This is a genomic window from Paraburkholderia tropica (assembly GCF_900109265.1).
Lineage (GTDB): Bacteria > Pseudomonadota > Gammaproteobacteria > Burkholderiales > Burkholderiaceae > Paraburkholderia > Paraburkholderia tropica.
On the sequence record NZ_FNZM01000013.1, the window covers coordinates 224,363 to 280,567 of the forward strand.

Here is a 56,205-nt window from a genome sequence, read left to right on the forward strand (position 1 = left end):
CGAACGCTCGTAGCATCTCGCCGACCTTTTCTGGATCCGTGATCGAAGCAAAATGAGTTGTTTTCGCGGGCGGAATAGCGCCTTGCAGATCTCGCGCTGGGTCATGTTTGCAGAAGCCTTCCTTGATCCCATATCGGAATACACGGCTGATTTCGCTGCGGATACGGTGCGAGGTATAGCGCGCGCCGCGGCTATCGATGCGCTTCAGCACGTCGAGTATTTCGGGCGCTTCGAGTTCTGAGATCGGCCGCCGGCCGATCCAAGGGAAGATATCGTTTACGAAGCGAGACAAGGTCTTCTCGTGCTGCGCAGCCTCAACATATGACTGACGCTCCTTCATCCACGCTCGCGCGACGGCCTCGAAAGAGTTGCCGGCGGCGAGCTTTGCTGCCCTCTTCTCAGCCTTCTTCGTCTCACCCGGATCGGTCCCGTCAGCCAGCTTTTGACGCGCGGTCTCACGGCGCTTTCGCGCCTCGGAAAGCGACACCTCGGGGTAGGTGCCGAGGGCAAGGCTTTTCTCTTTTCCGTTGAAGCGATATTTGAGAACCCAGCGGCGGCCGCCAGCAGGTGTAATCAGCAGAAACAGGCCACCGCCATCGAACAATTTCTGCTGCTTATCCGTCGGCTTCGTATTGCGAACTGCGAGTTCCGTGAGAGCCACGCGCGCTCCTGTCTTTGTCGACAGGGCGGGGGTTGTTTTCAGGAGAGACCAAGCACAAGGGTGGTAAGCCCCCGAATAAACCCCCGCCCGGGGGTTGTTTGTGCTGGTAAGTGCTGGGAATATTTTGCAACAAAAAACCCCGCGGAGCCAAGCCCGGCGGGGTTTTATGGCAACACCTGGGAAGTGTTGGGAAAGTCTCTGGTGCTCAGGGCGGGACTCGAACCCGCATGCCTCGCGGCGCTACCCCCTCAAGATAGTGCGTCTACCAATTTCGCCACCTGAGCAAGAGGGTCGCCATTGTATCGACAAACTTTCGATTTGCGAAGTCTTTTTTCATCAATTTTTCACGACCCGATTGAGGACTTCGCAAACGCTCTGTTTCAGGCGCGTACAACGAGCTCGATCATTCCGGCCAGGACTTGAACGGCACGACCTGATAACGCGGACCGTCGTCCGCCGTCCCGCACAGATGGCCTCTAAAACGCGCCGTCAATGCGCCTTGCCCCACACGCAGCCGCACATAAGCGGGATCGATACACTGGGTGTTGTCGAACACTTCGCCGGACACCCAGCGCAAACTCCTTCTCACCTCGCCCTTCGCCGCCACCGTGACGGGGCGCACCACGGGCCCGGGATGCATGCCGGGCATCGGTTGCACCGATGCGCGCAGCACGCGCCTGTGTGCATCGAGAAACGAAACCGGAACGCGTCCGGGCAACACGCACGCTACGTTGCCGCGATTGCGCAGCACGATATACGTGCCGCTGTGCGACATGCCATTGAAATCACCGCCACCGTCGTCCAGACGCAAGGCGAGCTGATCTGCCCGGCAAAGCACAGCGGCTCGATTGCCGGTTGACTGCGTTGTCTGAACGGTTTGCGCTGCATCGGCTGCATCGGCAACGCCGCTCGCGAGCAGCAATGCGAAGCCGCATGCCGTGGCCGCGCGTAATTGAATGCGGATTGTCATCGTTTTACTGTGCGCCTCTGTGGAATTGACCCCAGTAAATAAGGGGGCCAACCGCCCGAAAAGTTCCAACGTGGTTCCAGCTTCCTGAGTGCGCGAAAGCCGGCAAACCGCCGACGTCGGCCATGATCCCCACCAACCCGGTAAAATCCCGCCTTTTCCTTTCCACCCGCCTTCACCGCCTCGCCGATGCAACCCGCTTCCCCCGCCCCACGCGCCACCCAGAGCAGCGACGACACCGACCCGACGCACGACCTCGTCTACGGCCCCGACGACCGCCCCGCCCCGACCATTGCTTTCATCGCCGCGCTACAACATCTGCTGGCCATTCTCGTGCCGATCGTCACGCCCGGTCTGCTGATCTGCCAGGCGCTCAACGTTTCGAGCCGAGACACCACGCTGATCGTTTCGATGTCGCTCGTAATCTCGGGCATCGCCACCTTCCTGCAGTGCAAGCGTTTCGGCCCGCTGGGCGCGGGCCTGCTCATCGTTCAGGGAACCAGCTTCAATTTCGTCGGTCCGCTGATCGCGGGCGGCAGTCTGATGGTCAAGCAAGGCACGCCGGTCGAAACGGTGATGTCGGCTATTTTCGGCGTCGTCATTGCAGGCTCGTTCGTGGAAATGGGCGTCTCGCGCATCCTGCCCTTCGTCAAGCGCCTGATCACGCCGCTCGTTACGGGCATCGTGGTGCTGCTCATCGGTCTCACGCTGATCAAGGTCGGTCTCATCAGCATGGGCGGCGGCTACAGCGCCATTGCGAAGGGCAATTTCGCAAGCCCGCAGAATCTCGCGCTTTCATGCACCGTGCTGGGCACGATCATTCTGCTCAATCGCGTGCCCGTGGTGTGGGTTCGCAGCACGGCGCTTGTGATCGCACTCGCCATTGGCTATCTCGTGGCAGGCGCGCTCGGTCGCCTCGACTTTACCGGCGCGCGGGAAGCCGCCGTGTTTCAGATTCCGACCCCGCTGCATTTCGGCATCGGTTTCTCGTGGTCGCTATTTGTGCCGATGCTGATCATTTACCTCGTTACTTCGCTCGAAGCGATCGGCGACGTCACGGCGACCAGCAAGATTTCGAAGCAGCCTGTCGAAGGTCCGCTGTGGATGCAGCGCATTAAAGGCGGCGTGCTTGTCAATGGTTTCAATTCGCTGCTGGCCGGCGTGTTCAATACGTTCCCGAGTTCGGTGTTCGCGCAGAACAACGGCGTGATTCAACTCACGGGCATTGCGAGCCGCCACGTCGGCCTCTGGATCGCAGGCATGCTCGTGCTGCTCGGTTTGTTCCCGCCGGTCGCGGGCGTGCTGCAAGCCGTGCCGGAGCCGGTGCTTGGCGGCGCGGCGATGGTGATGTTCGGCGCGGTGGCCGCGTCCGGTATCAACATTCTCTCGGGCATTACGCTCGATCGCCGCGCGCTGCTGATCATCGCCGTTTCGCTGGCGCTGGGCCTTGGCGTTTCGCAGGTGCCGGAGATTCTCACTAGCCTGCCGCATGCGCTCAAGAACGTGCTGGAATCGGGCGTCGCGACGGGTGGTATTTGCGCGCTCGTGATGAACTGGTTCCTGCCTGAACGAAAATAAACGTTGCGAATGGCGGCGCATCCGCTTGCGTCGCCATCCTGCGCATCGTTACAAATGCACGGGAATAGCGTGCGTCCCATGACGGTATAACCGGTGCAGTCTCTTTCGCACCGGCCGGACATTCTCTTCCCGCCGAATTCTTCCCCGTCCTGAGGAGTTCGAAATGAAATTCCCCCGCACACTCGTCCTTTCGCTGTCCGTATGTGCCTCAATGGGCGCATCGATCGCCGCCTCAGCCCAAGGTCTCACGCGCGAACAGGTTCGCGAACAACTGATTGAAGCGCAGGCCAACGGCTCACGCTTCGTCACCGATGCATCGTATCCCGACGTCAGCCCCGTCTTCGCTCAACAGGTCGAGCACAGCCAGCCCGCGCACGCCAGCGGCATGGGCGCGCCGATGCAAGGCACGAGCGAAACCGGCTCGCCGCAGACCGTCTGCGTCGGGCCGGTGAGTTTCTGCAATCTCTATACGGGCGGTTAGTCCACGGTCAGGGCGGCGCGCGCTTGGGCTTTTACTGCGACTGCGCGATCGGCACGGTCACGTCGCTGCCGAACCAGTGCATCGAGATTTTCTTGAGCGTGCCGTCCTGCTTCAATTGCGTCAGCGCGTCATTGATCGCCTTCTCGAACTTGGGATTGTTCTTGCGGAACGGAATGCCCATTTCCTGGTTTGCGCCCTGGAGGACCGCACCGGGGCGCAGCGGCAAATGCGAAGTCTTGATCATGTAGGGCAGCATAAGCCGGTCGTCGATGGTGGCATCGATTCGTTTAGCCGCAAGATCGCGCAATTTCTCCGGCGCGCCCGGATAAGTCTGCACGTTGATACCGGGCACCGCACGCGCCATCTGATCGTAATTCGTGCCGAGCGTCACGCCGAGTTTCTTGTCGCCCTTGAATTCGTCGAGCGCTTTGAATTCGCGTTTATCGTCGGCGCGCTGAATCAATTGCGCCGCCGAATACGTATAAGGCTGACTAAAATCCACGGCCTGCTGACGTTGCGGCGTGATGGTCACCTGATTGACGATCACGTCGAATTTACCTGCCTGCAGCGCGGCGATAATGCCGCTCCATTCCGTGGGAACGAACTCGGGTTTGACGCCGAGCTTCGCCGCCACGGCTTTCGCCACGTCAACGTCGAAACCCTCGAGCTGTCCCGCGCTGTTGCGCGAATCGAACGGGGGATATGTGCCCTCCAGACCGACCTTGAGCGCGCCAGACTGCTTCACGCTGTCGAGCAGATCTTCCGCATGCGCGGCAAACGGAATTGCACCCCATGCCGCGGCGGCAAGCACCCCAGTGAACAGCAGCTTCGCAAGATTCATTCGACGTCTCCTCCTGAGCGGATGATTCGCTAATTGAAAAACGCACGGCGCAATGATTCACAACGGCCACGCGATTACGTCGACGCACGCAGGGGCGATGCGGCACCGTTTCGCGCAAGCATACTATGAACAAGAATGCACGCTGGCGATATCAGGCGAAGCGCTAATCGTCAGGTAAGCGCGTGTTAAATCACGCGTCCTTCGCCGTCATTCGCCGTATGCGGCCATCACGATCCACATGGCGCGGTCGTCATTACAGACTTCGGCGGCCAACGCATAGGCGTCTTCTGGGCGGCACGCGCGCTGGAGCGCCTTGCGGGCTTTTTCCGTGTCGTCGTAGCACTGGCCGGACAAGGGACGAACCTCGCTGCGCCCTTCGAACATTTTCTGATTCAGGCGATAAACAAGCGGTTCGCTTTTCCAGGTGGCAAAGCATTCGCAGACGTGACGAAAATCGCCGCGGCAAATGTTCACCTGGTAATGCGGGCGTGCGGATTGGGCGTTCATGATTCACTTCCTCCTTGCATCGGCTGCGCCTGCATGCCGGTCGCTTCGACGCCTCCATGCGCAGCTGATGTTTGAAAGCGTGCATACACCATGCCCGCCCGCGCACCAGCCGAACCACCATCAACTGCACGTCGCCCGGGAGCCCATCAACTGCATGAATTACATCTGAAAGAAAAAAGCGCCAGAAATCGAGCCGTTATCTTTCAAAACATCCAACTCAAATATTACAAATTAAATTCGTTTGCTGACGTTTTTATTTCCGTAGAATATTCTGGAATTTCTTGAATGTTACGTTATATCATTCCACACAATTTTCTTGATGTCCGACGCGAGTTCCATGTCGTCGCACAACGCTGCCAGCCAAAAATAACCTACGCCCAACGGCACCATGAACCACCACCGCACACTCCTTGCTCGCGCGGCACTCGTCGCGTTCGCCATCGTCGCGGCCAATCCGGCCCGTAGCGCAGAGACCGACACCGCGACCGACGGCACAACGAACAACGCCGCCACAGCCAGCCCGGCGAACTCAAACACGCTCGACGTGGAAGTCAATGCAAAACGCCTCGACGAAGCGCGCAACGGTCTGCTTCCGGAAACGGGCAGCAGCATTTATCGCATTACCCAAAGCGATATTCAGTCGATGCCGCAAGGTGCTAATACACCGCTGAATCAGGTGCTTTTGCAAGCGCCCGGCGTCGCGAACGACTCCTATGGGCAATTGCACGTGCGCGGCGATCACGCCGATCTGCAATACCGTATCAACGGCATCATGATTCCCGAGCCCATTAGCGGTTTTGGCCAGTCGCTCGATACGCGCATCATCGATCAGGTCAATCTGCTCACGGGCGCGCTGCCCGCCGAATACGGCTATCGCACCGCTGGCATTGTCGATATCCGCACGAAGTCGGGCGATTTCGGCAATGGCGGGTCGGTCAACGTCTACGGCGGCAGTCACCAGACCTTGCAGACGAGCGCCGACGTATACGGCAGCAAGGGCGATTTCAGTTATTTCTTTAGCGGTTCGCTGGGAGAAAACAATCTGGGCATCGAAGCGCCCACTGCGTCGCCGAATCCGATTCACGACCATACGCGCCAAGGTAACGCGTTCGGCTATATGTCGTACATCATCAATCCGCTCACGCGCGTGAGTGTGATGTTCGGCACCGCGGCCAATCAGTTTGAAATTCCGAATACGCCGGGTCTCACGCCGAATTTCATGCTGGCCGGTACGCCGACATTCAATTCCGCGAATCTGAATGAAACGCAGTCGGAATTGAATAACTTTGCGGTGGTGGCGCTGCAAGGCACCAATGGCGGCGCGCTCGACTATCAGGTCGCGCTGTTCACGCGCTACACGCGCACGCAATTCAACCCGGATCCGGTTGGCGATCTGATCTTCAACGGCGTAGCCTCACAGGACTTTCACAGCGACACCGCCAACGGTCTGCAAGCGGATACCACCTACCGGATCAACGAACATCACACGTTGCGCGCGGGCGTGTTGTTCCAGCAGGAGCATGCGAACTTCTGGGACAACGTCTCGGTGTTTCCGGCCGACGCCGACGGCAATCAAACTTCGGACGTGCCCTACACGCTCTCCGACTCCAGCAGCAAGACTGGCTATCTATATAGCGCCTATGTGCAGGACGAATGGAAGATCACCGATCGCCTGACGCTCAACTATGGATTGCGTTACGACGGCATGGACGAATACGTGCAGGCAAGCCAGTTGAGTCCGCGTATCGGCGCGATTTTCAAGCTCACGCCCACGACTTCGTTTCACGCCGGTTACGCGCGCTATTTCACGCCACCGTCATTCGAACTGGTGTCGAATTCAACCATCAGCCGCTATAGCGGCACGACAAATCAGAGCGAGGTCATGCAAAACGACCCCGTGCAGCCCGAGCGCGACGATTATTTCGATCTTGGCGTCACGCAACAACTGGGCTCGGATCTTACGCTCGGGCTCGATGCTTACTACAAGAAAGCGCACAACCTGCTCGATCTCGGCCAGTTCGGCACCGCGCTCATTTATACGCCGTTCAATTACCAATACGGGCGCGTATATGGCGTGGAATTCACGGCCAATTACAAGCACGACAACGTTTCTGCCTATCTGAATCTGGCGTTCAGCCGTGCGCAAGGCAAAAACGTGGATTCCGCGCAATTCAATTTCGGCGCGGATGAACTCGCGTTCATCAGTAATCACTGGGTCTTTCTCGATCACGACCAGCGCATAACCGCCTCGTTCGGCGGTGCATACAACTGGCACCGCACTACGTTCACGATGGATGGCACCGTGGGCAGCGGCCTGCGCAACGGCTTCGCCAATACCGGCAAGCTGCCGCTCTATGCACAGTTCAATCTGGCCGTGATTCAGCACTTCAATTTGCCGATGATCGGCAAGGTGGATGGACGCTTCGTGGTGGAAAACGCATTCGGTCGAACCTATGAATTGCGCGACGGTTCCGGCATCGGCGTATTCGCGCCGCAATACGGCCCGTATCGCGCGTTCTACGCCGGTCTCACGAAATACTTCTGACGCATATCTTCGCGTACACACTCATGCAAAACTGGCAAGGCATCATGGAAGCGGCGCGTGTGGGCGGCTGGGTGGTTTATCCGCTCACGCTGCTAGCCGCGATCGCGCTCGTCATTATTCTCGATCGCGCCTGGGTATTCTGGCGCTTCGCGTCCATGCCCGGACGCGCCGTCATGCAAGACGAGACCTCCCCCACCGCGTTGCGCGACGAGACGTTGCGTCATCTGCCCGCGCGTCACGCGCTGCGCAGACTGCTCGAACCGTTACTGCGTAACGCCACGAAACCCGCTTGGTGGATCGAAGCTCGCGCCGAAGGCCTCGCACTCGAAGTCCAGCGCGACATGTCACGCGGACTCTGGATGCTCGAAACGATCGTTACGGCCGCGCCGCTGCTAGGCCTGCTCGGCACGCTCGTCGGCATGATGCAGGCGTTCAGACTGATCGGGCATACGGGTCTCGTCAACCCGGGCGGCGTGACCGGCGACGTTGCGCAGGCGCTGGTGGCCACCGCCATCGGCATCGTCATCGCGCTCGTCTCGCTGTTCGCGTTCAACTATTTTTCGCGGCGCATCGACCGGCTCGTGGATGAGCTCGAAATGCAGGCGAATGCATGGCTCAGCGACATGCGTCTTGCCAACGAGGTCGCCAATAAAGTCGCGAATGAAAGCGAGGCGAATACGCTATGAAATTGCGCCGCTCCCGCGCATCGAAACGCGGCCGCATCGAAATCATCCCCATGATCGATGTGATGTTTTTTCTGCTTGCCACCTTCATGCTGGCGTCGCTGACGATGCAACGGCTCGATGCGGTGAAACTCGAATTGCCTCAGGGTAATGCACAGCCACTTGCCTCGCAGCAACCGCTCACGCTGAGTATCGACCGTAACGGACTGATCGCGCTGAATCGCCGAACCGTGCAGTTGCAGAACATTTCTGCGTCAGTCAAACGTCTGCTCGGCGCCGATGGCAACGTGGTAATCGCTGCGGATGCCGGCGCGCCGAATGGACTCGTGGTGCAGGCCATGTTGCGGGCACGCGAAGGCGGCGCCGCTCACTTTCTCATTGCGGTTCGACGTGAGCACGAATAACTCTGTGCGCCTCGTCACGCTGCTCGATGCACAAGGCCCGCGAACGCTGGTGTGCTGCGTGCTCGCCGCCGTGTTGTGTGCGCTGTCGCTCGATTGCCTGATGGACAATTTCAAACCAGGCGCACAAGGCGCTGCGCCGCCGCCAACGCTCGATGCGCGCCTCGTGGAAATCGCGCCACCGCCGCCTGCGCCCTCACCTTCCACGCCCGTGACGCACGCGACACGCCCTGTCGCGCCGAACCCTCCCGCGCACGTAGCGAGGCACCCCGTTACGCCGCGTACGCCGCCCGCACGCGGGGAGCCTGTTGCGCCGCGGGTCGCCGCTGCGCCAACCCAGCCAGACGGTGCAACTACGCCGTCGGCCTCTCCCGCAACGGACGAAACGACACCATCAACTCATGCCACATCCGCCATCGCCTCCAGCCCTTCTGGCGATGTCGCCGCGCATCCGCTCGTGCAACCGCTGCCCGAGATTCCCGACGATCTGCGCGCCTACGCCTATCGCGCTATCGCGCTGGCACGCTTCACGATTCACGTCGATGGCTCGGTCGACGTCGCGCTGATTAAGCCAACGGCTCATCCGCGATTGAATCAATTGCTAATGGAAACCTTGAAAAGCTGGCGATTCTCGCCCGCATTGAAAGACGGCCGCGCGATCGAATCCGAGCAGGACATACGCGTGCATTTCAATATCGGCTAACGTTTGCGCAATGGGCGAAACGTCAGTCGATCTCAATACCATGCAGAATCAAAAGGCCACCTCGCGCGCGCCGCGCGGCCAACCCGCAATCGATAGCTATGCCGTGGCAGCGCCTCGAAGAATCGCCAGGTTCAGTGCACGAAGCAAGCGCTAAATTGCACGCACTCAAGCGGCCGCATAAAGCGCTGTGAACTGCGAATCGCTCAATGCCCGCGCATTGCCGGTTTCGTCCGTGAGAATCCAGTCGCCGGGTTCGACTGGCCACCAGCCATCGGGCGTAGCGATCGCCCAGCCATCCTCACGTGCCTCGACGCGCGTATGCCCGCCTGGACCGAACCAGCGCTCGGCATCGACTGCCAAGCCTTTCCTCAAAAAACGCATCAAAGCTTTCCTAAGTTTTTTTACTTCGATATCGCGAGATCGTATGTATCTGACTTCCACACCGTATCGAGACCGTATGCAGAGCGCAGGAAGCGGCTTGAACGGTTCCAGTGAATATGTGGCGATCTCCGGGATGCAACTCGCTTTCCGGAAGACACACATCCATGCCGCAAGATGTGCAATGCCTCCGCACGCGTAAACGTTTCCATCCCATCGGTTCGCTCACGCCGCACGGCGACGCGAAAGTCGATACGGAAACGCATGGTGAGCAAGCGCAGCAATCTCGTCAAGCGAATCGTGTTATCGACCGGCCGTATATCGGTTATTACGACGCCGATCGTCTTTGTCGGTTTCGATTTGCCGAGGCGGATTTACGCCTGCGTTTAAGATCGCGATGCCGACGGGTGTCGGTCATTTCCCCGGTTTTTGCGCGAGGTGATTAAGGAATCGCTCGTTGCATGACGATTAGTTCGCCGGTGAATTTCGCATTGCTCGCGCGCCGAATCTCAGCGAAACCTGACGTCCGCGCAGCCGATCATGTTTCGCCCGGCGTAGAAACCGAATACCGCTTTATCGGCGAATTCTTTGCTCACTGGCTTGCCGAAGATCGCGGTTGCTAGCCGATTCGTTGCTGAGAGGCAGTGCGGTGAGCATCGAGTGTTCGCGACAAGTTAGCCCCTTATTCCAAGCGCGTTGACGAGACCGCATTGCTGCGCGCGCAAACGTTTCCCAGCCGCTTCACGCTGAGATCAAACGCGTCACACCGCGTGCGAAGCATGCCGGATCACCGGAGAAACCGTTCGCGGCGTTTCGAGCAGTTTGTTCAAACGCTGAATGGCGCCGCAATAGTCACGCGCCGTCACTGAAGCCAATTGTTGGTCGTACACCTTGAGCAAAGCCTCAATCGCAGCGACCTCGCAAGAACCGATCATCCACTCTCCGCTGAGCTGCGCACGCTCGACGGCGGCATTCAATGCATCTTCCGCGCCGGCATAAGTATCATCGTTTGCGTGTCCCAGGCCGGTCTGCCACAGAAAATACGAGAGATACGTGAGGCGCGTGAGTTCGTTGAGCATCGCTTGATTGCCGCGTTGCTTGTCACGTTGATTGTCGCGTCCCTCGCGGCACGCTTCCAGCGCGAGATGCGCATTCAACGACAGGCTGCGGACCGACTCGTGCGGCATCGGCAGCAGCCACTGCTTCGACCCGCGCGGCGGTACCCGGCGGCGATTCAAGGCGGTCATGACGACGCCTCGGCGGCCGTGCGAGTCTTTTCCATCGTCCACTTCGCCGTCGCCAACCCCTTCATTTTCCAGTTGCCCGATACCCGCTTGCGCTTCATGACATGCGCTCCTTATTCGATCCTTATTCGATTCCGATACGTTCGAGCGCCACAAACGCCAACATGACGACGCAACGAATTGAGTGCCAGATTTAGAGTAGAAACTCAGGCTGATTGCGGCTGTGCACAAAACCGTGTTTCGTGCTACCGTACAACCCGTTCGTTAATCAACACGCTAACGAACACGTTCTCGGGGCGGGGTGCAATTCCCCACCGGCGGTAATCGGCGTTAAACACGACGTAGCCCGCGAGCGCTCTGCGATTGCAGAGGTCAGCAGACCCGGTTGGATTCCGGGGCCGACGGTCATAGTCCGGATGAAAGAGAACAGAATGGCCTCCGTCTTTTCGCGTTTCGTGAAAGGCGCAGCCGTTCTACGCCCTGTTCACACAAAACAGGCTGAAGTCCATGAACACCACTAGCACCATCGAATCCCAGGCTGTCGCTGCATCCGCCGACCAACGTCCGCGTCTCGCTTTCATTCAGGCTTGCTGGCATCGCGACATCGTCGATCAGGCCAAGCATTCCTTTGTGCAATCGATCCAGAAGTACGGCTACAGCGCCGACGACGTCGATCTGTACGAAGTGCCGGGCGCCTTCGAAATTCCGCTGCACGCCAAACGCCTCGCGCAAACGGGCCGCTATGCCGGCATCGTGGCGGCGGGCCTCGTGGTCGATGGCGGCATCTATCGCCACGATTTCGTCGCGACGGCCGTCATCGACGGCCTGATGCAAGTCCAGTTGGAAACCGGCACGCCGGTGTTTTCGGTCGTGCTCACGCCGCATCATTTCCACGGCGAAGAACACGTGAAGTATTTCCGCGAGCATTTCGTCGTCAAGGGCGCGGAAGCCGCGCACGCTTGCGCCGATACGGTCAGCAAGCTCGCCGCCCTGCCGGTGCGCTAACACGCGCCGTGGCGACGCCCGTGCCTCGCACGGCGTCGCCTGTTCACGCCCGCGCTGTGCTTTACGACATGAACATGCCGCCGTCCACGTTGATCGTCTGGCCGGTGATATAGGACGCGTCGTCCGAAGCGAGAAACGCCACGAGACCGGCCACATCCTTGCCGCTGCCCGCGCGTTTCATCGGAATGTTGTCGACCCACTCCTTCATGAGCTCGCCCGGCTTGTAATCGCCGAGCAGTTTGCCCCACGCCTCGTCGTTGTACGCCCACATATCCGTGGTGATAATGCCCGGACAAAACGCGTTGACCGTGATGCCCGTGGGCGCGAGTTCTTTCGCGAGACTCTGCGTAATGCCGAGCACGCCGAATTTGCTCGCCGCGTAATGCGGCGTATAGACGAAACCCTGACGCGCCTGGCCCGATGCCGTATTGATCAGTCGGCCGCCCTTGCCCGCACGCAGCATGCGCGTGGCCGCTTCCTGGCAGCACAGAAACACGCCTTTGGTGTTCACGGCCATCACCTTGTCCCACTCGGCTTCGCTCAGATCGGGTAGCTTCGCGATCGTAATCACGCCCGCGTTCTGCACCGAAATATCGACTTCACCGAGTTTCGCGGCCACTTCGTCGTAGAGCGCCACGACTTGCGCCTTGCTCGTCACGTCGACCTCGACGGCTATCGCTTCGTAGCCGGCGTCGCGCAAACCGGCCGCTGCATCATGCACACTCTTCTCGTTCGCCGACACGCACACCTTCGCGCCTTCCTGCGCGAAGCGTTCCGCGATGCCCAATCCAATACCGCGGCTTCCGCCCGTCACGACCACCACCTTGCCTGCGAACCGCTTTGCTTCGTTACTCACGGTGTATTCTCCGGAAACCCTGCGTTTAAAGACGGCCGATCCACTTCAGCCATTGTTCGTGATTGCGCGCGGCGGCCTCCACGCCCGCGCCCGGTTCCACGCGGCGCGCGATCACGCGGTTCGCGCGATGCGCGTCGAGCGACGGAATCAGCCCTGTTTCAAGCAGCGCCAACGCGGCTGCGCCGGCCGCCGATATTTCGCTGAGCGCCAGCGTGCTGACCGGCCGGTTCAAGGTGTCGGCCAGGTATTGCAGCAGGAAGGGCCGCTGCACGAGGCCGCCATCGAGATGCAGTTCGCTCAGGCGCACGTTGGCCGACTGCTCCATCACCGTAATGACGTCCTTGATCTGATAGACAATCGATTCGTACGCCGCGCGCGCAACGTGCTGCCAGGCCGTTGAAAACTGCAACCCGACGATCTGCGCGCCGCCCGGGTATTTCCAGTGCGGGCAGCCAATGCCGGAAAACGCCGGAATCAGAAACACGCCGCCGTTGTCGTATTCCGTGAATGCGCGCTCGGCCTCGGCAAAATCGCCGAATAGATTGAGCTTCTCCTTGAGAAAAGCCGGCGTCGAACCCGCGCTGATGATGATGCCTTCCATCGCATAGTCCACGCGCGAACCCGTGGCGAAGCACAAGGTCGAGACGAGGCCGTGCGCGGGCGCTTGCGGTTCGCGCCCCACGTTCATCATGATCGACGAGCCCGTGCCCATCGTGGCCTTCGCGACGCCCGGCATCAAACAGCCCTCGCCCACGGCCGCCGCGTGCGAATCGCCGATCATCGACACGATCGGCACCGCGTGCGCCAGCAAGCCGTTGAAATCCGTTTCGCCAAAATGCGAGGCCGACGGTTTCAGTTCCGGCAAACGCAACCCGCGCAAGCCGAATTCCTCGACCAGTTCCCGATCCCATTCGAGCGACGCGAGATTGAACAGCATCGTGCGCGACGCATTCGTATAGTCGGCACAATACGCGGCGCCCTTCGTCAACCGATACAGCAGCCAGCTATCCACCGTGCCGAAATACGCGCTGCCGCGCTGAATATGTGCCCGCGCGTGCGCATCGTTTTCATTGAGCCAGATGAGTTTGGTGCCTGAAAAATACGGGTCGATCAGCAAACCGGTTTTCGCGGCGATGCGTGGCGCGAGGCCGTCGCGCTTGAGGCGCTCGCAGATTGGCAGCGAGCGCTGGCATTGCCACGACACGGCAGGCACGATCGGTCTGCCCTGCTCGTCCCACAACACCACTGTTTCGCGCTGATTCGAAATCCCCACGCCGACGATATCGAGCTGCTCGCCCTTGAATGCGGCGAGACACGACGCAACCGCCTGCAGGACGGAATCGTAAAGTGCGTCGGCGTCCTGCTCGACGAAACCCGCCTGCGGATGCATGCACGAAACCGCGACGAAGCCGCGCGCATGAACTTGCCCCTCGGCATCGAAAACGAGCGCCTTCGTGCCACTGGTGCCTTGATCGATGGCCAGTACGTATTGCATGTTTTTATCCCGGTATCGATCAGGCGGTCATCGCAACCATGCGCGACTGGAGACGCTGCTGCAACTGGTCCACCACGACGGCGAAGATAATCACGAGTCCCTTGATCACCATCTGCCAGAAGTCGCTGATGCCGCACATCACCATGCCGTCGCCGAGAATGCTGATCACGCACGCGCCCACCACCGAGCCGAACACCGTTCCGCGTCCGCCCATCAACGCCGTGCCGCCCAGCACCACGGCGGCGATCGCGTTCAGTTCGTAGGTTTCGCCCGTGAGCGGGTGCGCGGTCTGCAACTGCGCCGTAATCACCAGCCCCACGATTGCCCCGCAAAAACCGGAGAACGTGTAGACGAACAGCTTCACGCGATTGGTGCGAATGCCCGAGAAACGCGCCGCCTGTTCATTGCCGCCGATGGCATAAATGCGCCGACCCAGCGGGGTTTTACGCGCGATGAAGATGGTGACGGCCGCCAGCAACAGCATGATCCACACGGGCACGGAAAGACCCATGATCGTGCCATTACCGATGAATTCAAAGCCGGTATTACCGAGCGCCGGATTGCCTTCGAGGTCGGCATACGTGCTGCCGTTGTTCACCAGCAGCGCGGCGCCGCGCACCACATACAACATGCCCAGCGTCGCGATGAACGGCGCGACGTTGAGCGCGGTAATCAAATAACCATTCACGGCGCCAATCAACGCCCCGAGCACGCACGCGAGCAACGCCACGCCAAGCGGATTGAAAAACACCACGTAATGACCGATGTGTACGCCCTGAAGCAGCAGATAACCCGCCGCCATGCCGCTGATGCCGACAATCGAGCCGACCGAAAGATCGATACCGCCGGTCAGGATCACGAGCGTCATGCCGATCGACAGAATCGCCACGACGGTCACGTGCTTGGCCATGATCAGCATGTTGCTGGCCGAGAGGAAGTTATCCGCCGTGAGCGAGAAGACAATGAAAATCACGAACAGCGCGATGAAAATGCGCAGCTTCAGCAGATTGACCGTGAAGCGCGCCACCATATAGGCGCTCTGCCGGTTGTGCTTCGTATGCACCGGATGCAGCGAAGGATTGCTGCTATTGGGAGTATTCATGGTGTCTACCTCGGTTGCCTCAGACCACTGCCGTGGCCGGTGTCGATGCGCGCACGATGCGTTCGCTGTCAAACTGTGACCGCTCCATGATGGCCGTGAGCTTGCCGCTCGCCATCACGAAGACCCGATTGGAAACCGCTACGGCCTCGTCGAGTTCGGAGGTCGCGTAAATGACCGCGATGCCGGACTTCGCGAGCAGGCTAATCGTCTTGTAGACGTCTTCCTTGGCGCCCACGTCGATACCGCGCGTCGGTTCGTCCATCAGCAGCACTTTCGGCGACGTCAGCAGCGCCTTGCCGATCACCACTTTCTGCATGTTGCCGCCGGAGAGCGATGTGATCGGCGCGTCCACCGAGGCGGCCTTGATGGCGAGCCGCTTGACGATGTCCTTGGCCGCTTCAACCTGCTTCTCGCGCTTGAGCGCGCCGAATTTCAGCCGGTTGACGAACTTGCCGAGACTCGACAAGGTCATGTTCTCGAGAATCGACATCAGTTGAATCATGCCCTGCTTCTGGCGATCCTCGGGCACGAGTGCGATGCCCGCTTCGATACGCTTCGGAATCGGCAGATCTTCGATCGCCTTGCCCGCCAGTTCGATTTCGCCCAGCGCGTGTGGCTGCGCGCCCAGCAGCGTTTCGAGGAGTTCGGTGCGGCCCGCGCCCATCAGTCCGTAAATGCCGATAACCTCACCGGCACGCACCGAGAACGACACATGATCGACGGCGTAAATGCCATTCGAGCGCTTCAAAGCCAGATCGTTGACCTTCAGGATTTCTTCGCCGATCGCGTGCTGTTCGAACGCGAAGCGCTTCTTCGACGAACCGACCATCGCTTCGATGATCCACGGAATATCGATGTTCGCGATCTCGTCTTCGGCCACAAGCCGCCCATTGCGCAGCACCGTGATGCAGTCGCCGATCGCCATGATTTCTTCGAGGCGATGCGAGATATAGATGACCGTCACGCCCTCTTCCTTGAGCTGACCGATGATCTTGAAGAGAATCTCCACTTCGTGGCGCGAGAGCGCGGAAGTCGGCTCGTCCATGATCAGCACCTTGATGTGCTTGGAGAGCGCTTTGGCGATTTCCACGAGCTGCTGCTGACCGACGTAAAGATCGCCCAGACGCGTACGCGGATTAATCGGAATCTGCAAACGGTCCAGCAGAATCTTCGCCTGATGCACTTCGTCTTTCGAGCGGATCACGCCGCCGCTCGTCAACTCGTTGCCGGTAAATATATTCTCGGCAACGCTCAGGTCGGGAAAGAGATTCAGCTCCTGAAAGATAATGCCCACGCCGTGCGCTTCGGCGCTGCGCACATCGGTAATCGCAGCGACTTTTCCGTCGATGCGAATCTCGCCCGACGTGGCCGTTTCCGCGCCCGCGAGCAGTTTCATCAGCGTCGACTTGCCCGCGCCGTTCTCGCCGATCAACACGTTCACCTTGCCTCGGCGAACCTTGTAATCGACCTCTACGAGCGCAGCCGTGCCGGGATAGATTTTCGACAGGCCGCGCGTTTCGATGACATTCACGGCGTTTGCGAGCCGTGCCTCATTCGCTTCGATCGCTTCGCTCATTTCCATGCCACCGGTATCGCCCGAATTTCGCCTGCCGGTTCGCTCCAGCTGCTATAAACCGCGGCCACATCCACGGTCTGACCGATCTTGAGCTTGAGCGATTCCTGCGCATGCGCGACGACGAGCTTGTTGATTTCCTGGCCGAACACCGCGAACTTCGATTGATCGTCGAAGTCGCCATATTTCACGCCGGGAAAACCGTCGCGTACGCCGGTGCCGATCACAACGGGACCGGTTTCCAGCGCCACATGAACCGCTTCGCCACCGCCCGGCGGCGTCACGTCCACGTAAGCGCGGCCCACGCGCGAAGTCGTGTCGATACGCGTGACCTTGCCCGCCACGCGAATCCAGAAATTGCAGGGAAACGCCGAGCTTTGGCGGAACCCGTACTGCTTGCACGCATCGTCGAAATTCTGGCTGAGCGCGCCGATCACCTGCGCCGCGGGCTTAGCGTTCTTGTCGGCATACGGAATCATCTGGTCGTTGAACATCTTGACCGGATCGGGACCGTGATGCTGGCCTTGCGCGCGAATCGCCGCCAGCTCCTGATCGGTCACGACATGACAGCCGCCCACGGCGACAACGACGCCCACGCCCAGCACAACCCGCAAGCTTTTCGCAGCGCCGCCGAATGTGCGTCGAACCACTGCGCCAATCGAATCCACCATGACGACCTCACTTGAAGACTTCCACGGGCACGGCGCACGCCGTGCCCGTTTGACACCGGCAATCCGTTACTTGGTGTAGTAGAAATCGTTCACTTTCGAGGCGTTGTCCTTTGTGATCAGGATGCCGCGCGTGAGTTGACGTTCGGGTTCGCCCGTCGAGCCGGTGCGAATGTATTTGTCGAGCAGATCGACGCCGTGCTGCGCAATACCTTGCGCCTGTAGCATGACAGTGGCTTTCAGCTTGCCCGCGCGGATCGAATCGCGTTCGTCGTTGCTGCCGTCGATACCCATGACGATCACGTCCTTGCGGTTCGCCGAATCGAGCGAAGCAATTGCGCCGAGCGCCGCCGGACCGTTACCCGCAATCACGCCCTTGATGTTCTGATGTTCCTGAAGAATCGAGTCCATCGCCTGCTTGGCCGGCAGCAGCGCGCCCTTCACGTCCTGACGCGCGACCATCTTCAAATCCGGATACTGGTCGAGCACCTGATGAAACGCCTGCGAGCGCGTCACGCAGTTTTTATCCGCGAGATTGCAGGTCAGCTCCACATAGTCGCCCTTTTCGCCGATCGCTTCGACAAAGCGTTGCGCGACTTCCGAGCCGGCTTCCAGATTGTTATGGCTGAGCTGCGCGATGGCGATACCGTCTTTCGGAATCTCGCGATTGATCAGCACCACCGGCACATGTTTTTCTTTCGCCGTGCGCACCGTCGCCACGCTCGCATTCGAATCGGCATTATCGAGAATGATGCCCTTCACGCCCTTGCCGATGACGAGATTCACCAGTTCGTTTTGCTTGTTGACGTCCTCGCCATGCGAAAGCACGATCGTGTCGTAACCGAGTTTCTTCGCTTCCTTTTCCGCGCCTTTTGCTTCGGCCGCGTAATACGGATTGTCGAGCGCGTTCACGAGAATCGCGATCGTGCCTTTACTCGCCGCGAGCGCGTCGACCGGTTGCAGTGCCGCTACGCAAGTGGCAGCGACCGCGGCCGTGAGTGCAAGCTTCTTCCACATGTTTTGTCTCCGGATTGAACTTCTTTTTCTTCAAGAAGCGGCTCGCGTTGCGCGATGCCGCACCCGCACTGCCATGTCAGCAAATGGTGTAGCCGCCGTCGATCATGATGTCCGCGCCGGTGATCATGTCCGCGCCGTTTGAGAGCAGAAACAGAATGGCGGCGGCAATTTCGTCGGTATAGGCGAAACGGCCCACCGGAATCAGCTTCTTCATGTTCTCGCCTTTTTCACCGTCCCAGGCCGCCGCGCCCATCGGCGTCAGCACCACGGTCGGCGACACCGTATTCACGGTAATGCCGCGCGCGGCCCACTCCTTCGCGAGCACCTTGGTCATGCCGATCAAGCCCGCCTTCGCCGACGTATAGGCGCAGTGCTGGTCAATGGCGACGGTCGCCGCCTGCGAGGCGATGTTGACGATCTTGCCGCGATGCCCGCGCGCCAATACGTGACGCGCGAAGTGCTTTGAACAGAGGAAAGGACCGGTGAGATTCACGGCGATCTGCTTCTGCCATTCGTCGAAGCCGATATCTTCAGCGGGCGTGAGCGTGATGCAGCCCGCGGCGTTCACGAGCAGATGAATGTCGCCGAAATGCTGGACCGCGGCTTTCATGGCGCGCTCGACGTCGGCTTCGTTGGCGACGTCGCAGGCGAAAGCTTGCGCGTTGGCTGCGCCGAGTTCTTCGACGGCGGCCTGCACGCGCGGCTCCTCGAACGCCGGATAAAGGATCGCAACGCGCGCGCCTTTCGCGATCAGCGCCGCGTTGGTCGCCATGGCGATGCCGCCGAGGCCGCCGGTCACGACCGCGACTTTGCCGTCCAGACGAAAGTCGAAATCGACGCCGTGGCGCAGCGACACGTCATATTGAATGCTCACTTTTCTGTCTCCTTCTTGTGCCTCTGGGGGCGGCGATTAGATGCTCGACGATGTGTCGCGACACTCAGCGTCAGCGCGCGGATTGTGCCTGTATGGCTTCGGCAATGCCATCGGCGTCGATACCGTAATGGCGGCGAATGCCTTTGCGCGTGCCGTATTGCGCGAATTCGCCTTCGGTCACGCCGAGCGTGGTCAGGCGGCGCGGAATCTGGCGGCGCGCCATCAGCATCGCGACCATCGCGCCGATTCCGCCATGCAGCGAATGTTCTTCGACCGTGACGATCGCGTCGTGGCGTTCGATGATCGTCGCAAGCGCGTCCTGATCGAGCGGACGCAGCGAGGAGAGATTCACGAGCGTCGGATGCACGCCTTGCTGCTGCAGACGCTCGCACGCTTCGAGCGCTTCGCCGACCACGGAACCCAGCGCGATCACGGCCACACCGCGGCCTTCGATCAGCACGTCGGGACGGCCCGGCTGGAAGCGGTACGACGCGTCGTGAACGACGGGAAATTTCGCGTTGTCGAGACGGATGTAGACCGGGCCGTCGACGGCGGCCGCATAGTCGATCATCTGCACGACTTCGGCTTCGTCGCACGGCGCGAAAATCTGCACGTTGCCGAAGCCGCTCATGATCGAGATGTCGTCGATCGCATGGTGCGTGGACGCCAGCGGACCGTAGGCCACGCCCGCGTTCAGGCCCAGCATCTTCACGTTGGTGGCGCTGTAGCAGATGTCGTTCTTGACCTGCTCGTTCGCGCGGCCCACGAGGAACGGCGCGGCATTGGCCGTGAACACAATATGTCCGCCCAGCGCGAGGCCCGCCGCCATGCCGACCATGTTCTGCTCGGCAATGCCCACGTTAATCACGCGCTCGGGATAGGTTTCGAGAAACGGGCCGATCTTCGAGGTCGAGGTGGAGTCGGCCACCATCACGATGATGTCCTCGCCCGCAGCCGTCAGGCGGCTCAGCGCGCTGACCGCACCGTCGCGCAAATCGGCGGAATTACGCATGGTCCAGCTCCTCCAGTGCCTGCTTGAGTTGTTGCTCGTCAGGGAATTTGTGATGCCAGGCCGGCACGTTCTCCATGAACGACACGCCACGGCCCTTGATGGTGTGCGCGATCAACACTTTCGGCTTTCTATTTCCGGTGTCGAGACTTTCGATTAGTTTCCAAATTGCGTCCGAATCATTTCCATTGACGTCGTGCACCTCGAATCCGAACGCGCGGAATTTCTCGTCCAGCGGGTCGAGATCCATGATGTTGTGGGTGAAGTCGGCGAGTTGCAGGCGGTTGCGGTCGACGATCACGACGAGGTTCGACAGCTCGAAATGCGCCGCCGCCATCGCGGCTTCCCAGTTCGATCCTTCCTCGAGTTCGCCGTCGCCGGTCAGCACGAACACGCGCCCGACCGGACCCTCCGACGCTTGAGCATGGCGCTGTTTGGCCATCGCGAGACCCGCCGCGATCGGCATGCCGTGACCCAGGCCGCCGGTGTTGACCGTCACGAGCGTCGGCAGCTTTTGCCGCACCGGGTGGCCCGGCAGCCGTGAATGGTCCTGCAGATAGGTAGGCAGTTCGCTGCCTTCGAGCCAGCCGAGTTCCGCGAAACAGGAATAGAGACCGCCCACGCCGTGGCCCTTGCTGAGAATGAATTCGTCCTGCCACTTCACGGTGCGATCGCCCTGCACCTCGTAGCGGAGCACATGGAAATACAGCGCCGCGAGGATGTCCGCTTCCGACATGTCGCCGCCCGTATGGCCGCTCTTCGCCGCCGAATTCATCACGCAGATCTTCTTGCGGATCTCCTGCGCCCGCCTGTGCAGCGGCTCGCCAGACTGCTTGTAGGGGTTTTCCATTCCCTGCTCCCGAACTTCCTGTTTGCGTGGAATGCAGTTTCTGTTACTTTCTTTAGAAAGTCAAAGAGAAATCAAAGCAAAGAGGGAAAACACCAGGTCGGTCGCGATACGGCCGCGAATCGGGCAAAATACAGGCCATAACGTCCGGGGTTGCGGGCGCGGGCGGCTTGCAGGGAAAAAACATGGACCAAAGGACCAGAACAGAGAAGATTTTCGAAAAGGTGCAGGCGGCCAAGCTGGTCAAGCTCTCGGAGCTTTCCAGCGAATTCGGCGTTTCGATGCCCACCATTCGAAAAGACATTGACGAGTTGCAGCGCCTCGGACACGTCGAGCGCGTTCATGGCAACGTGCGCCTCAAGACCGCGCAAGCCGAGCCCGCCCCCAAAGTGCCGAGCGCCAGCATTCTGCCGACGAGCGAGGAAAAAGCGCAGATTGGCCGCAAGGCGGCGACGCTCATCGCGAACGGCGACGCCGTCATTCTCGACTGCGGTGCGACCACGACCGAACTCGCGAAGAATCTGCTTGACCGCCAGAATCTGCGCATCGTCACCAATGCGCTAAACATTGCCATCCTGCTCGGCGCGGAGCCGACCAACCGCGTGATGCTCACAGGCGGCATCTTCAAGGCGGAAACGATCGCCGTGTCGGGCGAAAAGGCGTCGACTTTTTTCGAGGGCATGTTCGTCGACAAACTCTTTCTCGCGGCGGGCGGCGTCGCCATGGAATCGGGTATTTCCTATCCCGACTTCATCGACCTGCACGTGAAGCGCGCGATGATCGACGCGGCGAAAACGGTGTATCTGCTCGCCGATTCGAAGAAGTTCGGCAAGCGCGAGTTCGCGACTTTCGGCGCGATGGACCAGATCGACTATTTGATTACCGATGAAGGGCTCGATGCCGAATTCGCGGACTGGATCACCGGTCTCGGCATCAAGATTCTGTACGCGTAGTGGCAAACGCCGCCTCATAAACATATGAGGTTTCGTTCGTTCTAAAAACCTCGGCCGGCGACTAGCTTTGAATGATCTTGAACGTATGTTCTGATCATCGGAGCACTCATGAGCACCGTGTTAGCCGCCCCGCCAGCCCACCCGGACGCGCAGGCGCTGCCGTTCGCCGCCCCGTCCGTCGAAGCGGAACTCAACTATCTCGCGCCGGGCACGGTCCGGCCCGTCAATTACACATTCGAACCGCCTGCGGGCATACCGTGGAGTTCGGGCACGCTCGATCCACGCCGCGTAACGATTCATAATGCGCGCCCACTCGCGCAAAACGGCGGCATTTCGCTCGACAAGCAAGGATTCCAGCACGTCGCGCACGCAAGCGCGCTGCACGATTTCAGCGACGAGGCGCAAATCCGCGACGTCTACCTGCCCGAAGCCGAAGCGCTGCTGCGCACGATTACGGGCGCCGCGAAAGTCGTGTTCTTCGATCACACGCTGCGCGACAGCGCACGCGGTTCACGCGCCAACGCCGCGCTGCGCGAACCAGTACGCCGCGTGCATAACGATCAGACTTTCGTTTCGGGGCCGAGGCGCGTTCGCGATCATCTGGACGCGGACGAAGCCGCGCAGCGTCTTCAGCGGCGCTTCGCGATCATCAATCTGTGGCGGCCTTTGAACGAAGTCGAGCAATTGCCGCTCGCACTCTGCGACGCACGCTCCATTGCGCCCGACGATCTCGTACCCACCGATCTCGTCTACCGTGACAAAACCGGGGAAACGTATTCGTTTCTCGCGAACGCGCGACATCGCTGGTTTTATTTTCCCCGACTGCGCGCCGACGAAGTGCTGTTGCTCAAGATCTACGATTCGCGCGAGGAAGGGACGGCGCGATTCACCGCGCACACGGCTTTCGACGATCCGCACACGCCGGATGACGCCGCGCCGCGTCGCAGTATTGAATTGCGCGCACTCGTTTTCTGGCACTGAAAAGACGTGGCGCTTGCCGACGCACGAGATTAAACGCGCAGGCAAGCGTAGGGAGGATGATCGCGCTTATTCGAGCGGGATTTCCGGAACGAAGGGATAAAGCAGCGGCGTATAGCTCAGGTGAAAGTATCCGTGCCGCGCATAGAGCGCGGCGCGCTCCACGCGTTCGTGCGTTTCCTCGCGCGCATTTTTCGCTTCAACGATGTCGCGTGAACGCGCAGGCTCGCTGCGGAATACCTTGAAAAACAGGGCTGAAATCGGAATCGACATAACGACGCCTCCGTGGCATTGCATAAGGTCCAATCTATTCCCCGATATTTCATCGGACAACCAAGCATTTCAGGAATACTTATGCAACACGCAGCCGGATCACAGGCATTGACGTCGTCACGTCGTCACGTCGTCACGTCGTTACACCGTTACGTCGACCCGCGTCGGCCGCTCAAGACCGAGATGCGAGCGCAAGGTGCGACCCGCGTATTCGGTTCGAAAGAGTCCGCGCCGCTGCAGAATCGGCACCACGCCGTCGACGAATGCAGCGAGACCGTCCGGCAACGCGTCCGGCATCAGATTGAAACCGTCGACGGCTTCGCCCTTGAACCAGTGCTCGATATCGTCGGCGATCTGCTCGGGCGTCCCGACGATCACGCGATGCCCCCCGCCGCCCGCAAGCGCGCGAATCAATTCGCGCACCGTATAACCGCCACGCCGCGCCTGAGCCAGCGTCGCGTGAAAGAACGTGTGATTGCCGTTGCCGCCGTTCGGCAGCGCGAGATTCTCGGGCAGGCGCGCGTCGAGATCGAGTTGGTCCGGCGTGATGCCCAGCGTGCCGGCCAGCCGCGCGAGACTGTAGCGCCACGGAATCAGATCGACGAGTTCATCGCGGCGCTTTAACGCTTCCGCTTCGGTCGCGCCGATGATGGTCGTGAGCCCCGCCAGCACCTGTACGCCATGCGCACGCCCGTAACCCGCGGCGCGAACGTGAAGATCGCGCCGGTACGCAACCGACTCCTCGAACGATTGCGACGCCGAGAACACCGCCTCCGCATGGCGCGCGGCGAGATCGCGGCCATCGCCTGACGCACCGGCCTGCACCAGCACCGGATGCCCTTGTGGCGAGCGCGGCAGATTCAGCGGCCCCTGCACCTTGAAAAAGCGCCCTTCGTGCGCCACGGGCCGCACCTTCGTCACGTCGATAAAACGGCCGCCCTGTTTGTCGCCAACGAAAGCATCATCGTCCCAGCTATCCCAGAGCGCCTTGACCACCTCGGTGAACTCGGCCGCGCGCGCATAGCGCTGCGCGTGGTCCGGCACCGTATCGTGGCCGAAATTGCGCGCCGAGGACAGATCGGCCGTCGTCACAACGTTCCAGCCGGCGCGCCCGCCGCTCACATGATCGAGCGTGGCAAAGCGGCGCGCGATGTTATACGGCTCGTTATAACTCGTCGACGCCGTGCCGATCACGCCAATATGCGTGGTCGCCGCCGCGATGCTCGCGAGCAGAATCGTCGGTTCGAGCGCGGTGATCGGACGAAAGTCGATCTGGTCGACGATAGCCGCATTGTCAGCGAGAAAGACCGCGTCGAACTTCGCTCGTTCGGCGAGTTGCGCGACGCGCACATAATGCGCGACATCGACGAACGCGCGCGGATCGGCATCGTCGAGACGCCATGCCGACGGCACGAAACCCGAATGCAGAATATTGACGTTCAGATGCAACTGGCGCGGTGTATTGGCCGCCGAAGTTCTACTCATCTCGCTCGCACTCCCGAAACGCGAAATTCACCAGGAGAAAAAGTATAGGGAGACAGCGGCATGCATCTAACCACCGAATTGGCATGTGGTTATGCCTGCGCCTGCGTTGGACTCGCACGTCATGGCGCGCGCTGCGTAACCGCTGCGTAACCATGGCGTCGAAGCAAACCACGCGCGCACGATCGCATTGCACTTTTCGTTGTTTGACCGCGCGCCCGGCGCTTACGAATAATCGATGACTTCATTCAGCCCACGTGGAAGGAGCCATCATGCGGCATCGATTATTCACACGAACGTTACTTGCCACGATTGCCCTGTTCGCGCTGCAATCGCCTGTCACGCACGCAGCCGACACCGCGCCGCGCGTATTGCGCGTGGGCTTCGTTCCCGGTCCGTATGCCGATGAATTCCGCGAAGGCGTGGAGCCGCAACTCAAACGCAAGGGCTACACTGTGCAGTACGTGAATTTCAGCACTGGGCTCGAAGCAAATCAGGCCGTGTGGCACGACGAAATCGCCGCCGACGTGATGCAGCACAGCGTCTATCTGAAAGCCTATAACGATCGCAATGGCACGGATCTCGTGGGCGTGGTGCAGGTGCCGACGCCGCCAATGGGCCTCTATTCGACGCGCCATCACGCGCTATCGGATGTGAAGCGCGGCGCCACGGTGGCGGTGCCGAACGACCCCGTCAATCTCGAACGCGCGCTGAAGATATTGCAGGCGGTGGGATGGGTCCGCATCCGCGAGAATCCCAATCCCGTGGATGTGTCCGAACATGATGTGATCGCCAATCCCGCCGGGATTCGCATCGTACCGCTCGATACGGCGCAGGCGCCGCGTGCGCTCGAAGACGTGGATTTCGCGGCGATTCAGGGCAACTTCGCCATTTCCAGCGGCCACAAGCTGACTGAAGCGCTGGCGCTCGAAAACATGCAGTCGCCGTATGTGAACCAGGTGGTCGTGAAAGCATCGAACCGAAATTCACAGGCAACCGCCGATATTGTGGCCGCCTATCGCGCCGACGCCTTTCGCACCGCCATCCTTCACAACGCCACTTATCAGGGCTATCGCCTGCCCGATTACTTTCCGCCGCAGACCGCCAGATAGCGGCGAAGGCTGTCGAGCCAGGGCGTTCGACAGCACCTGACCAACACCCGGCCACCATTCTGCATGCACATGTTTTTCACATTTAATCATGCAACATGCGCATGAGGCAAGTGTGAATTCCAGCGCAGCATTTCCGAAAAGCAAAGCATAAAAAACCGTTTGTCAGCGCCATGCCTATGCGCTTTTAATAGCCAGCTTCATGGCGCACAAACGCGGATTTTTGCAATACAGCGTGCGGACAACCGCCGCACCCCCCGAATGTCGGGCGAACCCTGCCTCGCGAAGTCGTGCAAGCCATCCTGCCATGCGTCGCGCCAGGTAGGCCACGCAGCCAACCGCATGGAAGGCTTTTTACCCACGGTTATCTCCGTCCATCTCCATCACGGAACCGACATGGCTGACGTCACCTCTTCCTCGCACCGCGACTTCTCACCGTCGCGGGCCGCCTCGCTGTTCAGCGGCGATCGCTTCTATAACCGGCTCTCGTGGGCCATCCCCATTCTGATTCTCGCGATCTGGGAGTTCGCCGCGCGCGTGGGCTGGATCGAACCGCAAGTGCTCCCGTCGCCCAGCAGCGTCGCCGAGACCGCCTGGAATCTGGCCCGCAGCGGCGACCTGTTCGTGCACCTCGGTGTTTCGCTGCTGCGCGCGCTGACCGGCTTTCTGATTGGCGGCACGATCGGTCTGGCGCTGGGCGTGCTCGTCGGCTTTTCGCGGCTCGCGCAGGCGCTTTTCGACCGCTCGATCCAGATGGTGCGCGCCATTCCGTTTCTCGCGATGCTGCCGCTGGTCATCGTGTGGTTCGGCGTGGGCGAAGGCGCGAAGATTTTTCTCGTCGCGCTCGCCGTGCTCTTTCCCGTCTATATCAACACGATGCTCGGCATTCGCCAGATCGATCCGAAGCTGATGGAACTGGCCAAGGTGATCGGCATGAAGTGGCCCGCCGTCGTGCGACGCATCATTCTGCCGGGCGCGATGCCCGCCATCCTCACCGGCGTGCGTTATGCGCTCGCCCACGCATGGCTCGCGCTCGTGATCGCCGAAACGCTCGCGACCACCAAAGGCATCGGCTTTTTCGCGATGGACGCGCGCGAATTCCTGCAAACCAACGTCATTGTGCTGACCATGATTATTTACGCGATCATCGGCGTGGTCGCCGACGCGCTGGTTCGCGCGCTCGAAACGCGCTTCCTGTCGTGGCACGCGAATTACACGAAGGGAGAAAAAGCATGAGCGCCTCCGCCACCTTGTCGCCGCGCGCGAACGCTGCTATTCAGCGCAACAACGACATCGAAACCGCATCCGCCGACTCGACGCTGGCCGTATCCGTGCGCGGACTTCAGCGACGGTATGGCTCGCGCGTCGTGATCGACGCACTCGACCTCGAGATTCGCAAGGGCGAATTCGTCGCGTTGCTGGGCGAAAGCGGTTGCGGCAAGACCACGCTGCTGCGCGCGCTCGCGGGTCTCGACACACCGGATGCGGGACAGATTCGCGCGCCCGCGCGTCCTTCCGTGGTGTTTCAGGAGCATCGTCTGCTGCCGTGGGCGACGTTGTGGGAGAACGTCGCGCTCGGCCACGAATCTTCCATCGGACGCAGCGGCGCATCGCGCGCGCTGGCCGAAGTCGGCCTCGCAGGTCGCGAACTCGACTGGCCGCGCCATCTCTCCGGCGGTCAGGCGCAACGTGTCGCGCTCGCGCGCGCTCTCGTGCGCGATCCCGCGCTGTTGCTCCTCGACGAGCCGTTCGCCGCGCTCGACGCGCTCACGCGCCGCAAGATGCACGGGCTCGTCAAGGAACTGGTGGCGCGCCATGCGCCGGGCGTGCTCATCGTGACGCACGACGTGGACGAAGCGCTCGTGCTCGCGGACCGCATTCTCGTCATGCGCGCGGGCCGGATTGCGGCCGCGTTTCAACCTGAAGATCACACGCCGCAAGCGTTGCGGCAGACGCTCCTCGCGGAACTCGGCGTGCAGGAGCATTGAGGCTTTGACGCACCGAAACACGCTACACAATTAACAAGGATACCGAATGAATGATGCTTCACTGACTCGCCGCCGCCTGTTGCGCGCGGCGGGTGGACTGCTGGCCGGCGCGGCCGCCGCGCGCCTGCTTCCTGCGGCTCAAGCCGCGCAAGCCGCACAAGCCGCGCCAGCCAAACTCACCCGCAACACCGACACCGTGCGCATCGGCTGGGGCTATGGCGCGCTGCCCGATATCGCGAAACAACGTGGCGTGTTCGAGAAAACGCTGGCCGCGAAGAACATCAAGGTCGAATGGGTCGGCCCCTTCCCGAACCACGCGCCCTAGATCCAGGCCGTGGTGGGCGGCAGCGCCGACTTCGGCTTCTGGGGATCGACTACGCCCGCGCTCGCCGCGATGCTGGCCGGTTCGCCTATCGTCTTCACCGGCTTCGACGTGTACTCGCCGCGCTCCACCGCGATCATCGTGAAGAAGAGCAGCAAGATCAATTCGGTCGCCGATCTCGCGGGCCGCAAGGTGGCGGTGAACCGTTCCGGACTCGGCGAGTTTCTGCTGATCGCCGCGCTCGAAAAAAATCATGTCGATCGCAGCAAGGTCGAGTTCGTCTATCTGAATCCGCCCGATGCGGCGCCCGCTTTCGCGCAAGGCCGCGTCGACGCCTGGTCGATGTGGTCGCCCGCCGTCGATATCGCGCGTTATGCGAACGACGCGAAAGACATCTTCAACGAAGGTCGCGATCTCGACTTCCTGATCGACTACAGTTCGCTGGTGTCGCGCCGCAAGTTTACGGAAGAAAACTCCGAACTGGTGCGCGCCGTGCTCGATGCGTATTACGTCGAAGGCGCGTGGCAATCGCAGCATCCCGAGGAATCGGAGCGGCTCGTGCAACGCGAAGCGAAATATCCGGATCAGGTCCGCGACTATCTCGCGAGTCTCAAACGCGTGAATCAGTTTCACGAACCCGACGACGCAGCCTTCATGGCCCAGTTCCAGCGCGCGGCCGACTGGCTCGCGCAACGCAAGATCATCAGCGCGCCGATCAAGGTCGCCGATTACAGCGTCAAAGTCTGAGGCACGACCCGGCGCAGCCCGCTGCGCCATGAACAGGAAAATGTATGGCTGAAACTTCCACGCAGGCCGCGAACCCGAACGCGCAGGTCTCCGCGTTGTCCGCCTCGCTCGGACTCGCGGCGACGATCGACGAGATCGCCGCGACGGCGGCACAACGCGAACGCGAGCAACGTCTGCCGCATGAAGCCATCGCCGCGCTGAAAGCGCTCGGCTTCGGCGCGCTGCGTCTGCCCGTCGAAGACGGCGGCCACGGCGTGTCGCTGAGCGGACTGTTCACGGTCGCGCGCGATCTCGCCGCTGCCGACTCGAACATCGCCCACGCGTTTCGCAATCATCTTTGGCAAGTCGAAGCGGCGTTGCAGCGCCGCGAGCATCCGTTCCATGCGCACGTGCTCGATCTCGCGCGACAGCGCAAGACCGTCGGGCTCAGTTTCGTCGAGAACGACGCGACGGCCGCGGGCGCACGCTCAAGCCGCGTGCTCAGCCGGCTCGAATGGGATGCGGGCAAGCAGGTCTATCTGGGGTCGGGCGACAAGGTCTATGCCACGGGCAACCTCTACAACGACGCCTTTGTCGGCCAGGCGATCGAAAGCCGCGCGAACGCGACCGTGCAATACGTGCTCGAACGCGGCCCGGGCGTCGCCACCGAAGACGACTGGCGAGGCTTCGGCCAGCGCCTCACCGGCTCGGGCACGGCACGGTTTCGCGATGTCGTGGTGCGGCCCGAGCACGTTTATCCGCCCGACCCGCCCAAAGCGCCCGACGCCGCGCCCTGGGGCTTCACGTTCCACCAGGTGTATCTGACCAACTGCATCGCGGGGATCGTGCGGCGCGTGGTGCAGGATGCCGTCGACGTGCTGCGCACGCGGCAGCGCAACTTCTACCACGGCGAGGCCGCGCAGCCCGCCGACGAGCCCGCGTTGCAGGCCTTGCTCGGCCGCATCCGCGCCTACGCTGCGAGTATCGAAGCCACGGCGGACCGCGCGGTGCAGACGTTGCAGGACGCCCTCACGCACCACGGCACGCCCGACGAGTATGCGAGCACGCTGGCCGCGACGCTCACCGCGTCCGAAGCGAAGGTCGTGATCGACGATCTCGCGCCGCAAGTGGCGAGTTGGCTCATCGATCTCGGTTCAGGCTCGGCCGTGTCGAGCGTCGCCGCGCTCGACCGGCACTGGCGCAATATCAAGGTGATCGCTTCGCACAATCCGCGTCTCTACAAGGAGCGGCTGCTCGGCCAGAATCTGCTGAACGGTCAACTACCGCCAACGGGCGCGTTTTTCTGACGAAGTTCTGACGAAACCGCGCGCCCCGCTCCGCAGTCATTCAACGCGAGAAAAAACGGTTTGCGGGGCGCGGCAGACCGAGGTGATCGCGCAACGTTTTCCCCGTGTATTCGCGCCGGAAAATACCGCGACGCTGCAACTCGGGCACGACCTTCAACGCGAAATCGTCCACGCCCGCAGGCAAAAACGGAAACATCACGTTGAAGCCGTCGCTGCCTTCCTGCACGAGCCATTGCTCCATCTCGTCGGCGATCGACTCGGGCGTGCCGACCATCTCCAGTCCCGAATAGCCGCCCACGCGCTGCGCCAGCTGGCGCACGGTCAGGTTCTCCTCCCGCGCCCAGTCCACCACGCGCTGACGCGCCGAGCGGCTCGCATTGCTTTCGGGAATATCCGGCAGCGGGCCATCGAGATCGAAGCGCGAGACATCGTGACCCAGCGCGATCGACAAGGACGCAATCCCGCTTTCCGCATGCACGAACGTATCGAGCAGCGCGCGCTTCTCGCGCGCCTCGTCGAGCGTTTCGCCGACCACCACGAACGCGCCCGGCAGGATCTTCAGATGATCGCGCTCGCGGCCGTAGCGCGCGAGACGCCCTTTCACGTCCGCATAAAACCGCTTGCCCGTCTCCAGATCCGGCTGCGCCGTGAACACAGCCTCGGCGGTTTGCGCCGCGAGTTCGCGACCGGCTTCGGACGATCCCGCCTGCACGATCACGGGCCAACCTTGCGGCGGCCGCGCGATATTGAGCGGCCCGCGCACCGAGTAGTGCTCGCCTTTGTGATCGAGCACGTGCATTTTCTCGGGATCGAAATACTCGCCGCTCGCGACGTCGCGTATGAAAGCGTCGTCGTCCCAGCTATCCCAAAGGCCGGTCACGATGTCGAAGAACTCGCGCGCGCGACGATAGCGCTCGTCGTGCTCCACATGTTCGTCGAGGCCGAAATTCAAGGCGGCATCGGGATTCGAAGTGGTGACGAGATTCCAGCCCGCGCGTCCGCCGCTCAGATGATCGAGCGAGGCGAAACGGCGCGCGACGTGGTAAGGCGCGTCGAAGGTCGTCGATGCGGTGGCGACGAGGCCGATCTTCGACGTTACGGCCGCCAGCGCGGAAAGCAGCGTGAACGGCTCAAACGAGGTGGCGGTGTGGCCGCGCTTGAGCGCGCTCACCGGCATGTTCAGCACGGCGAGATGATCGGCCATGAAAAACGCGTCGAAGCGCGCGGTTTCGAGCGTTTGCGCAAGACGTTTCAGATGTGCGAAATTGAAATTCGCATCGGGCCATGCGCCCGGAAAACGCCACGCGCCGGTATGCAGGCTGACCGGGCGCATGAAGGCGCCCAGGTGCAATTGACGCAATTGAAGACTGTGGGCCATGACGTTCTCGCGGAAACGAAAAGGCACACCTTAGCGCGAATCGGCGCAACGCGCTGAGCGCCGATTCGCCTGGAAACCCCTTAAATTACGCAGTGGAATAAGCAAACCATCCGGCGTAAATTGCCCCGCGTGTTTTCGTCTGCAAAAGCAGATCGAATGACGAAGAAGATTAACCCGCGCTCGCGAGTATCGAATGCAGCAACACATTCGCGCCCGCTTCGGCCCATTCGGGCGTGATCGCTTCGGCTTCGTTGTGGCTCAGGCCGTCGATGCAGGGCACGAAGATCATGCCCGTGGGCGCAACGCGCGCGAGATAGCACGCATCGTGGCCCGCGCCGGAGACGATATCCGCATGCGAGAGATCGAGCGCTTGTGCCGCACGACGCACCGTCTCCACGCATTCCGGCGCGAACGGCACGGGCGCGTAATCGAAGATCTGCTCGATGCAATGCCCAAGCTGCTCCTCGTGCGCAACGCGCGCAAGTTCCTCGCGCAACTTCGCGTCCATTTCAGCGAGCGTCGCCGATTCGGGATGACGAAACTCCACCGTGAAAAAGCAGCGTCCCGGCACCGTGTTGCGCGAGTTCGGCTTCGCCTCGATCATGCCGACCGTGGCGCGTCCGAACGGCGCATAGCTGCGTCCGAGCGCCGACACGAAGGTGATGATGCGCGCCGCGCCCACGAGCGCATCGCGGCGCAGATCCATCGGCGTGGTGCCTGCATGCGCATCCACGCCGTCGAGTTCGATCTCGTACCAGCGCTGTCCTTGCCCCGCCGTGACGACGCCGATGGTCTTGCCGCTGCGTTCGAGAATCGCGCCCTGCTCGATGTGCAGTTCGTACGCCGCGTGCACCGGCGTGCCGCCCACGGGCACGTCGCCCGCATAGCCGATCTGCGCAAGCGCCTCGCCGATCGTCGTGCCCGACGCATCGCTGCGCGAAAGCCCGTAATCGAGCGGATATACGCCCGCGTAGACGCCCGACGCGATCATCGCGGGCGCGAAGCGCGAACCTTCCTCGTTGGTCCACACGACCACTTCGATGGGCCGTTCCGTTTGCACGTTCGCGTCGTTGAGCGCGCGCAGCACTTCGAGCCCGCCGAGCACGCCGTAGATGCCGTCGTAACGGCCACCGGTCGGCTGGGTATCGGCGTGCGAACCGGTCAGCACGGGCGAGGCGTTCGCATCGCGGCCCGCGCGCCGCGCGAAGATATTGCCGATGCGGTCGATGCGAATTTCGCACCCCGCTTCGCGCGCCCACTGCACGAACAGATCGCGGCTTTCGCGGTCGAGTTCGGTCAGCGCGAGACGGCAGACGCCGCCTTTAGGCGTTGCGCCGATCCGCGCCATGCGTTCGAGCGAGTCCCACAAACGCGGGCCGTTCACGCGCAACGCGGCGCGCGTTTCAAGCGTGCCGATCTCAGCCATGCGTACCACCTTGCGCATCGCGCACGCGATAACGGAAATCGCAGCGCTTGCCGCCCTGCATGATGGTGCTCGTGCGCGTGAGCTCGACGCCCGGCTCGTAGCCCGCGATGAACTCGCTGTCGCGCGCGCAACTGAGCAGATGGCCGATTTCGCCGAGCCCCATCGCGTGATACATCTCCGCGTAGCTGCAACGCTTCACGTCGTAGTCGTAGGCTTCGTCGTCGGCGCGCAGCGTTTCGACATCGAGCGCATCGTCCTTTTCCCAGAGCACCTGCAAGGCCACGAACGACGCGATGCTCGCACCATTCGGCTCGCGCGCCGCGAATTCGCGACCTGCGTTCACCGCCGCGCCGCGCACCGCTTCGCCGATCACGGCCTGCGCGCGCTCCACGCCGAACTCGCGCTTCATGATCTCGTAGATCGGCTTGATGATTTCCGCTTCGATACGGCGGCGCTCGAGAATGCCGAGCGTCACGCCGTTGACGTTGACTTCCTGCGAGCTAACTTCTTCCGCGCGGCCTTCGTGATGAGTTTGCGTCATGCTGTGTTCTCCTCGCTCCGCTCAGCGCGCCGCGGTCTTTGCGGCGGTCTTCGCAACTGCGGGCTTCGCAGCCTGCGCCGACGACCCGCCGCCCAGCACATCGACCACGACCCACTTACCGTCGCGCACCTGATAGATCGTGTACGCCGGATCCTTGAGATTGCCTTGCGCGTCGAAGGCGATCGTGCCGGTCACGCCTTCGCGGCGAATCGAATGCAGCGCGGCGACGATCTGCTTCGGATCGGCGGAATTCACCTGCTGCGTGGCTGCGATCAACGTCGCGGCCGCGTCATAGGCGAACGGCGCGTGCAGTTCGATCGGCGCATGCCAGCGCGCGCGGTACTGCGCGTCGAAGGCGGGACCGCCCGGCATGCGGTCGAGCGGACGGCCCGGCTCCAGCGCGGTCACGCCCTCGCCCGCCGGACCGGCGAGCTTCAGGAAGGTCTGGCTGACGAACCCGCCCGCGCCCAGCAGCGGCGCCTGAATATGCAGCTGACGCATGCGGCGCACGAGCGGCGCGGCTTCCACGTCGATGCCGCCGAGGAACACCAGATCCGCGCGCTTGCCCTTGATTTCCGTGAGCACGCCGCTGAAGTCGATGGTCTTGTCGGTCACATATTGATGATCGACCACGGTGCCGCCGTTGGCCTGCACGCCCTTGATGAACTGATTCGCGAGGCCAGCGCCGAACGCGGTCTGATCGTCGATCACGGCGATGCGCTGCGCCTTGAGCGTCTTCACGGCGTAAGCGCCGGTGTAGGCGCCGCTGTCGTCGTCGTGACCCATGATGCGAAAGGAGGTGTCGAAGCCTTGCAGCGTGTACTGATGGCCCGTGGAAGCCGGCGCGATCTGCGCGATGCCGGCGTCGCGATAGACGCGCGCGGCAGGCACGCTGCAACCGGTGTTCCAGTGGCCGACCACGCCCACCACATGACGCTCGACGAGTTGCTGCGCGACCGTCACGGCCGTACGCGGATCGGACTGATCGTCGGCGCTCACGAGCTTGTAGACCACGGGCTTGCCGCCGAGCGTGGGATGCTTCGCGTTGGCATCGTCGATGGCGAGCTGTGCGCCGTTTTCCAGATCCTTGCCGATCCGCGCCGATGCGCCGGTGAGCGGCGCGGCCAGGCCGATCAGCACGACCTGTTCGTCCTGGGCGCGCGCGCCGGGCGCGAAAGCGGAGACAGCGAGCGCGGCGAGCGGCAACAACAAAGCGTTCTTTTTCATGAGCGTGTGGGCGTGTCTTATACGTTGAGTCAGGAAGCCGGCGTCTGTTACGCGAGCTCCGAAAGTTGAAAAAGATTAAGGTTTGGCCCACGCACGCTTAAATGACCTTTCGTTCTATCGTTATGTCAGCCTGCTCAGTTAGCGATTAAACCAATGATTTATCGATACAAAATAAGGAATGCCCGACGCATCGTGCGTTCGATATAATTCGATACATGAAAAAAATTCAGCAACTCTCCGACGATCCGCCGCTGCGCGCGGTGCGCGCCTTCGAGGCCTTCGCGCGCCACGGCTCGGTGAGCACGGCGGCGCAGGAGCTCGACATCACGCCCTCGGCCGTGAGCCACCAGCTTCAGTTGCTCGAATCGTTCGTGCAAACGCCGCTCACCGTGCGCAGCGGCCGCTCGCTCGTGCTCACCGACGAAGGCCGCGATTATTACCGCTCGATCAGCGCGGCGTTTTCGGTGCTGCGCAGCGCGACGGGGTTCGTGCGCGAACGGTCGTCGCGGCGGCAGATCACGATCAGTCTGATTCCGCTGTTCGGCATGGGCTGGTTCATTCCGCGCCTGCACGACTTCCTGTCGGCGAATGAAGACGTGGATGTGACCGTGCTCTACGCGAATCACCGCAATTACCGCAGCGACGCGGCCGATCTTTCGATTCGCTTCGGCACGGGCGACTGGGTCGGTTATACGAGCACGCCGCTCATGTCGGGCGCGGTGGTGCCGGTCTGCACGCCGCGCTTCCTGCAGCGTTACGGGCCGCTGCGCAAGCCCGCCGATCTCGCCGGCGTGCCGCTCGTGCACGACGAAGACCGCAGCACCTGGGTCAACTGGCTGCAAAGCGTGGGCGCGCGCCACATGACGCGCGTCGAAGGCCCGCTGTTCGAAGACGGCCAGCTCACCTTGAGCGCCGCGCTCGCCGACCTCGGCGCGGCCTTGCTGCGCGCGCCGCTGATCTCGCGCGAACTGGCATCGGGCGCGCTGCGCAAGCTGTTCGACCACGAACTCGACGACGGCCGCCATTACTATCTCTGCTGGCGCGCCGACGCCGAATTGCCCGACGGCGCGCAACGGCTCGCGAACTGGCTGCTGGCGTCGCGGCAGAGCGCTTAGGGGTTGGATGCGGCGGCGTTTTTGTCCGCGTTCTTGTCCGCGTTTTTGTCCGCATACGTGTCCACGTCGAGCCGCAGCGCGTCGTACATCACCTGGCCCGGCGTGGTGTTGGCCGGCACGCGCTGGTCGGTGCCCGCGAGCGTGAAGCGCGCATAGGGCACGCCGTCGGCATGATAGAGGCTCACCGTGTTCTCGCCCGCCTTCAGCAACGCCGCGTCGAACACGATCGCGCGCACGTTGTACGGCGAATCCTGCGCACTGCCGCGATAACCCGCCGTGCCCGTCTTGGGCAGACGGATCTGCGCGACCTCGGTGCCGTTCACGGCCACGCGCAGATCGGTCAGCGTCTTGCCCTGCTCGGGCTGCGCGGATGCAAAGCCGATCGTCAACGTGGCCTTGCCCGATTGCGCGCGGTCGAGATCGAAATGAATGCGCCAGTCCGGACGTTCCGCGTAGACGGTCCACTGCGCGTAATTCCAGTCGCGCGCGGGATCGCTCTTGCCGATCACGAAATCGACATCGTGCGGAAACTGCTTCGGATAGCGGCGGAACATCTGATAGTTGCGCGCGTCGTCGCCATTGCGGAACTCCGCGGCCGAGCGATCGAAGCGGCCGATCTGCCAGAGGCGCACGCCCGGCTCCTCCACGGGCCACGTTATCGCACCGAGATCGAGATGCTGGTCCGCGCCCACGCGCACGTTGTGCACGACGAGGTCTTCGGGTTGATCCGCGCCGCTCACATGCAGGTCGTAGACGCCGGGAATCACGTGATGCAGATCGAAGTGGCCCGCGTCGTCGAGTGCGCTCCAGAACGCGTAGCCTTTGTTCTGCGCGCTCCAGGGCACGCCGGGGTCGGACAGGATCGCCCACGCGTGCGTCACGGGCTTTGATGCGGGCCTGGATGCGAGCTTCGATGCGTCATTCGCCAGACTCACGCTACCACTCACTTCGCCGCGCGTCTGCCGATACGCCGGCGTATCGACCCACGTGTACGGCCACGCGGCGACTTCGCGCGCGTGTTGGCGTTCGGCGTCGGCCCAGAGTGCGGCCGGACCGTCGGCGCGATTGGCATAGACGAGGAACGGACCGTAGACCTTGCGCCAGTCCTCGCCGTCCTTGAGCACGACCGCCGACGCGCCGAAGTGCACCGACTGCAGCACCCGCAGCAGCACGTTGTCGTGCAGCGTCTGGCCCTGCTTGACCGGGCCGCCGTTGTGGTACTCGGGGCTCGCCTCGATCATCCAGAGGCCGCGCTGCGCGCCCACGTAACCGTACACCGGCACCTGCGACCAGAACACCGAGTTCATGTACTTGGTCTTGATCGTGCCGTCGTCGAGCTGGAAGGTCGCGTCGCTCAGTTCGCGGCTGATCGCGCCTTGCGGAATCGGCACGAATTTGCTGTCGCCCACGGCCCAGTGATCGAAAGTGCCGTCCATCACCGTCTTCACGACGAAGCGGTTTTGATAGAAGGTCGCCGCAGGTTGATCCGCGCCGTGATGCACCTCGGCCTGCGCGTAGAAGCCGCTATGGCCGCGCAACAGCGTGTAACGCACGTCGATATCGAACGGAAACACGGGCGTCGGGCGCGAACGCACGCTGACTTCGGCGCGCTCGGGCGTGTTCGCCACCACGCTCACCTGCGCCTCGCCGGGCCGCATGCGGAAATAGCCTTTCTTGTCTTCCTTGTAGCCCGGCGGCACGACCGCAACGTCGGCGTTCGCATCCCAGTACATGGCTTTTTCCGGGTCGTTTTCGAAGTCGTCGCCATGCGCTTCGTAGGCCGCGCGCTGCGCGGTCACGCCGAGGTCGTGCCAGCCCGTGGCGTCGTGTTGACGGATCGCGGCGAGATAGCCGTCGTCGCGCTCGACGCGGATCTCCACGATGCCGTTGTCGAGCGTGATCGTGCCGGCGTCTTCGCTAACCGTTACGGGGGCGTCGTCGGCATGCGCCGTTGCGGCGAACAGCGCGAGCGCGGCGAACAGCAAAGAGGAAAGACCCGCACGGCGCGGGCGGAGGGAATGCGGGAAGGTCATCATCGGCGTCATACAGTGAAATGCAGTGGCAACGCGCGACGCCGTCAAGGCAGCGCGCGAATGGAGAAGTCGCGGATGGTCTGGCGCGAGGCCGTCGAGCGAAAACCGAACCAGCCCGCGTCGGGCAGCGGCGGCGAGGCCGCGAAATACGGCTTGCCGTCGAGATAGAAACGCGTGCCGCGCCTGTCGACGACGATGCGCACGCGGTACGGATGATTCGCGCGCAGCAGCCAGGGCGGCGTCGTGTATTGCGCGAGCAGCGGACGCGCGCTTGTGCCGTCGTAGCGGCGAAAGCGCGTCGTGGTATTGCCGTTGCCGCCGATGCCCGCGTAGAACAGATCGAGCGCGTCGTAATCCTCGAAGCGACCCGAACCGCCGAACGGCGCGACGCGACCGTTCGAGCCGCGCGCGCTGGCCAGCCAGAACTGGTTCAGATCGGAGACGCGGTCATGCGGCCCGCCCGCATCGAGCACGGTGCGCGTATAGGTGATTTCATAGTGGCCCGTGAGCCGCCGGTCGAGCCAGACGGTCAGGCCGCGCGCGCTGTCGAGCACCAGCGCGTGGTGATCGGTGTAAACCGGCGGCGATTTGCGTGACGAATGCGAGTCAATACTCGCTTTCGTCGATGGCACAGTCTTGGAATCAGGCTCGGCCTCCACAATCCAGCGACGCGCGTCGAACGACGCAAAGTCTTCGCGCAGGATCGCGCGCGGCGCGGCGTGCAACGGAAACGCGGCGAGCAGCGCCAGCAAGGCTGGCAGCACGCGCACGGCGAAAGAAGGTCTGCGCACGGCGGGGACTCCGTCACGTTGCATCGGTTAGGGGAACAGCCGCGCGAGCGGCTTCTGCCCACCTTGTGCAACGAGACGCGCAAAGCGTCAGCGCGTACGCGAAAAAATCTAGCTGAACACGCTCAGATACGGACCGACGCGCGTGAGCTGGACCGGCGCGCTTTCCGCGACCTGCGTGAGCGCGCGCGGAATGTCGCCGAGCAGGAACACGCCGCTCACGCGCGCCTCGCGGGCCTCGCCCGTCACGCGGATCACGCCCGGCTCGTAGCGGTTGAAGACGTCCACGAGCGTGTCGAGCGAGACGTTGTCGGCGACGAAGATGCCGCGCGTCCACGCGCTCACCAGATCGAACGACTGCGCGAGACGTCGCGCGCCATCGGACGAGAACGCGACGCTCTCACCCGCCGCCACGCGCAGCGCCGGGCGTCCCGGCTGCAGGACCACGGCCTCGCCCTTGCCCACCGCGACCACGCTATGCCGATAGATGCGCCCCACGTTGATCGTGCCGCCTTCGGTCTGCACGACGCCATGTTCGGTTTCGATGCTGCGCAGAAGTCCCGCATGCGACGCCCGCATATGCACGAGCACCTGCCCCGCCGAGACGCGCAGCACGCGGTCGCCAGACGCCGCGCTGCGATCGCTACGATCGACGCGATAAACCCGGCTGCCCGCGTCGATCGTCATTTGCGAGCCGTCGGCGAGACTCACGGTGCGCCGTTCGCCGATCGCGCTCTGCCAGTCCGCGTCGAGACCGAGCCGATGCACGCCCTCGCGCAGCGCCACGCCCGCAAGCGCCAGCGCCACGCCGCCAAATCCCGCGCGCAGCAGCTTGCGGCGCTGCGCCGACGGCACCCGCAACGCCTCGGCCGCCGCCGCGCGTTCAGCCGCGCCGCCGGGCCGCATGCGCGCGAGCCGCGTCTGCAGCGCGGCCCACGCGCGGCCGTTCGCTTCGTCGCGCTGCCACGCTTCGAATGCGGCGAGTTCACGCGCATCGAGCTCACCTTCACGCAGGCGCACTTCCCATTCGACAGCGCCCCGCGCGCTGCCCGCCTCGGTGCCCCTCATGACGCGCGCCGTGCTCATGCCGCCTCGCAACACAGCACGAGCGCCTGCGCGACGTATTTGCGCACCATGCTCACGGACACGCCGAGCCGCACCGCGATATCGGCGTATTTCATGTCTTCGAACTGACTCAGGATGAACGCCTCTCGCGCGCGTGCGGAAAGCTGCTGCAAGGCCGCGTCGATCAGCAGGATCTCCTGCACGGCTTCGAGCGCGACCTCGGGCGCGGGCGCAACCGGTTCGGGTGCGAGCGCGAGCCGCGCGAGATAGGCGCGTTCGATATCACGTCGACGCCAATGCTCGAACGTCAGCCGGCGCGCGATTGTCGTGAGCAAGGCGCGCGGCTGCCGGATCGCGCTGACGTCCGGATGCGCGGCCAGCTCGGTGAACGCGCTCGCGGCGAGATCCTCGGCGTCGCTGCTCGATCCGACGAGACGGTGCATACAGCCCGTGAGCCAGCCGTAGCTGCGGCGGAATTCGTCGGACAGGAAACGCTCGCGCGCCGGATTGGTGAGCGCCTCGGCGTCGGCGGCGCGGCCGGCGGACAGGCTTTGGGATCGGATCGCCATGACGGTCGGACTGAACGCGTTGCGCGCAACGCGTGAGCAGGCTAGTTGGGCTGAGGCTGGAGCGGCGATTCTAAAGTTGCGGGCGCAGCCGTCCAAAGCACGGATTCTCGAATCGATATGACGCGCACGGTGCTGCGCATTGCATAAATGATTCGGAGCGCCACACAAAAAAATCCTGCCCGACTGCACTGTTTCGCTGACGCTTTTCGATGCTCGTTGCACATGGCCATCGTTCACCCGCGCATCGGCATGCCGCGCATCCCGAACGCTTCGATCATCGACATAACGACAGGCTTAACGTGAAACGACCCCGTACCCCGGCATCGCGCCGCAGCGCGCGCCGTCCGGCCAGCGCCCGCAACACGCTCTCAATCGCGCTTTCGGCCGCGCTCTTTCTTGCAGCCGGCGCCGCGCTCGCACAGGACGCCTCGACGCACACTTTCCATCTCGCGGCGCAACCGCTCAACCGCACGCTGCTGTCCATCGCGGCGCAAAGCGGCGTGCCGCTCAGCTACGACCCGCATCTCGTCGAACACGTGCAGGCCGCGCCCGTGAGCGGCGCGCTCACAGCGCAAGGCGCGATCGCCCAGGCGCTCAAGGGCACCGGTCTCGAAGTCGTGACCACGGACAGCCACGCGCTCGCCGTGCGCCGCGCCGCGCCGGCCGCCACCGCGACGGAGGACGCGCGCCCAAAAGCTGACCGGCCGCAGCGGCCGGTTCCCCCGCCCGCCACCGCCGACACGACCACCACCACGCAACTGGGCACCGTGACCGTGAGCGCCACGCGCGCGCGACGCGACGACCCGCAGCGCACGCCGACGTCGAGCTACCGCGTGACCGGCCGCGAACTGCAACAGCAGCACATCACCTCGCTCGCGGATCTTCAGCAGCTCGTGCCCGGCCTGAACGTGCAGACCACCGATCCGTCCGACACGCAGATCACGATCCGCGGCGTGGGCGACGGCGGCGGCCAGACGAGCGGCGAGCAGAACATCGGCATGCCGAGCAGCGTGGCCGTGTATCTCGACAACGTGTACCTGCCGCGTCCCGGCATGCTCGCGGGCGCACTCGCCGACGTCGATTACGTCGACGTGCTAAGCGGCGCACAAGGCACGCTGTTCGGCGCGAACTCGACGGGCGGCGTGATCGACATCCACACGCCGCTGCCGAGTTCCACGCTGACCGGCTCCGAAAGCCTCTCGTTCGCCTCGCGCGGCACGGTGCTCAATCACACCATGCTCTCGGGGCCGATCGCGGACATGCTCTCGGGCCGCATCGACTTCGTGCACAACAGCACCAACGGCGACGTCAACAACATCACGAACGGCCACACGCTCAACGGCAATTCGAGCAACAGCGTGCGCGGCCAGCTGCTTTTCAAGCCCAACAATCAGTTCAGCCTGCGCCTGAGCGCCGACTACAGCAACGAGAACGACTCGCCCACGCCGGTGACGTATTCGTCGAATTCGGTGAATGGCGTGAACAGCTTTCTCACGCATTCGTCGTTGATCGGCAATCGCGTGGTGTATGGGGGCGACGATCACAACGTCGCGCTCGACGACGAAAACAGCATGCATCTCGTGCAGGGCGGCGGTTCGGCCGAGGCGAACTATCGCTTCGACAACGGCTACAACCTGCGGTCCGTGAGTTCGTATCGCTACTTCAATTACGTGCCTTCGGTGGCCGACAGCCTGAGTGTTCCCGTCTACGCGAACAGCGGCACGCAGTTTCTCGACCGTTCGTGGTCGCAGGATTTCCGCCTCGATTCGCCGCACGGACAATACTTCGACTGGGCCGTGGGCGCGACCTACATGGGCGAGAACGAAGCGACGCAAGCCTTCACGCGTTACGCCGACAGCAAGCTGCCGGGCCTCTATTACGGCAGCACGGCTTACGACGGGCTCGACATCATTCGCTACGGCACACTGCACGACGAAGTGTGGTCGGGCTTCGGTCAGGGCACCTTCCACGTGACGCCGCGCTTCGACATCACGGCGGGCGTGCGCCTCACCTACGACAAGAAAGGCGGCCAGTTCATCCGCTATAACAAGGCGCCGTTCAACTCCGGTTACCTTGTTCAATACAACACGCTGCCCTCGGCCACGCTCGCGTTCAAGTATCTGCTCACACGCGATCTGAGCAGCTATCTCGCGCTCTCGTACGGCGAGAAAGCGGGCGGCCTGAACGTCTCGGCGGGCGCGGCATCGAAGGCCGGCGACAGCTCACTTGTGATCGCACCCGAACGCACCAAGAGCGCGGAACTGGGCATCAAGGGCACGTTGCTCGACGGCTCGCTGAGCGCGAAAGCCGACGTGTTCCTGACCTACGTGAACGCGTTCCAGACGCAGAGCTACGACCCCAGCACGCAATCGACCTACCTCGTGAACGCGGGGACGTTCCGCTCGCGCGGCGCGGAATTCTCACTGCAATACACGCCCGACGATCATCTGCTGCTGCAGACATCCGCGGTCTATAACGACGCGCGCTACCTCAACTATCACCACGCGATCTGCCCGCCCGAAGTCACGCTCGGACCGGCCGGTTCCACCGCGATCTGCGACCTCACGGGCAATCAGGTCTTCAACGCGCCGAAGCTCACGTTCAATGCGACGGCGCGCTACACGTGGCACACACTCAACGGCCTCACTTCGTTCGTGAGCGCGCGCTATTCGTATCGCACGTGGATGTACGGCACCGTCGACGACTCGGCGTTCACGCGCATTCCGGGCTATGGCCTCGTCTCGCTTTCGGCGGGCACGGGCGGCAAATTCAGTCGCGGCAGCTGGACCGCCTCGCTCTGGGTCAACAATCTGTTCAACAAAACCTACTATCAGCGGCTCGTGGAAAGCGATTACGGGTCGGTGCTCGGCTGGATCGGCGAACCGCGCACGATCGGCGGCACGCTGACCTATCAGTTCTGAGGCCGCGATGAGCAACGGATTCGATCGCCGCACCTTCTTCAAACTCGCTTCGCTGGCCGTAGGCGGAACGCTCGCCGATGCGTCCACGGCGGCGCGCGCGCATTCTGCTTCCTACGCCGACAGCATCGACGATGCCAACGCGAACGAAGCGCGCGTGCATTGGCTCGACGGCTCGCTGCGCGCCACGCCCGAATCGTTCATCGGCGCGACGTGGGGCGTGCCGTGGCCGCGCGGCGCGGTCGATGCGCACAGTGCGTTCGACTTGCGCCTCGCGCACGCGGCAGCGACGCCAACGTCTGCGTCCGGGCGCGTCGCGCTGCAATCGTGGCCGCTGGCTTACTGGCCCGATGGCTCGCTGAAATGGTCGGCGCATACGCTCGCACCACAAGCGCTCGCAGCGCTGCAAAATGGCGACGAAACGCCTCGAGACTTCATCGTCGAACCTCGTGCGGCGCGCGCCGACGAAACGAACAATGCGCCCGCCATCGCGCATCTCGACGGCGACCTCATCCGCATCGATACGGGCGTATTGCAGGCCACGCTGCCACTCAATGGCGCGCGCGTGTTCGACACGTTGAGCCGCAACGGCCAGGCGACGCTGCGCGACGGCCGCCTCCTTGTGCTCACCGACGAAGCGCCTACCGCACAGCACGACGACGAAGCTCAAGCGACCGCACGCGAACGCTACACGGGCCGCATCGAGCATGCCACGCTCGAACAAAACGGCCCGGCGCGCGCCGTCGTCAAGCTCACCGGCACGCACGCGCAGGAAGGCAGCAACGCCACGTTGCTGCCCTTCGTGCTGCGGCTTTACTTCTATCGCGGCTCGGACGCCGTGCGCATCGTGCACAGCCTCGTCTACGACGCCGATCCACAGCGAAGCTTCATTCGCGGCGTGGGCCTGCGTTTCGATATGCCGCTCGACGGCGAGCCACACGAACGCTTTGTGCGCTTCACGGGCGACAACGGCGGCGTCTTCGCCGAGGCCGTGCGCACGCTCACCGGCCTGCGCCGCAGCCCCGGCGCGAGCGTGGAAGCCGCACAATTCGCGGGAGAGGTCACGCCGCCCGCTTCCGCGCTCGGCCCTGTATTCGCGAAGGATTTGCGCTTCGTGCCCGCCTGGGGCGACTACACGCTGCTCCAGCCGAACGCCGACGGCTTCACGATTGACAAACGCACACAAAGCGGCTGCGGCTGGATTCGCGCAGCGAGCGGCACGCGCGCGGCGGGCACGGCTTGCCTCGGCGCGCTTTCAGGCAGCGTGGCGTTCGGCATCCGCCACTTCTGGCAGAGCTATCCGGCGCAACTCGACATTCGCGGCGCGCACAGCGAACGCGCCACCGTCACGCTCTGGCTCTGGGCGCCCGACGCGCCCGGCATGGATCTGCGCCCGTATCACGACGGCATGGGCGAAACGAGTTACGCGCTGCAACGCGACGCGCTCGACATCACCTACGAGGACTACGAGCCGGGTTTCATGACGCCGTATGGCGTGGCGCGCACGAGCGAAATCGAACTGCAGTTGCTGCCGCGCACGCCGACCAACACCGAACTGATCGACATCGCGCGGCGCATCGAAACGCCGCCGCGTCTGATGCCTTCGCGTGCGTGGATGCATCGCGCCGAAGCGTTCGATCCGTACTGGCGTCCACGCGCGTCGCGCGTCGCCGCTGCGCCCGTGATCGCGCGCACGCAACGCGCGCTCGACTGGAACTACGACTTCTATCGCGGCCAGATCGAGCAGCGCAAGTGGTACGGCTTCTGGGATTTCGGCGACGTGATGCACACCTACGACGCCACGCGTCACGTCTGGCGCTACGACGTCGGCGGCTTCGCGTGGGACAACGGCGAGCTGAGCAGCGGCATCTGGCTCTGGCACTACTGGCTGCACTCGGGCCGCGCCGACGCCTTCCGCACCGCCGAAGCCATGACGCGCCACGGCAGCGAAGTCGACGTTCATCACATCGGGCCGTTCAGTCCGCTCGGCTCGCGTCACGACGTCCAGCATTGGGGCGACAGCGCGAAGCAACTGCGCGTGTCCACGGTTGCGAATCACCGCTTCTACTATTACGTGAGCGCGGACGAGCGCATCGGCGACCTCATGCGCGCGCAGATCAACGCGGTCGAGCGGCTGCGCGACGTGCTGCCGGGCCGCAAGATCGGCGAGCCGTTTCCGCCCGACGATCGCGCGCATCACGCCACCGTTTCGTTCGGCACGGATTGGGGCGCGGTGGCGGCGGCCTGGCTCACCGAATGGGAACGCACGGGTGATCCTGCCTGGCGCGACAAACTCGTCGCCAGCATGACGACCATCGCCGCGCAGCCGCATGGATTCTTCACGGGCTACGGCGTGATGGATCTGCGCACGGGCGCGTTCGCGCGCGACGCGAGCGGCGCGTTGTCGGTCTCGCATCTGAGCGCCGTGTTCGGTCTGCCCGAAATCTGCGGCGAGCTGTTGCGCGTGCTCGATGTGCCAGCGTTCCGCACGGCCTGGCTGCAATACTGCACGCTGTATTCCGCGAGCGCCGACGCTCAGCGCGCGGCGCTCGGGCAACCGCTCGGCAAGCTGAATCTGAATCAGGGCCACGCGCGACTGCTCGCCTACGCGGCGAGCGAAACCGGCGACCGCGCACTGGCGCATCGCGCGTGGACACAGTTCCTCGCCGGTCACGCGGGCAGCACGTTCGAGGACTTCGTGATCGAGCGCGTGCGCGTGCCGACCGTGCTCTACGACGTGGACGAAGCGCCGCGCGTTTCGACCAATTCCACCGCGCAATGGGGACTCGGTGCGATCGGCCTGCTCGCGCTCGTCCCCGACGACGTGTAAGCCCATCGAAGGCGCGCGCATCGCAATCGAATAAGGAATTCGTTTTTCCCTCTAACGATTGCGAGCGCGCGCGCAAACGCCTCGTAGCGTGATATTCCGCCCGGGCATATGAATAGCGCATCATCGCTTTTGTGGTCGAACGCGCGGTCAGTAGAATCGTGCGGCTCACGCATCGAGCCCACTATTCAGCAGCATTCACACGCGAGTTACCACCATGAAAGCTATCCGCTCCGTCTTGCTCGCCACACTCCTTTCGGCGGTCGCCGCCGCGCCCGCGTTCGCCGCCGACGAACTGGCCCAGGTGAAGTCGTCCGGCGTGTTCCGCGTCGGCACCGAAGGCACTTACGCGCCGTTCACGTATCACGACGAAACGGGCAAGCTCACGGGTTTCGATGTCGACATCGCCAGCGCCATCGCGCAACGTCTGGGCGTCAAACCGGAATTCGTCGAAGGAAAGTGGGACGGACTGATCGCCGGTCTCGACGTGAATCGGTACGACGCCGTCATCAACGAGGTGTCGATCACCGACGCGCGCAAGGTGAAGTACGACTTTTCGACGCCGTATATCGCCACGCATGCGGTGCTGATCGTGCGCGACGACAACACCACGATTCATTCCTTCGACGATCTGAAAGGCAAGAAGTCGGCGAATACGCTCACCAGCAATTTCGGCAAGCTCGCCGCGTCGCACGGCGCCGATGTCGTGCCGGTGCAAGGCTTCAACGAGTCGATCGATCTGCTGACCTCGGGCCGCGTGGACGCCACGGTCAACGACTCGCTGTCGTACCTCGATTTCCGCAAGCACAAGCCCGACGCCAAGCTGAAGATCGTGGCCACCGACACGTCGAGCGCCGGCGATCAGTCGGCCGTGCTGCTGCGCAAGGGTAATCCGGCGCTGGTCGCGGCCATCGACAAGGCGCTCGCCGACATCAAGGCCGACGGCACCTACGCGAAGATTTCGCAGAAGTATTTCGGCAAAGACGTCTCGCAATAAGGCGGGCTGAACGATGCCGGCATGGCTGCATTTAATGGCGCAATCGCTCTGGCCGCTGCTTTACGCGGGGCTCGTGTTCACTGTGCCGCTCACGCTCGCATCGTTCGCGATCGGCGTCGCGCTCGCGTTCTGGGTAGCGCTCGTGCGACTGTTCGGTCCGCGCTGGGCCAGCGCCGCCGCGCGCTTTTATATCTGGCTGTTTCGCGGCTCGCCGCTGCTCGTGCAGCTATTCGTGATCTTTTACGGCCTGCCCAACGTGGGCATCGTGCTCGATCCGTTGACGGCGGCAATCATCGGCTTTTCGCTGAACGTGGGCGCGTATAACGCCGAAGTGATTCGCGGCGTGATCGAATCGATTCCGCGTGGACAATGGGAAGCCGCGTATTCGCTGAACATGACGCGCGCGCAGGCGCTGCGTCGCGTGATTCTGCCGCAAGCGATTCGCGTGGCGTTGCCCGCGTTGTCGAACGCTTTTATCGCGCTCGTGAAAGACACGTCGCTGGCCGCCGTGCTCACGGTGCCCGAGATTTTTCAGGCCGCGCAGCGCATTGCGGCCGTGACCTACGAACCGCTCATTCTGTATAGCGAGGCCGCGTTGATTTATCTGGCGTTCAGTTCCGTGCTGTCGCGCGCGCAGTTCCGGCTCGAAGCGCGCTTCGGTCGCCACGCGCTCTTTTCGCCGGGCCGCTGATGATCGAATTCGACAGCATCGGCAAATCGTTCGGCGAGCATCGCGTGCTGATCGATATTGCACTGACACTCAAGGCGGGCAGCGTGACTGCGCTGATCGGCCCGTCCGGCAGCGGCAAAAGCACCCTGCTACGCTGCGTGAATCTGCTCGAAGTGCCGGACAGCGGCACGCTGCGTGTTGGCGATGCGCAGATCACGTTCTCGCCAGGACGGCGCATTGCGCAGGCGGAGATTGCGAAAGTGCGCCGCCATACCGGCATGGTGTTCCAGAACTTCCAGTTGTTCCCGCATCTGAGCGTAATCGAGAACGTGATGGCGGGGCTCGTGATTCTGCCGCAATGGGATCGCGTACGTGCGCGCGAACGGGCCGCCGCGCTGCTCGACAAAGTGGGCCTCGCCGCCAAAGCCGAAGCATGGCCCAGCACGCTCTCGGGCGGCCAGCAACAGCGCGTGGCGATTGCACGCGCGCTAGCGCCGTCGCCGCAAGTGCTGCTCTGCGATGAACCGACTTCCGCGCTCGATCCCGAACTGTCCGCCGAAGTCGTGGACGTGCTCCGCCAGCTCGCGAACGAAGGCACGACCATGTTGATGGCGACACACGATTTGCGGCTCGCCGCGTCGGTCGCGCACGATGCGATCTTTCTCAAGGACGGCACAGTGGTGGAAGCCGGTCCATCGAGCGAACTGTTTTCGCGCCCGCGCGACGCGCGCACCGCGCGCTTCATTTCTACGCTTACGCAAGCCGCGCCTATCGTTTGAGTGCCTTTTTTACGGACTAAATCGCGCTTTCTACGCGACCGCGACCGCAACCTCGCCGACGATTTCGGGCTTACGCGGCAGCATGCAATACGGCTTTGGCGCGTGACGGGCAGCCTGAAAAGCGGCTGCCCGGCATGAATTATCCGAATGTCCTTGATCGACCAGGCGGACATTCGCTTTTCACCGATACCGCCGTGTTCAATACCTATGGCGCTGGCGAGTTATCGCATCAGCGCGCCATTCGAAATTTCGGGCGGCTATCGCGATACGCGCGCGTCGTCGGCCGATGGCATTCAGGATGCGGCCCGCTATCAACAGGTCTCGTTGCGCGAGATGTATCACCTGTCCAGGAGCACGACGCTCCATACGTTGCAGGCATATCAGCACGCTTCGGAACAGACGCCCGGCGCACCTTCCAGTCTCTAACACGCGCGGCACGGCATTTGCTGGCTCTCCGTTGACATTCAACACCAAACGGAGAAACCTATGCCGACGATCCGCAAACCCGCACGCGGCCTCGCTGCCGCCCTACTCGCTCTTTCGGCGGCCGGCGCCATGACGATCGCCACCGGCGCAGCCGCGCAGACGAACAACGATCCGAACGCCGCGCCGCCCACGCACGCCGACAAGAAGGCCGAGAAGGAGCAGGCGAAGGCCGACAAGAAGGCCGCTGTCGCCCAGGCCAAGGCCGACAAGAAAAAGACCGACGCGCAAGCCGACGCCGACAAGGAAAAAGCCGATGCGCGCGTGAAGGACGCGAAGGATCAGTAATCTGCTTGCGGCGGTTTATCGCCGTCGTCACGGTCATTCAAACTGACCTTGGCGATAAAGGCGCGCTGAAAGCAAATGCATCACACGCGCATTCAGCGCGCCTCATTTCACGCTGCGATCTCGTCGAGCTTGCGCCCGCGCGTCTCAATCGCGAATGCGCCGATCACGATCGCGCCAAGCAGCGAAACGAGCGCGAAATAGCCGAACACCGCTTCGACACGCAGATACGTCAGCAACGTGCCGATCACGAGCGGACCAATCACCGACGCAATCCGCGTAATCGCCGAAGCCGCGCCCGCGCCGGTCGCGCGAATACGCGTGGGATACACCTCGGGCGCATAGACGTAGATGCCGCATTGCACGATCGCGATCATCGCCACGCTCATCGAGGCCAGCACGAGCACCTGGCCGGCGGGCACCCGCGTGCCGCTCAGCGCGAGCCAGCACATCGGCAACGCCGCGCCGAGAAACGCAATCGCGAACGTCTTTCTGCGGCCGAGCCAGTCGATCGCAAAGGTGCCGATGAACGTGCCCAACAGCGTCGCGATCATGCTCACCATCCCGTAGCGCAGCGCCACTTCCAGCGGCAGGTGATAGACGGTGCGATAGAGCGACGGCAGCCAGACCAGAATCCCATAAGTCGTCAGGCTGCCGCAACCCGCCATCAGCCAGACCACCAGCGTGCGCCGCGCGAAGCCGCGCGCGAACAACGCACGGAACGATTCCTTCTGTTCCTGCGTGCCGTGCGCGACGACTTCGGGCGTGCTTGCGTCGGCGAGCCGCGCGGCGGGCGCCGTGCGCTCCATCTCGTCGACGATGCGGCGCGCGGCGTCGGCGCGTCCGTTGATCGCGAGCCAGCGCGGCGACTCGGGCGCGACGCGCGGCAGAATCGCCGCCAGCACGATCGGCAAGCCGCCGACGAGAAACATGATCTGCCAGCCGTAAGCCGGAATCAGCCAGAGCGCCGCGATGGCCGCCACCAGATTGCCGAGTGCGAAGGTGGATTGCAGCACGAAGATCACGCGGCCGCGAATGCGCGCGGGGCACACTTCGTTCATATACGTGGCCGACACCGGCGATTCGCCGCCGAGCCCGATGCCCTGAAACAGACGCAGCGCGATAAACACCGCGTAACCCGGCGCATAAGCCGACGCCACGCTGCCGAGCGCCAGCAGCACGAGCAGCCAGCGCAACACGCGCAGACGCCCGAAACGCTCGGCGGCGGCGCTGAACAGCAGCGCACCGATCGTCTGCCCGACATAGCCGCTCGACACCAGCAAACCCGCCTCGGTCGGCGTGAGATGCCAGAGGCCCATCAGCACCGGCATCACGAACGCGATGGTCAGCGCGTCGAAGGCATCGGTCATATGCACGAGCCCGATCATGCCGAGCACGCGCGTATGCCAGCGCGTGAACGGCAGACGCTCGATGCGCGCGGAGATCAGCGCGGCTTCATGCCGACCGGCGACGCGCGCGTCGTCGATCGTCTCGTACTCGTTCGCAAGACGTGTCAGTTCCATCGTGTCCTCGAAGGAAACGTTTGTGGGGAAAGCATCGGAAAACAGCGGGAAAATCGCGCGGGTCAGCGCGCGATAGATGAACAGTCAGACGACGTCAGGCAAGATCGAGCACCAGCGTGCCGCTTTGCGCACCGGACACGCAGATCATCATGGCGTCGTTCGCGGCGCGTTCGGATTGCGTCAGCACGCTGTCACGATGATCGACGCAGCCGCCGAGCACGCGCGTCTGACACGCGCCGCACAGCCCTTCGCGGCAGCTGTATTCGACATCGACGGCGGCGTCGAGCAGAACGTCGAGCAAGGGCTTGCCCGCGGGCACGAACAGCGTCCGGCCGCTGCGCGCGAGTTCCACCGTGTAGCCGGTGCGCTGCGTGCTCTCGACCGGCGCGCTCGCCGCGAAGCGTTCGATATGCACGTTCGCGATGCCCGCGTCGGCACACGCTGCCTGGAACGCATCGAGCATCACACCCGGGCCGCAGCAGTACGCATGCACGTCCTTCGGCTGACGCGCGAGACACGCGGCCAGATCGAACGGCAGGCCGTCGTGTTCGTCGTCGAAATGCAGCAGCACGTCGCCGCCCAGCGCGGCCAGTTCGTCGAGAAACGCGGCCTGGCCGCGGCTGCGCGCGCAATAGACGAACTGCACCGTCTGCCCGCGCTCGCGCAGCTTGCGATACATGCACAGCATCGGTGTCACGCCGATGCCGCCCGCGACCAGCAGCGTCGACGACGCCGCTTCGTCGAGCGCGAAGTGGTTGCGCGGCGCGCCGATCGACAACGTCGCGCCGCAGCGCAGCTCCTCGTGCAGCCAGCGCGAACCGCCGCGGCTCTTTGCGTCGTGCAGCACGCCGATCACATAGCGGCCGCGTTCTTCAGGCGCGTTGACGAGCGAATAGCTGCGCGTGAGGCCGTTGGGCAGATGCACATCGAGATGCGCGCCGGGCGTGAAAGGCGGAAACACGTCGCCTTCCACGGGCACCAGTTCGATGCTCGCAATGCGCTGCGCCTCGTGGCGCAGCGTGCGCACGCGCGCCTGCAAGCGGGCTTGCAAACGGGCCTGCGAGCCGACATTCGCGTCGTGAGTGGAGTCGTTCATCATGTGACGAGGCTTCCGGAAAATCCTTCGGTTGGCGTCAAGCGGCGGCTTCGTCGTTCTCGTTCGCTTCAGCACGCACGCCATGCACGGAGAAAAATTGCGCGCGCTCGACCTTCTGCCCGATCGCGGCTTCATACGCCTCGCGCACGGCTTCCGGCTGACCATACTGGCCGATGAAATCGCGCAGATACGCACCCAGCAGCGGATGCGCCGCCAGCGCCTCGCGCGACAGCCCGTTCATCATCTCGTCGCGGCACGCCGAAGGCAGGAACACGTTGTGGTTCGCCTGCGGATCGGTGATGAGCCCCTTCGGCGCGTTGCCCGCCGCCACCGCTTCGAGTTCCTCGAAGAAGCGCCGGCGCAGCATCACGATGCCGCGATCGCTCGCCCCGAGCGTTTCCTTCGTGCGGTCGGTAATCGCGCCCTGCCCGACCCACGCGGCGAAGTCCTGATTCGCGACGTGCGAGGTGATCCACTCGCCCTGCTCGTCGCGCAGCGGCCCGTACCACGCGGGAATGTGCTCCTGCACGTAGGGCTCGCGCTCCTTCGGCACCTTGTTGAGCACCCAGAGAATGCTGAGCGTGTTCTGGTCGTCGATCGGCACGCGCCATTCGAAGTGATGCCCGAGATAGAAACCGTTCGGCCAGAGCGTCACGCGGCCCGTGGTCCACATCGGGTTCGCTTCGTTTTCATGCGCGCGCAGACGCTTGTAGATGAAGCCATGCTCGAACTCCTCGTACTGCGTGCGCAGATGCGTGGGCACGTGTTCGGCGTGACTGTCCTGCTGACGCGAGGTCCAGTTGTTGTGCGTCCACTCGAAATGGATCGGATCGATCGAGTTTTCCTGGCACTGAAACCAGTTGCACGGAATCTCGGCCATCACGACCTGGGCGAAACCGTTCGCGTAGTTGAACGGCTCCCAGTCGGGCAGTTCGGGCGCGGGCGCGGCGCCCATGTACGCCCAGATCATGCCCGCCTTCGCGCGCACTTCGTACGCCGTGATTTTCGTCTTCTGGCGCAGGCGCGCATCGACGTCGACGATCTCCTCGAACGGCTGATGCGTGCATTGCCCACTCGCATCGAACTCCCAGCCGTGATACGCGCAGCGCAGCCCGCACTGCTCGACGAAACCGAACGCGAGGTCGGCGTTGCGATGCGGACAGCGACGCTGCACCAGCCCGAACGTGCCGCTCAGATCCTTGAACAGCACGAGGTCCTCGCCGAACAGGCGAATGGGACGCACCGCCTTGTCGTCGAATTCCGCGACGCCCGCCACCGGATGCCAGTAACGGCGCAGATAGTCTCCCATCGGGGTGCCCGGGCCCACCTCGGTCAGCAACCGGTTTTTTTCAGCGCTCAACATGTCTTGTGTCCTCACTCGTTGGAAACGCGGCGTCATGCGACTGCAGTGCATGGCCGTCGATGAGTGCATTTTTGGCGACGGCCTGCGCGCTTACAACTTCCTCAAAATCCAAAAAAGTCGCCGATCGTCTCAAACGTGATCGCGTGCCCTGACCCCATCCTGTCGCGTCGATCGCTGCATTTTTTGCTTGATGTCAAAAATCTTCCGCCGCAGAATGTCGGTTCATTTATGTTCTATGTGTTCATTTTTGAACATGTGAAGACCTATCGAGCAACCGGACGGACGAGACAGACATGCTGAAAATTGGAGTGGTGGGCGGCGGAATTGGCGGACTGGCCGCGGCGATCGCGCTGCACCGCGCGGGACATCGCGTGACGGTGTTCGAGCAGGCGGAGCGCTTCGGGCGCGTGGGCGCGGACATCAATCTCACGCCGAACGCGGTCCGCGCGCTCGACGGACTCGGCGTCGGCGAACAACTGCGCGAGACGGCCGCGCGGCCCAACGCCCGCATCAGCCGCATGTGGGACACCGGCGAGGAAACCTCGCGCCTCGCCATGTCGGACGAAGCGGAACGCCAGTACGGCGCGCCGCAGCTGACGATGCATCGCGCCGACGTGATGAGCGCGCTCGAAGCCGCGCTCGCGCCGGGCGTGCTGCACCTCGGCCAGCGCACGGTCTCGTTCGCGCAGGAGACCGATGCGGCCACGATCACGCTCGCGGACGGCACGACGCACGCGTTCGACCTCGTGATCGGCGCGGACGGCATTCACTCGGGCGTGCGCCGCCATCTGTTCGGCGCGGAGCATCCGCAGTTCACAGGCATCGTCTCGTACCGCGCGGTCGTGCCCGTCGAGCGCCTGAGCGGCATCGACACGGGCGCGTTCGTGAAATGGTGGGGACCGAGCGACGACCTGCAGATCGTCACGTTCCCGCTCAACCGTGGCCGCGATGTGTTCATTTTCGCGACCACGTCGCAAAGCGACTGGACCAACGAATCGTGGACGCTGCCCGGCGACCCCGACGCGCTGCGCCGCGCCTATGCCGCGTTTCACCCGGAAGCGCGCGCGCTGCTCGACGCTTGCGACACGGTGCTCGCGTCGGCGTTGTATATTCGCGATCCGTTGCCGCAATGGAGCGGCGCGCGCATGACGCTGCTCGGCGACGCCTGCCATCCGATGATGCCGTTCATGGCGCAAGGCGCGGGCATGGCGATCGAGGATGCCGTGGTGCTCTCGCGCGCGCTGACCGACGTCGCGCCCGCCGGACTCGACGACGCGCTCGCACGCTATGCGCGCGCGCGCCAGGAACGCACGGCGCGCGTGCAGATTGGCTCGCGCGGCAACAACTGGCTCAAGAGCGGCGGCAACGCCGACTGGGTCTATGGCTACGATGCGTGGACGGTGCCGCTGCAATAACGGCACGCTTTTCAACAGGATCAGATGCGTACGGATACGTCTTCCCCCTCATCCGCCGAGGCGGCCAGTTCTCCCGTCGAGCGGGCGTTTCGCCTGCTGCGCTACATCGCGGAAGGCGGCTCGACGGCCAACCTCAGCGACGTCGCGCGGCAGATCGGCGTGAACCGGGTCACGGTGATGCGGCTCATCGAGTCGCTCAAGGCGGCGGAGCTGATTCAGGAGCGGCCGGCGGGCGGCTCGCATCGGCTCGGCCTGCCGTTTCTGACGCTCGCCGCAAGCGCGCTCGGCGCGTCCGATCTCACGGCGCGCGCGCGCCAGATTCTGCCTGGGCTCGTCGAACAGACCGGGCTGTCGGCGTTTCTCGCCGTGCTCGAAGGTGCGGAGATCGTCTATCTGATTTGCGAAACGCCTGATACGCCGCTCGTGACGCGCATTCGCGTGGGTAGCCGTCTGCCCGCGCATCGCGCGACGCCGGGGCTGGCCATGCTTGCATCAGCCGACGGTGAAGCGCTGCGCGCGCGTTACGCGAATCAGCCGGGGATCGACGCGCCGCCCGACTGGAACGCGCTCGAGCGCACGCTCGATACCGTGCGCGAGAAAGGCTGTGCGTGGAGTTTTTCCGGGCTGGAGGCGGGTATCGATTCCTGCGCGGTCGCCGTGCGCGACACGCGCGGCGACGTGCTCGCGGCGCTGAGCGTTGCCGGGCCGAATACGGCGTTTTTGGCCGATACGGGCTTGCGGGCGAAGGTTGAGAACAGCGTGAAGGCGGCGGCGAATGCGCTTGCGGGGTCGGTGTTTTGAGGGTGAAAGCGATCGGTGAGATTGGTGATTTCGGGGGATGTGCGAGCTTGTAACGGCGCTGAATGGCTGAGATCGTTTCCCGATCGCCGTAGAAATGAATGTTTGCTGCGAAACCCGAGGCCTGGACGGAAAATTGAAATGTCGGCATGCCGTCGTGATCTCGTCATAACGGCTCAAGAATAAGCGCGCCAGCTACGACCGCGTGTCCATGGCCGTACTCCGCCGACGACGCCGTTACTCGCAGTTGGCCGTTTTCATCGCCATCACTTGCTGCGAGTGATCGAGGCAGCAGCGTCGAGTCGCCTGGCACGCCCGCTGTTAAAATAACTGCCT

Annotated in this window: 53 protein-coding genes, 1 tRNA gene, 1 pseudogene and 1 riboswitch (1 of these 56 running past the window's edge); of the genes and pseudogenes, 26 read left to right on the top strand and 29 right to left on the bottom strand. The window is 63.0% G+C overall.

All coding sequences use genetic code 11. From position 1 onward, the window contains the following. From BMY06_RS22920 to BMY06_RS22930, 3 genes are all read right to left on the bottom strand, one after another. Window positions 1–661, bottom strand: the 5' portion of a protein-coding gene (locus BMY06_RS22920; protein WP_074985456.1) for a tyrosine-type recombinase/integrase. 554 nt of this gene lie to the left of the window's left edge; 661 of the gene's 1,215 nt are visible here — the first part of the coding sequence; its start codon is at window positions 659–661; the stop codon falls past the left edge of the window. A 199-nt stretch (window positions 662–860) separates the two neighbouring features. Further along, window positions 861–945 (bottom strand) — tRNA-Leu (locus BMY06_RS22925). A 119-nt stretch (window positions 946–1,064) separates the two neighbouring features. Next, a complete protein-coding gene (locus BMY06_RS22930) occupies window positions 1,065–1,700 on the bottom strand; it encodes a DUF4232 domain-containing protein (RefSeq protein ID WP_124263329.1) in 636 nt (211 codons plus the stop codon). Between the two features lie 117 nt (window positions 1,701–1,817). Here BMY06_RS22930 and BMY06_RS22935 point away from each other — a divergent pair, with 117 nt between their 5' ends. Together BMY06_RS22935 and BMY06_RS22940 are read left to right on the top strand one after the other, a co-directional pair. After that, window positions 1,818–3,206: a uracil-xanthine permease family protein gene (locus tag BMY06_RS22935; RefSeq protein ID WP_074985460.1), complete on the top strand. Its 1,389-nt coding sequence runs from the start codon at window positions 1,818–1,820 to the stop codon at window positions 3,204–3,206. A gap of 163 nt (window positions 3,207–3,369) precedes the next feature. Further along, window positions 3,370–3,687, top strand: coding sequence for a DUF4148 domain-containing protein (locus tag BMY06_RS22940; RefSeq protein WP_065059772.1), 318 nt, complete (start codon window positions 3,370–3,372; stop codon window positions 3,685–3,687). 31 nt (window positions 3,688–3,718) lie between these two features. On the opposite strand, the gene BMY06_RS22945 is transcribed toward BMY06_RS22940, so the two are convergent. Both BMY06_RS22945 and BMY06_RS22950 read right to left on the bottom strand, forming a co-directional pair. Continuing rightward, entirely contained in the window at window positions 3,719–4,528 is an 810-nt protein-coding gene (locus tag BMY06_RS22945) for a transporter substrate-binding domain-containing protein (RefSeq protein ID WP_074985462.1), read from the bottom strand. Window positions 4,529–4,735: 207 nt separating this feature from the next. Then, window positions 4,736–5,035: a hypothetical protein gene (locus tag BMY06_RS22950; RefSeq protein ID WP_074985464.1), complete on the bottom strand. Its 300-nt coding sequence runs from the start codon at window positions 5,033–5,035 to the stop codon at window positions 4,736–4,738. Window positions 5,036–5,423: 388 nt separating this feature from the next. On the opposite strand from BMY06_RS22950, the gene BMY06_RS22955 reads away from it, so the two are divergent. From BMY06_RS22955 to BMY06_RS22970, 4 genes are read left to right on the top strand one after another with little or no spacing between them, the layout of a single operon-like run. Then, the gene (locus BMY06_RS22955) at window positions 5,424–7,580 is read left to right on the top strand and encodes a TonB-dependent receptor (RefSeq protein ID WP_074985465.1); all 2,157 of its coding nucleotides are present in this window, start codon (window positions 5,424–5,426) and stop codon (window positions 7,578–7,580) included. A 23-nt stretch (window positions 7,581–7,603) separates the two neighbouring features. Further along, complete coding sequence (locus BMY06_RS22960) at window positions 7,604–8,266, top strand: MotA/TolQ/ExbB proton channel family protein (protein WP_065059776.1); 663 nt, start codon at window positions 7,604–7,606, stop codon at window positions 8,264–8,266. Continuing rightward, complete coding sequence (locus tag BMY06_RS22965; RefSeq protein ID WP_065059777.1) at window positions 8,263–8,667, top strand: ExbD/TolR family protein; 405 nt, start codon at window positions 8,263–8,265, stop codon at window positions 8,665–8,667. Before BMY06_RS22960 ends, BMY06_RS22965 begins: the two co-directional genes overlap by 4 nt. Window positions 8,668–8,671: 4 nt before the next feature. Continuing rightward, the gene (locus BMY06_RS22970; protein WP_074985467.1) at window positions 8,672–9,367 is read left to right on the top strand and encodes a TonB family protein; all 696 of its coding nucleotides are present in this window, start codon (window positions 8,672–8,674) and stop codon (window positions 9,365–9,367) included. A gap of 165 nt (window positions 9,368–9,532) precedes the next feature. Here the strand turns inward: BMY06_RS22970 and BMY06_RS22975 are convergent, their stop codons facing one another. After that, a complete protein-coding gene (locus BMY06_RS22975; RefSeq protein WP_231957536.1) occupies window positions 9,533–9,808 on the bottom strand; it encodes a hypothetical protein in 276 nt (91 codons plus the stop codon). Between the two features lie 104 nt (window positions 9,809–9,912). Here BMY06_RS22975 and BMY06_RS38900 point away from each other — a divergent pair, with 104 nt between their 5' ends. Both BMY06_RS38900 and BMY06_RS39685 read left to right on the top strand, forming a co-directional pair. After that, window positions 9,913–10,191, top strand: coding sequence for a hypothetical protein (locus BMY06_RS38900; RefSeq protein WP_124263328.1), 279 nt, complete (start codon window positions 9,913–9,915; stop codon window positions 10,189–10,191). A gap of 15 nt (window positions 10,192–10,206) precedes the next feature. After that, entirely contained in the window at window positions 10,207–10,368 is a 162-nt protein-coding gene (locus BMY06_RS39685; protein WP_161495593.1) for a hypothetical protein, read from the top strand. A 138-nt stretch (window positions 10,369–10,506) separates the two neighbouring features. Here BMY06_RS39685 and BMY06_RS22980 read toward each other — a convergent pair whose 3' ends face one another. Continuing rightward, window positions 10,507–10,992 carry a hypothetical protein gene (locus tag BMY06_RS22980; protein ID WP_074985469.1) on the bottom strand — a complete coding sequence of 162 codons (486 nt, stop codon included), beginning with the start codon at window positions 10,990–10,992 and terminating at the stop codon, window positions 10,507–10,509. 280 nt (window positions 10,993–11,272) lie between these two features. After that, a riboswitch (FMN riboswitch) is annotated at window positions 11,273–11,421 on the top strand. 75 nt (window positions 11,422–11,496) lie between these two features. On the opposite strand from BMY06_RS22980, the gene BMY06_RS22985 reads away from it, so the two are divergent. Next, window positions 11,497–11,994, top strand: coding sequence for a 6,7-dimethyl-8-ribityllumazine synthase (locus tag BMY06_RS22985; protein ID WP_065059782.1), 498 nt, complete (start codon window positions 11,497–11,499; stop codon window positions 11,992–11,994). A gap of 61 nt (window positions 11,995–12,055) precedes the next feature. On the opposite strand, the gene BMY06_RS22990 is transcribed toward BMY06_RS22985, so the two are convergent. The 9 genes from BMY06_RS22990 to BMY06_RS23030 all read right to left on the bottom strand — a co-directional run bounded on the left by BMY06_RS22990 (window position 12,056) and on the right by BMY06_RS23030 (window position 21,438). Beyond that, complete coding sequence (locus BMY06_RS22990; RefSeq protein WP_065059783.1) at window positions 12,056–12,850, bottom strand: glucose 1-dehydrogenase; 795 nt, start codon at window positions 12,848–12,850, stop codon at window positions 12,056–12,058. 25 nt (window positions 12,851–12,875) lie between these two features. Then, a complete protein-coding gene (locus BMY06_RS22995; RefSeq protein ID WP_074985471.1) occupies window positions 12,876–14,345 on the bottom strand; it encodes an FGGY family carbohydrate kinase in 1,470 nt (489 codons plus the stop codon). A gap of 19 nt (window positions 14,346–14,364) precedes the next feature. Continuing rightward, on the bottom strand, window positions 14,365–15,447 hold the full coding sequence (locus tag BMY06_RS23000; RefSeq protein WP_080180741.1) for an ABC transporter permease: 1,083 nt from the start codon (window positions 15,445–15,447) through the stop codon (window positions 14,365–14,367). Window positions 15,448–15,466: 19 nt separating this feature from the next. Next, on the bottom strand, window positions 15,467–17,023 hold the full coding sequence (locus tag BMY06_RS23005; RefSeq protein WP_080180740.1) for a sugar ABC transporter ATP-binding protein: 1,557 nt from the start codon (window positions 17,021–17,023) through the stop codon (window positions 15,467–15,469). After that, window positions 17,020–17,691, bottom strand: coding sequence for a DUF2291 family protein (locus tag BMY06_RS23010; protein ID WP_074985475.1), 672 nt, complete (start codon window positions 17,689–17,691; stop codon window positions 17,020–17,022). The genes BMY06_RS23005 and BMY06_RS23010 overlap by 4 nt, the downstream gene beginning before the upstream one ends. A gap of 66 nt (window positions 17,692–17,757) precedes the next feature. Next, window positions 17,758–18,705 (bottom strand): D-ribose ABC transporter substrate-binding protein, encoded by a 948-nt coding sequence (locus BMY06_RS23015; RefSeq protein WP_080180739.1) that lies wholly within the window; start codon window positions 18,703–18,705, stop codon window positions 17,758–17,760. A 76-nt stretch (window positions 18,706–18,781) separates the two neighbouring features. Further along, window positions 18,782–19,579: a GolD/DthD family dehydrogenase gene (locus BMY06_RS23020; RefSeq protein ID WP_074985477.1), complete on the bottom strand. Its 798-nt coding sequence runs from the start codon at window positions 19,577–19,579 to the stop codon at window positions 18,782–18,784. Window positions 19,580–19,649: 70 nt separating this feature from the next. After that, complete coding sequence (locus BMY06_RS23025) at window positions 19,650–20,591, bottom strand: transketolase family protein (RefSeq protein WP_065059788.1); 942 nt, start codon at window positions 20,589–20,591, stop codon at window positions 19,650–19,652. After that, window positions 20,584–21,438, bottom strand: coding sequence for a transketolase (locus BMY06_RS23030; RefSeq protein ID WP_074985479.1), 855 nt, complete (start codon window positions 21,436–21,438; stop codon window positions 20,584–20,586). The genes BMY06_RS23025 and BMY06_RS23030 overlap by 8 nt, the downstream gene beginning before the upstream one ends. 182 nt (window positions 21,439–21,620) lie before the next feature. Between BMY06_RS23030 and BMY06_RS23035 the strand changes: the two genes are divergently transcribed. Together BMY06_RS23035 and BMY06_RS23040 are read left to right on the top strand one after the other, a co-directional pair. Continuing rightward, window positions 21,621–22,388 (top strand): DeoR/GlpR family DNA-binding transcription regulator, encoded by a 768-nt coding sequence (locus BMY06_RS23035; RefSeq protein WP_074985481.1) that lies wholly within the window; start codon window positions 21,621–21,623, stop codon window positions 22,386–22,388. 108 nt (window positions 22,389–22,496) lie between these two features. Continuing rightward, window positions 22,497–23,369, top strand: a complete 873-nt coding sequence (locus BMY06_RS23040) for a CmcJ/NvfI family oxidoreductase (protein ID WP_074985483.1) — start codon at window positions 22,497–22,499, stop codon at window positions 23,367–23,369. A gap of 66 nt (window positions 23,370–23,435) precedes the next feature. On the opposite strand, the gene BMY06_RS23045 is transcribed toward BMY06_RS23040, so the two are convergent. Both BMY06_RS23045 and BMY06_RS23050 read right to left on the bottom strand, forming a co-directional pair. Next, window positions 23,436–23,699, bottom strand: a complete 264-nt coding sequence (locus tag BMY06_RS23045) for a hypothetical protein (RefSeq protein WP_124263327.1) — start codon at window positions 23,697–23,699, stop codon at window positions 23,436–23,438. A gap of 81 nt (window positions 23,700–23,780) precedes the next feature. Further along, window positions 23,781–25,124 carry an LLM class flavin-dependent oxidoreductase gene (locus BMY06_RS23050; RefSeq protein ID WP_074985485.1) on the bottom strand — a complete coding sequence of 448 codons (1,344 nt, stop codon included), beginning with the start codon at window positions 25,122–25,124 and terminating at the stop codon, window positions 23,781–23,783. 269 nt (window positions 25,125–25,393) lie between these two features. Between BMY06_RS23050 and BMY06_RS23055 the strand changes: the two genes are divergently transcribed. The 5 genes and pseudogenes from BMY06_RS23055 to BMY06_RS23075 all read left to right on the top strand — a co-directional run bounded on the left by BMY06_RS23055 (window position 25,394) and on the right by BMY06_RS23075 (window position 30,573). Beyond that, window positions 25,394–26,233, top strand: a complete 840-nt coding sequence (locus BMY06_RS23055) for a MetQ/NlpA family ABC transporter substrate-binding protein (RefSeq protein WP_074985487.1) — start codon at window positions 25,394–25,396, stop codon at window positions 26,231–26,233. A gap of 393 nt (window positions 26,234–26,626) precedes the next feature. After that, window positions 26,627–27,466 carry an ABC transporter permease subunit gene (locus tag BMY06_RS23060; protein ID WP_074985489.1) on the top strand — a complete coding sequence of 280 codons (840 nt, stop codon included), beginning with the start codon at window positions 26,627–26,629 and terminating at the stop codon, window positions 27,464–27,466. Continuing rightward, complete coding sequence (locus BMY06_RS23065) at window positions 27,463–28,218, top strand: ABC transporter ATP-binding protein (protein ID WP_074985491.1); 756 nt, start codon at window positions 27,463–27,465, stop codon at window positions 28,216–28,218. Before BMY06_RS23060 ends, BMY06_RS23065 begins: the two co-directional genes overlap by 4 nt. Window positions 28,219–28,264: 46 nt before the next feature. Then, window positions 28,265–29,287 (top strand): annotated as a pseudogene (locus tag BMY06_RS23070) (NrtA/SsuA/CpmA family ABC transporter substrate-binding protein). Between the two features lie 44 nt (window positions 29,288–29,331). Beyond that, window positions 29,332–30,573, top strand: a complete 1,242-nt coding sequence (locus BMY06_RS23075) for an acyl-CoA dehydrogenase family protein (RefSeq protein WP_074985493.1) — start codon at window positions 29,332–29,334, stop codon at window positions 30,571–30,573. Between the two features lie 40 nt (window positions 30,574–30,613). Here the strand turns inward: BMY06_RS23075 and BMY06_RS23080 are convergent, their stop codons facing one another. The 4 genes from BMY06_RS23080 to BMY06_RS23095 form a co-directional block, all read right to left on the bottom strand. Further along, window positions 30,614–31,951, bottom strand: a complete 1,338-nt coding sequence (locus BMY06_RS23080; RefSeq protein WP_074985495.1) for an LLM class flavin-dependent oxidoreductase — start codon at window positions 31,949–31,951, stop codon at window positions 30,614–30,616. 169 nt (window positions 31,952–32,120) lie between these two features. Next, window positions 32,121–33,377 carry a Zn-dependent hydrolase gene (locus BMY06_RS23085; RefSeq protein WP_074985570.1) on the bottom strand — a complete coding sequence of 419 codons (1,257 nt, stop codon included), beginning with the start codon at window positions 33,375–33,377 and terminating at the stop codon, window positions 32,121–32,123. Continuing rightward, a complete protein-coding gene (locus tag BMY06_RS23090) occupies window positions 33,370–33,918 on the bottom strand; it encodes an L-2-amino-thiazoline-4-carboxylic acid hydrolase (protein ID WP_080180738.1) in 549 nt (182 codons plus the stop codon). Before BMY06_RS23090 ends, BMY06_RS23085 begins: the two co-directional genes overlap by 8 nt. Window positions 33,919–33,939: 21 nt before the next feature. Next, window positions 33,940–35,145, bottom strand: a complete 1,206-nt coding sequence (locus BMY06_RS23095) for a branched-chain amino acid ABC transporter substrate-binding protein (RefSeq protein WP_074985498.1) — start codon at window positions 35,143–35,145, stop codon at window positions 33,940–33,942. Window positions 35,146–35,360: 215 nt separating this feature from the next. Here BMY06_RS23095 and BMY06_RS23100 point away from each other — a divergent pair, with 215 nt between their 5' ends. Further along, entirely contained in the window at window positions 35,361–36,260 is a 900-nt protein-coding gene (locus BMY06_RS23100; protein WP_074985500.1) for a LysR substrate-binding domain-containing protein, read from the top strand. Here BMY06_RS23100 and BMY06_RS23105 read toward each other — a convergent pair. From BMY06_RS23105 to BMY06_RS23120, 4 genes are all read right to left on the bottom strand, one after another. Then, complete coding sequence (locus BMY06_RS23105) at window positions 36,257–38,305, bottom strand: polysaccharide lyase family protein (RefSeq protein WP_080180737.1); 2,049 nt, start codon at window positions 38,303–38,305, stop codon at window positions 36,257–36,259. The genes BMY06_RS23100 and BMY06_RS23105 overlap by 4 nt on opposite strands. 32 nt (window positions 38,306–38,337) lie before the next feature. Beyond that, complete coding sequence (locus BMY06_RS23110) at window positions 38,338–39,084, bottom strand: DUF6250 domain-containing protein (protein ID WP_124263326.1); 747 nt, start codon at window positions 39,082–39,084, stop codon at window positions 38,338–38,340. Window positions 39,085–39,192: 108 nt separating this feature from the next. Next, complete coding sequence (locus BMY06_RS23115; RefSeq protein ID WP_161495592.1) at window positions 39,193–40,149, bottom strand: FecR family protein; 957 nt, start codon at window positions 40,147–40,149, stop codon at window positions 39,193–39,195. Window positions 40,150–40,163: 14 nt separating this feature from the next. Further along, complete coding sequence (locus BMY06_RS23120; protein ID WP_080180735.1) at window positions 40,164–40,715, bottom strand: sigma-70 family RNA polymerase sigma factor; 552 nt, start codon at window positions 40,713–40,715, stop codon at window positions 40,164–40,166. Between the two features lie 299 nt (window positions 40,716–41,014). On the opposite strand from BMY06_RS23120, the gene BMY06_RS23125 reads away from it, so the two are divergent. From BMY06_RS23125 to BMY06_RS23155, 7 genes are all read left to right on the top strand, one after another. Continuing rightward, complete coding sequence (locus tag BMY06_RS23125) at window positions 41,015–43,636, top strand: TonB-dependent receptor (protein WP_065059804.1); 2,622 nt, start codon at window positions 41,015–41,017, stop codon at window positions 43,634–43,636. A 7-nt stretch (window positions 43,637–43,643) separates the two neighbouring features. Further along, window positions 43,644–46,463 carry an exo-rhamnogalacturonan lyase family protein gene (locus BMY06_RS23130; RefSeq protein ID WP_074985506.1) on the top strand — a complete coding sequence of 940 codons (2,820 nt, stop codon included), beginning with the start codon at window positions 43,644–43,646 and terminating at the stop codon, window positions 46,461–46,463. 214 nt (window positions 46,464–46,677) lie between these two features. Next, a complete protein-coding gene (locus tag BMY06_RS23135; protein WP_065059806.1) occupies window positions 46,678–47,457 on the top strand; it encodes an amino acid ABC transporter substrate-binding protein in 780 nt (259 codons plus the stop codon). Window positions 47,458–47,470: 13 nt separating this feature from the next. Then, entirely contained in the window at window positions 47,471–48,148 is a 678-nt protein-coding gene (locus BMY06_RS23140; protein WP_065059807.1) for an amino acid ABC transporter permease, read from the top strand. Beyond that, on the top strand, window positions 48,148–48,906 hold the full coding sequence (locus BMY06_RS23145) for an amino acid ABC transporter ATP-binding protein (RefSeq protein ID WP_074985508.1): 759 nt from the start codon (window positions 48,148–48,150) through the stop codon (window positions 48,904–48,906). Before BMY06_RS23140 ends, BMY06_RS23145 begins: the two co-directional genes overlap by 1 nt. 153 nt (window positions 48,907–49,059) lie before the next feature. After that, entirely contained in the window at window positions 49,060–49,332 is a 273-nt protein-coding gene (locus BMY06_RS23150; RefSeq protein WP_124263325.1) for a porin family protein, read from the top strand. Between the two features lie 129 nt (window positions 49,333–49,461). After that, the gene (locus BMY06_RS23155; RefSeq protein ID WP_231957541.1) at window positions 49,462–49,677 is read left to right on the top strand and encodes a hypothetical protein; all 216 of its coding nucleotides are present in this window, start codon (window positions 49,462–49,464) and stop codon (window positions 49,675–49,677) included. 107 nt (window positions 49,678–49,784) lie between these two features. On the opposite strand, the gene BMY06_RS23160 is transcribed toward BMY06_RS23155, so the two are convergent. The 3 genes from BMY06_RS23160 to BMY06_RS23170 form a co-directional block, all read right to left on the bottom strand. Continuing rightward, window positions 49,785–51,197 carry an MFS transporter gene (locus BMY06_RS23160; RefSeq protein WP_074985519.1) on the bottom strand — a complete coding sequence of 471 codons (1,413 nt, stop codon included), beginning with the start codon at window positions 51,195–51,197 and terminating at the stop codon, window positions 49,785–49,787. Window positions 51,198–51,291: 94 nt separating this feature from the next. Next, a complete protein-coding gene (locus BMY06_RS23165) occupies window positions 51,292–52,296 on the bottom strand; it encodes a PDR/VanB family oxidoreductase (protein ID WP_390970427.1) in 1,005 nt (334 codons plus the stop codon). Between the two features lie 34 nt (window positions 52,297–52,330). Further along, window positions 52,331–53,656 carry an aromatic ring-hydroxylating oxygenase subunit alpha gene (locus BMY06_RS23170; RefSeq protein ID WP_074985520.1) on the bottom strand — a complete coding sequence of 442 codons (1,326 nt, stop codon included), beginning with the start codon at window positions 53,654–53,656 and terminating at the stop codon, window positions 52,331–52,333. 293 nt (window positions 53,657–53,949) lie between these two features. Between BMY06_RS23170 and BMY06_RS23175 the strand changes: the two genes are divergently transcribed. Both BMY06_RS23175 and BMY06_RS23180 read left to right on the top strand, forming a co-directional pair. Continuing rightward, a complete protein-coding gene (locus tag BMY06_RS23175) occupies window positions 53,950–55,071 on the top strand; it encodes an FAD-dependent monooxygenase (RefSeq protein WP_065059812.1) in 1,122 nt (373 codons plus the stop codon). Between the two features lie 24 nt (window positions 55,072–55,095). Then, entirely contained in the window at window positions 55,096–55,872 is a 777-nt protein-coding gene (locus BMY06_RS23180) for an IclR family transcriptional regulator (RefSeq protein WP_074985522.1), read from the top strand. Window positions 55,873–56,205 lie beyond the last annotated feature (333 nt).

Excerpts from the sequence above, each read along its gene's own strand:
- BMY06_RS23075 (WP_074985493.1), top strand. The coding sequence starts at position 29,332 with ATGGCTGAAACTTCCACGCAGGCCGCGAACCCGAACGCGCAGGTCTCC.
- BMY06_RS39685 (WP_161495593.1), top strand. The coding sequence starts at position 10,207 with ATGACGATTAGTTCGCCGGTGAATTTCGCATTGCTCGCGCGCCGAATC.
- BMY06_RS23095 (WP_074985498.1), bottom strand. The coding sequence starts at position 35,145 with ATGAAAAAGAACGCTTTGTTGTTGCCGCTCGCCGCGCTCGCTGTCTCC.
- BMY06_RS23145 (WP_074985508.1), top strand. The coding sequence starts at position 48,148 with ATGATCGAATTCGACAGCATCGGCAAATCGTTCGGCGAGCATCGCGTG.
- BMY06_RS22945 (WP_074985462.1), bottom strand. The coding sequence starts at position 4,528 with ATGAATCTTGCGAAGCTGCTGTTCACTGGGGTGCTTGCCGCCGCGGCA.
- BMY06_RS22980 (WP_074985469.1), bottom strand. The coding sequence starts at position 10,992 with ATGACCGCCTTGAATCGCCGCCGGGTACCGCCGCGCGGGTCGAAGCAG.
- BMY06_RS23170 (WP_074985520.1), bottom strand. The coding sequence starts at position 53,656 with ATGTTGAGCGCTGAAAAAAACCGGTTGCTGACCGAGGTGGGCCCGGGC.
- BMY06_RS23130 (WP_074985506.1), top strand. The coding sequence starts at position 43,644 with ATGAGCAACGGATTCGATCGCCGCACCTTCTTCAAACTCGCTTCGCTG.
- BMY06_RS23140 (WP_065059807.1), top strand. The coding sequence starts at position 47,471 with ATGCCGGCATGGCTGCATTTAATGGCGCAATCGCTCTGGCCGCTGCTT.
- BMY06_RS23090 (WP_080180738.1), bottom strand. The coding sequence starts at position 33,918 with ATGACGCAAACTCATCACGAAGGCCGCGCGGAAGAAGTTAGCTCGCAG.
- BMY06_RS22935 (WP_074985460.1), top strand. The coding sequence starts at position 1,818 with ATGCAACCCGCTTCCCCCGCCCCACGCGCCACCCAGAGCAGCGACGAC.
- BMY06_RS23035 (WP_074985481.1), top strand. The coding sequence starts at position 21,621 with ATGGACCAAAGGACCAGAACAGAGAAGATTTTCGAAAAGGTGCAGGCG.
- BMY06_RS22940 (WP_065059772.1), top strand. The coding sequence starts at position 3,370 with ATGAAATTCCCCCGCACACTCGTCCTTTCGCTGTCCGTATGTGCCTCA.
- BMY06_RS23100 (WP_074985500.1), top strand. The coding sequence starts at position 35,361 with ATGAAAAAAATTCAGCAACTCTCCGACGATCCGCCGCTGCGCGCGGTG.
- BMY06_RS23025 (WP_065059788.1), bottom strand. The coding sequence starts at position 20,591 with ATGCGTAATTCCGCCGATTTGCGCGACGGTGCGGTCAGCGCGCTGAGC.
- BMY06_RS22950 (WP_074985464.1), bottom strand. The coding sequence starts at position 5,035 with ATGAACGCCCAATCCGCACGCCCGCATTACCAGGTGAACATTTGCCGC.
- BMY06_RS23005 (WP_080180740.1), bottom strand. The coding sequence starts at position 17,023 with ATGAGCGAAGCGATCGAAGCGAATGAGGCACGGCTCGCAAACGCCGTG.
- BMY06_RS23160 (WP_074985519.1), bottom strand. The coding sequence starts at position 51,197 with ATGGAACTGACACGTCTTGCGAACGAGTACGAGACGATCGACGACGCG.
- BMY06_RS22965 (WP_065059777.1), top strand. The coding sequence starts at position 8,263 with ATGAAATTGCGCCGCTCCCGCGCATCGAAACGCGGCCGCATCGAAATC.
- BMY06_RS23050 (WP_074985485.1), bottom strand. The coding sequence starts at position 25,124 with ATGAGTAGAACTTCGGCGGCCAATACACCGCGCCAGTTGCATCTGAAC.
- BMY06_RS23000 (WP_080180741.1), bottom strand. The coding sequence starts at position 15,447 with ATGAATACTCCCAATAGCAGCAATCCTTCGCTGCATCCGGTGCATACG.
- BMY06_RS23080 (WP_074985495.1), bottom strand. The coding sequence starts at position 31,951 with ATGGCCCACAGTCTTCAATTGCGTCAATTGCACCTGGGCGCCTTCATG.
- BMY06_RS23065 (WP_074985491.1), top strand. The coding sequence starts at position 27,463 with ATGAGCGCCTCCGCCACCTTGTCGCCGCGCGCGAACGCTGCTATTCAG.
- BMY06_RS23155 (WP_231957541.1), top strand. The coding sequence starts at position 49,462 with ATGACGATCGCCACCGGCGCAGCCGCGCAGACGAACAACGATCCGAAC.
- BMY06_RS23060 (WP_074985489.1), top strand. The coding sequence starts at position 26,627 with ATGGCTGACGTCACCTCTTCCTCGCACCGCGACTTCTCACCGTCGCGG.
- BMY06_RS23015 (WP_080180739.1), bottom strand. The coding sequence starts at position 18,705 with ATGTGGAAGAAGCTTGCACTCACGGCCGCGGTCGCTGCCACTTGCGTA.
- BMY06_RS23180 (WP_074985522.1), top strand. The coding sequence starts at position 55,096 with ATGCGTACGGATACGTCTTCCCCCTCATCCGCCGAGGCGGCCAGTTCT.
- BMY06_RS23085 (WP_074985570.1), bottom strand. The coding sequence starts at position 33,377 with ATGGCTGAGATCGGCACGCTTGAAACGCGCGCCGCGTTGCGCGTGAAC.
- BMY06_RS23175 (WP_065059812.1), top strand. The coding sequence starts at position 53,950 with ATGCTGAAAATTGGAGTGGTGGGCGGCGGAATTGGCGGACTGGCCGCG.
- BMY06_RS23135 (WP_065059806.1), top strand. The coding sequence starts at position 46,678 with ATGAAAGCTATCCGCTCCGTCTTGCTCGCCACACTCCTTTCGGCGGTC.
- BMY06_RS23040 (WP_074985483.1), top strand. The coding sequence starts at position 22,497 with ATGAGCACCGTGTTAGCCGCCCCGCCAGCCCACCCGGACGCGCAGGCG.
- BMY06_RS22985 (WP_065059782.1), top strand. The coding sequence starts at position 11,497 with ATGAACACCACTAGCACCATCGAATCCCAGGCTGTCGCTGCATCCGCC.
- BMY06_RS23115 (WP_161495592.1), bottom strand. The coding sequence starts at position 40,149 with ATGAGGGGCACCGAGGCGGGCAGCGCGCGGGGCGCTGTCGAATGGGAA.
- BMY06_RS23055 (WP_074985487.1), top strand. The coding sequence starts at position 25,394 with ATGCGGCATCGATTATTCACACGAACGTTACTTGCCACGATTGCCCTG.
- BMY06_RS23010 (WP_074985475.1), bottom strand. The coding sequence starts at position 17,691 with ATGGTGGATTCGATTGGCGCAGTGGTTCGACGCACATTCGGCGGCGCT.
- BMY06_RS22995 (WP_074985471.1), bottom strand. The coding sequence starts at position 14,345 with ATGCAATACGTACTGGCCATCGATCAAGGCACCAGTGGCACGAAGGCG.
- BMY06_RS22960 (WP_065059776.1), top strand. The coding sequence starts at position 7,604 with ATGCAAAACTGGCAAGGCATCATGGAAGCGGCGCGTGTGGGCGGCTGG.
- BMY06_RS23165 (WP_390970427.1), bottom strand. The coding sequence starts at position 52,296 with ATGATGAACGACTCCACTCACGACGCGAATGTCGGCTCGCAGGCCCGT.
- BMY06_RS23105 (WP_080180737.1), bottom strand. The coding sequence starts at position 38,305 with ATGACGCCGATGATGACCTTCCCGCATTCCCTCCGCCCGCGCCGTGCG.
- BMY06_RS23120 (WP_080180735.1), bottom strand. The coding sequence starts at position 40,715 with ATGGCGATCCGATCCCAAAGCCTGTCCGCCGGCCGCGCCGCCGACGCC.
- BMY06_RS38900 (WP_124263328.1), top strand. The coding sequence starts at position 9,913 with ATGCCGCAAGATGTGCAATGCCTCCGCACGCGTAAACGTTTCCATCCC.
- BMY06_RS22955 (WP_074985465.1), top strand. The coding sequence starts at position 5,424 with ATGAACCACCACCGCACACTCCTTGCTCGCGCGGCACTCGTCGCGTTC.
- BMY06_RS23030 (WP_074985479.1), bottom strand. The coding sequence starts at position 21,438 with ATGGAAAACCCCTACAAGCAGTCTGGCGAGCCGCTGCACAGGCGGGCG.